Genomic DNA, 56,058 nt, shown 5'->3' with positions numbered 1-56,058 from the left:
GCTCACAAATACAAACGCGGCGGCAATGAACACGTTGAAATACCGAACCATCTCAATCGCCAGTTCGCTGTAACGGAGCCAAACCAGGTATGGTGCGGCGATGTGACGTATATCTGGACCGGGAAACTCTGGGCATACCTTGCGGTTGTTCTTGATCTGTTCGCGAGGAAACCGGTGGGCTGGGCTATGTCGTTCTCCCCGGATAGCAGACTGACCATCAAAGCACTGGAAATAGCATAGGAAACGCGTGGTAAACCAGCCGGAGTGATATTCCACAGCGATCAGGGTAGCCACTATACGAGCAGGCAGTTCCGATAGTTGCTGTGGCGTTACCGGATCAAACAAAGCATGAGTCGGCGGTGTAACTGTTGGGATAACAGTCCGATGAAGCGCTCCTTCAGAAGTCTGAAAAACGAGTGGATACCCGGTAACGGGCTACATAAGCTTCAGCGAAGCAGCTCATGAAATTACCGACTATATCGCGGGATATTACAGCGCACTCAGGCCGCATGAATATAACGGTGGGTTGCCACCAAACGAATCAGAAAATAGATACTGGGAAAACGCTAACACGGTGGCCAGCTTTAGTTGGCCACTACACGTTGTCTGACCGTTATCGCAAATTCACCTCATGCCAAGCCACTCTGGTGGTTAACGTTAAGGACTCTCCCGTATTGAGAATAACCTCTTTATTGTCATAATAAACCGTCGTCTGATAGACGGTGTTAGTGACAATTTTAAGTGTTTCGTTTACGTCGGTCAAAGAAAGAACAAAAACTTTGGGTGCCCAGCCACCATTAACCATTTTTATTAATATGTGATTATGTTCTTTCAATGCAGCACGCAATGACGCTTCCGTGAAGGCTTTACCATTATTTATGGGCAAAGAATAAGCGTTTTTTTCATTTAAATAGTCAATCATGTCCTGCCACAACGCCTCAATACGTTGCCACGTTTCCTCATCATAAATTTTATCAATATTATAATGACTTTGCCCTTATTAAGTAGCGTTCCCGTCAGGCATATCATCAACATATTTTTTGTTCATTAACATCGATGCTTCGGCAAGCAGATCCTAGCTTTCACTTGCTTCCATCTCCTTGAGTTTTTTAACCAATACCGATAAAAGTGGCAGCTTAATAACCTGGTTATATTTAGCAAGTTTCTTATTGCCATAAAAATCCCATGCTTTAAACACCATTTCATTCTGGCTCGTTTTTATCAAGCAGCCGGTACCCGGTGATTTAACACCATTTTCTCCTCTGGTCAAACTAGGAATTTCAACCAGCGTGACATAAGGCCGTTGAATAAATTTGATCACGCTAAAGCCATTATGTATGTGACCGTTAAGCATAACAATTTGCGGATAATCGCTAAATAACTTCTTTAACATTTCATCCTGATCATCAAAACCGCCAAATAGGCCCGCTTTCCAATGCGAAGCGTCAAAAGCTTGGTGGGTGACTATAAAAATGGGTTTATGGATATCGCTGTTTTCAGCCAGTTTTTCCTTCAACCATTTAACTAAATCATTATTTAAATGCATCATCTTTTTAAGACCGAGATCGGTATTCAAACACAAGACGTGATAGTCATTAAACCAAGCATCAATACACATGGTATTAGCATAATACTTGATGCCGAATTTATCCAAATAGTCATGATATAAGTTAACCAAAACCGGGTCTAAAGAAAAACCTTCTTCGACATCTGTTCGTACATCGTGATTACTCAACATAAGCATCATGGAATTATGCTGGAAAACAATCAGTTATGATCGATACTGCTTTATCTCTTTTAGCATGCGCATCCCCAATATCTCCTGCCATGATTAATGCCGTGGCGCCATTCTTCACCATATTTTTTAATGATGTGGTTAACACGTCATTCTCACGTTGACCGTCCTGATGAATGTCACTAATAACTCCAATAATTATTTTTTCGCTCCTTTGCGATTGCCAATTTTCGACTAACGTCGAGTAGAACTTACAGTCTTCTATTAGCGTTAATATGAATGCCGTGGATATTTAATATAACGGTTTTATGGCTTGTTGTTTCAACAGTCTGTTTTGTGATGCAGGATTGAATAAAGTGGATTACGTCGCAGAACAGATGAAAGGGGAGTGTCTTGTCACCAGTGATATAAATAAACATCTTTAGGTTCATTATAGATGACGTCTGAGATAAACCTGTAACATCGACGCAAATGACGCTGCTTGTTAAGAAATTAATTGTCGCCAAGACAAGCCGTCAATAGATTGAAACCGGAGGAGATTTCATCTTCCCGAATTACCTTACCTGACGTTAACCCTTTTTTTTAGCTACATGCTTACTACGGGAAATAGAGGCGCTGGATTGAGCATAGTTGTCCGCGCCAGGTAAACCAATTCTACTTAATCGGGGCCGCGGCTGGTAGAGCCTGGCACTGATAATAAGGCACTGTGGTCAAAGAGACGGCCATTCAGGATTCCTGCGCAACAAGTTTGTGTCATTTTGCGGGCTATTGAGCAGCCTAATGGCCCGGGATAACCATGCTGTTTTACAGGGAAGAGAAATTCGGCAAGAGGATGCTAGCGTTCTTTTATTGCCACGCTGTGGTCATGTTCACAGACGTCAGAATGTCGACATGCCTGCACCTCACTACATTGTGGACAAAAGCCATGCGCCTCTACCTCTTTATGTGAGAGAGTAAAGCCGGCCGCCGCCATACGCTGTAAAATTTTGCCTATGCCCTGCGTGGTCTGTCTGTCACCTGACCACAGCGGTCGCAGATAAAGAAAGCGGAAGCATGGGAAGGTTCCGCGAAATGATGGCACAGTACAAAGCTGTTGGTGGACTCGACGCGATGAACAAAATTTTGCTTAAGTAAAAAATCTAGCGTACGGTAAACGGTCGGGGGTTTTGCCTGCGGTTCAGATTGACGCAATAAATCCAGCAAATCATAAGCACTTATCGCACCGTTTTGTTGAGACATCAGCCGCAGGTCTTCCAGACGTTGCGGCGTCAGATGGACATTGCGCTGCTCGCACAATTCTTTGGCCTGGTTGAGAAGAGGGTTTTCAGTCGTTGTTTTCATGATGCTCCCCGGTTGCGGTTTCTCTGTCTATATTACCACGAATACACAAAAACCACGACTAAAGCTCGCTCAAGTGCTGTATAGACGGGCATAAAAATCATCGGTAATGCTTCCAGCAATCTTCAGAATATAATAAATAATCTGTTTATTATCGGCGTTCGTTTTTCGCTTTATATTAATCTTATGTGACGACAGTGTTTTATCCTTAATATTCAAGTGTGCGCAGATGGCTTTCGTGTTCTCGCCCGCCATTCACATGGCCAGGATTTGTCTTTCAGACTTGCTGAATCGCAGCGGTGCACATCGTTTTACCGTAGGGGCAAGAGGATACTTTTCTTGACCGGAAAAATGGCGCAACAGTTTACTAAAATCATCAACGGCAAGAAACTTGGAGATCACGATAACATTACTTTAATGGGGATAACCGCGTTATAGACAATGTTCTCGTTATTGATGAAAATGATGAAAAACGTGCGCGGCCGCCGTTCGATTAATGCCTTTAGAATACGATCATTATCTTGCATATGCATATATTTCTGACTGATAATGACAATGTCAGGCGTTAATTTGTGGCATAGCATGTCTAATTTCAAAACATCATTGAGAGTATAAATATTTTCTCCAAAACCACTTTCATTTAATAATGATCGCATGGCGCTACGGGTAAAAACACAATGATCAAAAATAAAGGCTGTTATAATGCTTAGTCTAGTAACTTTTTCATCATCGGGAAAAAGAGATTATTATTTAGCTACCATGTCAGACCACTCGTCAGTGCGCGTTGTCATCAATATCGAAGGCGCGCAAAGCGGTGGCGATGATATGAATCGGCCGTTATTAGCAGTCAAAAAACTCCTCCCAGTTTTGCAAAAAAGGTTTCACAATTGACGCATTGGATGGGTCCTTGCCTTAGACAACATCGACATGCATTTTCAATGCCCAGCTTTCTTTTGATAGAAAAGATTCAGCGTTTTGTAAATCTGTCCATCGGGTATTGGGACGCCATGTAAGCAATTTGAGACAAAATGATCCCATCAGCCCCCTGGCGATGGTTAGCCAAAGTTGATGTATACACGCCTTGACCGCGTGATTCCGCAGGAGTGGCAGCAACGCTGATAAGGGGTGCAGGGCGGCTGTATTACTGACGCTTTGGCCTTATAGTCACTGGACTAAAGTAAACTTTCCCGGGTGAAGAAAGGGAGCATCCGGCTAGCGTGGGTACATATCAGCGTGAGTCATCAATGATAATTATTCTAAATAGACATCCTCTGCGGAGCCATTTCCTTGGCATTGGGTTTTAGGCTCACTGCGCCGCAGCTTACCGCCCGTGGCTAATAACGGCATAGACATTATCATTATCATTATCATTGCGGCAGGCACGTCCGTTTTAATACCCATGCATGAGTATAGGTATGAACAAAGGGCGCCGAATGCCTTTCCGCTACATTACACATTAACTGATTATCGTGCCTGACCGAGGCGGGCGCTATGATACCGAGCTACACTGACGCCGGAAACTGAGGGCCGTCGTACCCGGAGTAGGCAGCTTAACCGGAGTGAATAATCACGTCATTTTCACATCGAGCGCACCGCCGCTGCCTGTTTAGCGCAGAACGTGGCTCATACGGGGTAGTCTGTGCCGCGATTTGAGTCTGCATCCCTACTTGGTAAAGGTTCACTCGCCAGCGGACTAAACCCCGGCGAGCGCTTTTCTGTGTTAGAATCTAGCGGAAGTTTCCCTGCCGGTGCCCTCTTTCACTGTGCTGTACGGGGATTTAGTCGCTTGAACAGACATGAAACCATCAGCCATGCTTGAAAACTGCTTACAACAGAACAGCCGGCCGTCCACTTCAATCTCGGCAGGGCCTATAACGCCTGCACCAGACCGATTCAGCGTTGCGCCTATGCTGGGTTGGACCGATCGTCATTGCCGTTTTTTTGCGCCAGCTAAGTCGCCGCGCGCTGTTGTACACGGAAATGGTGACTACCAGAGCTTTATTGTTTGGTAAAGGCGATTATTTGGCCTACCACGACGCGGAACACCCCCTGGCGCTACAATTGGGCGGTAGCGAACCTGATGCGCTGGCGCGATGTGCCAAGTTGGCACAAGAGCGAGGCTATGATGAAATCAACCTCAATGTAGGCTGCACCCTCCGATCGGGTGCAGAACGGTCGTTTCGGCGCTTGACTGATGGCAGAAAAGGACCGGGTGGCGGCCTGTATTGCCGCTATGCGCGAGGCGGTGACGCTGCCGATTACGGTTAAAACCCGCATCGGTATTGACGAGCAGGACAGCTACACGTTTTTGTGTGAATTTATCTATACCGTCGCCACGCGCGGCGGCTGCGAAACATTTGTAATTCACGCCCGTAAGGCATGGCTCAATGGCCTGAGCCCCAAAGAGAATCGCGAAATTCCGCCGCTGGATTATGATCGCATGTATCAGCTGAAACGGGACTTTCCGGCGCTCCGATTGATGCTTAACGGCGGAATCAAAACTCTACACGACGCACGGAAACATTTGCAAATGCTTGATGGTGTGACGATGGGACGGGAAGCCTACCAAAACCCATGCATCCTGGCGCGGGTCGACAGTGAACTGTTTGGCGATGCCGATCCGTTGCCGAATCAGACGGCAGTGAGTGATTGATGCGATGCTGCCTTATATCGAGCGCGAGCTGTCCCGAGGCGCGGCGCTGGGTCACATTACCCGTCACATGCTTGGACTGTTTCAGGGAATGCCGGGCGCCCGGTAGTGGCGCCGCTATTTGAGCGAGCACGCTCAGCGCCCGGGCGCGGGTATCGATGTGGTTATTAACGCGCTATCTTGCGCCCGGCATTAATAGCTGGCTTAGCGGTTTCAGAAATTTTTGCGGCACATAACGGTCAAAACCGGTGTGCCTACTGTATTCGCTGAACTGCCGTAAACAGTGTACCCCCGCTTTCTGATAAATACCTTGGAGCTTGTTCTCCACCGTACGGTGCGACAGGCCAAGATGACGGCCAATGACTTTGCTACTCATGTTTTGCAGAACAAAAAAAATGACTTCCAATTCCCCTTCGGTAAAGATCGGTTCCGGCGGATAAAACAGAAAATAGCCGGGGCTTTTACCGCATAGCTGCTTTCGCAGCGAGACGTCCTCGACTTTGCGCGCATGGAAAATGGAGCCGATACACTCTCGGCTAATCTGGTGATAAAGTGGATATTTATCAAATAAATAAGGTTGAATAAGCTTTTCCCGGCCGTAACAGTGAATTTCGATGGAATAGAGGCGATCCTGTTGCTTGATAGTGCAGCGGTCGTGGCGTTGAAAATGAGAAGCAAAATCCGCCACCGGTGACGGTAACTCATAATCGAAACGACCAGGAATGGTGAAGAGTGCTGAGTTAATATTCAGCAGATCGTAATAAGCATGGTTGGCATAAAGATAGCGCGAATCAAGATCCTTGACGCCCCAGGGCTCACGGGAAGATTCCCATACCATTAGCAGCTGCGGTGCTATAACGCTATCTTGAGTATCGCGAGATAGGCAATCGCTGTTCATATAAAGTCCTTCTTGCAAATACCACATATCCATTCTATTTTTTACCGAAAATATTATTTCTGATCCAGCCTGATTTCATATCAATTTATGTTTAACGGCGTTAAAATATTGCCCGAACTTCTCATTGTGTAATATTCCCTCGGCTCAGGTTATTAATGAGGTGATAAATAATTTATTTGTTTTACTACCCGCATGCCACCTTCTTTCAATTCCGTAAGCCCGCAAAGCAAGGGGCATTCGAGGGGTGGGATGACGTTGAGCGCGTGTGAATACGACAGGTCGCTGCTGGCGCGAAAGGTTCCACCCTTAGTAGGATACCCCCTAAATGAGGAGTAAGCGGGGAGGCTCAATGAAGGGCTATGTAACAAGTTACATCGCGGTCGAATTTGTCACACGCAAAGAATCACAGCCGTCAATCGGTAAGGGCTAGGCCAATAATCAGTCATCTTGAGGTGCGGAAAATAATCGGTCGAGCAATAGTATAATATTGATAAAAAAACTATGATGACGCTATTGTTATAATATTAATATTATATTTATAAAAATACATATTAAATTTTAATTCGTGGATTTATTGCAAAAATTTTGTGAGGTCGAATATATTTATGGTTGAATTTCTCTGTCTTGGAAGGGATTATCAAAGGTGGGGGTTATAATATGTCTAATATTGATGTCATGCCTATTATACGCACGCCGGCGTATATTAACGCCATACGTATTTCACCGGAGAATAGGGCGTCGGCGCCTGTGCAGATAATAAGGAGGTCGTGAGATGAAATGGCTGGATCATGAAGCAATTAAGCACATCAGTTACGGCGCCGCTATTCTTGCCAGCGGCGGTGGCGGCGATCCCTATATCGGCAAAATCATGGCACAGCGGGCCATTGCCCAACACGGCCCCATCCAATTAGTGACACTAGACGAGCTTCAGCCTGAGGCATTGCTGCTGGCGACGGGCATGATAGGTTCGCCGACAATCATGATGGAAAAGTTACCGAGCGGACAGGAATCGCTGCTGGCCTGTCGGTATATCGCTGAGCATATGGGCCGCCCTTTATCTGCCATCTACCCGATCGAAACCGGCGGTATCAATTCACTGTTGCCGCTGGCAGCCGCCTGTATTCTCGGGCTTGTCGGTAGCGGATGTCGATGCCATGGGCCGGGCTTTTCCCGAATTTCAAATGACCACGTTTTATCTGGATGGCATCAATGGCCGTCGTGGACGAAAATGCGAATGCCGCACTGTTCGAGGCACAAGACAGTCTCAAGGCAGAGAAGCTGGCCCGCGCCGTTGCGGTAAAAATGGGCGACTCCGCCGTTTTTGCCGGTTATCCGGTGACAATCGACCAGGCGCGGGTTTCAGGAATTACGGGCACATTGAGGTTGATGTGGCGCATTGGCGTCAAGGTTCAGCAGGCACGTGATGCCCGCCGCAACGTTATTGAAACCCTCGCGACGCTTTTGCAAGGCATCGTGTTGTTTCGAGGGAAAGCCAACCGGGTCAACCAGCGTGGTGAGGGCGGTTTCAACTACGGTACTGCCTGTTTTGTCGGCGTTGATGACGATAAAAACAGCCGCTTTGACGTGCTTTTTTAAAATGAATATCTTTTGGCGCGGCGAGAGGACTAGGCGCTGTGTATGACGCCGGATTTGATTATTCTTCTTGATGAAGAAACGGGGTTGCCGATTCTGGGGGAGAGGCTTTGTTACGGGATGCGTGTGGTGGCGCTCGGCGTTCCCGCTCATGAAAAATAGCGTACGCCGCGGGGAATTGAGGTGTGCGCGCCGCGGTATTTTCACTATCCGGATGACTATACGCCGGTCGAAACGCTGGCGGCCCGCTACAGGTAGAGCGCGTATGAGTTGGTCGTTGGGAATCGATGTCGGCGGCACCCATACGGATGCGGTGTTGCTTGATGCGCAGCAAAGAATTATCGCTCATAGCAAACAGCCGACGAGCGCTGATGTCATGCGGGGGATTGATCAGGCGAACGCGGCTGTGCTGGCGCAGGTTGAAGTGGATCGCGGGACCATACGCCGGGCAATGCTCGGCACCACGCGGTACACTAATGCTATTGTTGAGCGTAAAGGCTTGCAGCCGGTGGCGCATTTCCGTCTCGGCGCGCCGACCTCGCTGGCGGTGCCGCCGTTAACCGATATGCCGGCCGATTTTCGCGCGCGTCTGCCGGTACGGCTCGTCACCCTTGCCGGCGGTTATCAATATAACCGCGAGATATTATCGGCGCTGGATGAACAGGCCGTACGCCGGCAACTGTTGGCGGTAAGAGGGCAGGTGCGCGCCGTCTCGGTATGCGGTATATTTTCGCCCGTCGCCGCCGAGCAGGAGCAGCGGGTTGCAGCCCTGGCGCGGGAAACCCTGGGGGTGAAAACACCGGTGTCCCTGTCATCTGAAATCGGTTCCATTGGTCTCCTGGAGCGGGAAAATGCCACGGTGCTTAACGCGGCGCTAAGTGGAGTGGCGCATACCCTTACCAAGGGTTTTCGCCAGACGCTGGCGCGGCGGGGAATTATTCCCGAGCTGTTTTTCGGTCAAAATGACGGTACGCTGATGCCGCTGCATCAGGCGCAGATGTTCCCGATCCTGACTATCGTCTCCGGTCCGACTAATAGCCTGCGGGGCGCAGCCAGACTCTCCAATTTACAAGAGGCCCTGGTGGTCGATGTGGGCGGCACGACTACCGATGTTGGTGCTTTGTGCGGGGGATTTCCCCGGCAGTCTGCTGCCATGGCGACTGAGATAGGCGGAGTGCGTACTAACTTCCACATGCCGGATATTGCGTCTATCGGCCTTGGCGGCGGATCGGTGGTAATCTTGAACGCCGACGGTGCTATCAGCGTCGGGCCCGAGAGCGTGGGTTATGCCTTACCGCAGCGGGCGCTGGTGTTTGGCGGCGATACCCTGACGGTCACCGATATCGCGGTGGCCCGTGGCTGGGCGGACATTGGCGATGCCGCTCTGGTCGCCCATCTGTGCCCTGCAATGGTAACCCGGGCGGCTGAACATTATGTGGCCATGGTTGAAAAATGCCTCGCGCGTATGAATACCAGCCAGGATGATATTCCGGTCATACTGGTGGGCGCAGCGGCGCGGCATTACTTCCCATGCACCTCAAAAACGCTTCTGAGGTCATACGCCCGCCCTACGCTGGCGTCGCCAACGCCACCGGTGTCGCCATTGCTCAGGTCAGCGGCAGCGTAGATACCATTATATTACCCGGCGATGAACCTCTGGAGTCCTGCCTGCAGCGGGCGGAACATCAGGCACGGGAGGCGGCTATTGCCGCCGGTGCGCTGCCTGAAACGGTGGCCGTTATTGAGCTGGATTCGTGGCCGCTGGGGTATATGCCCGCAAATGCGGTCAGGATCCGGGCTCTGGCCGTGGGGACACTTGCGCCGGGGGGGGCTAGCCGGCGTCCGCAAGCGGGGATAATTCGTGGCGAATATGACTAAACAGTGGTTAAAACCACCAAGTCTCGACACCCTGCAGCTGGGCCTGATCAATGAAATCAGCGGGTTAACCCCATTGCAACCTGAGCATGCTTCTTGTATTAAACTGTTGAGATCCATTATCACCGCGGCGGCGGGCGCTACCCTGCCATTTGCCATTGAGGAGTCCTTCATGCTAGAAATTTTCTTCGTCATCAGGTTTTTTTTGATGCTGGTATTGACCGGTATTTCCGTGCTAGGCGTACTGGTGGCGGGGTCGCTGATGATGCTGTTTGCCGGGCTTTTCGTTACTGCGGTCAAATTGCTGCCGTGGTTGTTGCTGGCGGTGGCGGCGGCCTAGGTCTAGCGCACGCTGAAAAAACCGGGGCGCCGCCGCGCTCGCGGTTTAATTCCCGCCTGCCCGCCTGCGCTGACCCAGCGATACATAAATGGGGGGTGGATCACAGCTTGGAGTTTTCCTGCCCCAAATGATATTTTTTTCTTATGTGGGCTGCTAGGATAAACACGCTTAGACCCATTGATTTCAATGTTACCAGATAATAATAGCGGTGGTTAGCTGTATGGTCCGGTAATTTCTGCTCTGCCGGCACGTCGACTTTGATCACCCCGCTGGCGATCATGCTGAACAATTCATCGGCAGCGTGTTTCAAGCTGGCGCCATCGGCGATATAGCCATTTATCGACGGGCGCGTGACAAACAGCGAGTTCCTTTGGTTCAAGATCCCCAAGTTCAGCCCGGTGGCCAGCCCCGAAGAGTTGCCAAAACTGACCATTAATCCGCGGCGGCGGAGGCAGTCGAGAGAGCCTTCCCAAGTGTGTTTGCCCACTGAATCGTACGCTACGTTCACTTTATTTCCATCAGTCAGGGCCGCGACGCGTTCAGGCACATTTTCCTCGCGGTAATTAATTATTTCCCAGGCGCCCGCCTGTTTTGCCAACGCCGCCTTTTCCGCGCTGCCGACGGTACCTATCATTTTAGCACCCAGCGCCTTCGACCACTGGTAGACGATGCGCCCGACGCCGCCGGCGGCCGTATGAAACAGGAAAATCTCGTTCGGCTTGATTTCATAGGTTTGGCGTAGCCAATAAAACACCGTCAGGCCTTTTAAAAATGTGGCGACCGCCTGTTCAAAGGAGATAGCGCTAGGTAATTGGGCCAGTTTATCCGCCGGCACATTGTGCACGGTGGCGTAGGCGCCCAGTGGGGATTGGGCGTAGCCCCCCCCGGTCGCCGGGCTGAAGATGCTCTACGCCGGGGCCAAGCCTGCTCACCACGCCTGCCGCCTCGATTCCAAGTGTAGTGGTACATTGGAGAAGATGAGAGCTTGGATAGAGAGCTTTACCCCATATCGTTATACACATCTTTTGACCATTTTTAAGACATCCAAGCCATCCTATTGGCTTTTTGAGGTTCACACTGCCATTCTGAGAACAACCCGTATCTCCGGAAGGGGAGTAGCTGGAGAAGCTTGACGCCCGCCTTAGCTATAGATTTTGCAATCAATTCTGGACTGTCCAAAATAGCCATTTTTTATGGTTTAAGGGAGTCCAGAATTGTCTGCAAATTAGTCCAGAATATTTTGCGTCGCTACAAGTTTTGCCGATTTCGCGAGATTGACCATAAGTCACGCTACAGAGCAATTTGATGCGGAAACCGGCGAGGCTGTCGAGAACACCTGGCGGCAGGCGGGTGCCTTAACATAAGGGGCGGTTCTGCGGGAAAATGCCGCTTCGCCCCCGGGAGAACAGCATGAACAGATTACCTGTTTTGAATAACCATACCGTGACCCCCCCTATCTCGGGAGGGCGGTTTCGCTTTTATCCCTGCGCTGGCGGGCCAGCAGCGCTTCGTGCTGGGGGTTTTCAGCGCCAAAACGCGAACGGTTATGTGCTCTAATCAACCGCGCGGCGCCGCTGGCACAGCCGCCGCGCGGTGATAACACGCCGGGGCGCGGCGACCAACGATACTTTCGTATTCAGATTTTTTATCGCGGCGACGGCGCAACAGGGACGGGCGAGCTGGATTTATTGGTGCCGGAACAAAGCGCGCCGCCCGAGCTGCAGGCTTTATGGCGACACGGGCAATTGGAGGATGAACCGCCGGCGCCGCATGACCCATCCTAGCAGGTGACGAGCAACAGCGTCCCCGTTTTTTAGCGATAAGCCCATCGCCGTGGGGGCAAAAATAGTCCACCGCACCGCAGGCTTTCGGGATCTCAAGCGGCTGCCCGCAACCAGGGCAGCGCGCAGACTCGCGATAGTCTTGCCCGCAGGCGGGATAATGCAGCTTACTGCCCGCAGTGACCAGTGGTCGTTGGCAAATCTCACAGTGTGCCATGTCCATCACGCTTATTTGTTTTTCTTGATATGACTCATCAGCTGCTTGCGTTTACGCAGCTGCGTCGGTGTTAAGGTATTGCGCCGCCCGGCGAAGGGGTTGGCGCCCTCGTTGAACTGGATGCGAATCGGCGTGCCCATAATCTCCAGCGAGCGGCGGAAATAATTCATCAGATAGCGCTTATAGGTATCCGGCAAATCTTTAACCTGTGTACCGTGGATCACCACAATCAGAGGATTGTAGCCACCGGCATGGGCATATTTGGGTTTAACGCGCCGACCGCGCACCAGCGGGGGTTGATGTTCGTCCACCGCCATGCGCATGATGCGCGTCAATAGCGCAGTGCTCACCCGCTTGGTGGCGCATTGGTAGGCTTCATTCACCGATTCAAACAGATTGCTGACGCCGCTGCCGTGCAGGGCCGAGATGAAATGCACGCGGGCAAAATCGATAAAACCAAGACGATGACCCAGCGCTTCTTTCACTTCGTCACGCGTCTCGCTGGATAGACCATCCCATTTATTGACCGCAATGAGCAGCGAGCGGCCACTATTGAGGATAAAGCCCAGCAGCGACAAATCCTGATCGGAAATGCCTTCACGGGCGTCGATGACCAGCAATACGACATTGGCACCTTCGATAGCCTGCAGCGTTTTGATGACGGAGAATTTTTCCACGGTTTCCGTAACCTTGCCACGCTTGCGCACGCCTGCGGTATCGATCAGGACATACTCCCGCTCGTCACGTACCATGGGAATATAAATGCTGTCGCGGGTAGTGCCGGGCATGTCATAGACCACCACACGCTCTTCGCCGAGAATGCGGTTGGTGAGCGTGGATTTACCCACGTTAGGACGCCCGACGATCACAAGCTTTATCGGCAGCGATTGAGGATCAAAAGGCTCCTCTTCTTCCAGCGCCAGCGCCTCGGCCTCGTCGTCAGGCCAGGGCGCAAATTCGTCCTCGTCGTCTGCCTCCGCCACCGGCAAACCATCGCTCACCAGCGGCAACAAAACCTGCTCCAACAGGCTGTTGATGCCGCGCCCGTGCGAGGCGGCAATAGGGACTATCTCGCCCATGCCCAGGGAATAAAAATCCCCTACCGCGCTGGCGGCATCGATCCCGTCGGTTTTATTGGCGACAATCACCGTGGTTTTCTCGCGGCGGCGCAGATGCCTGGCAATACCTTTATCGGCCGCCAGCAGGCCGGCGCGTCCGTCTACCATGAACAACACAATGTCGGCCTCTTCAATCGCCACCAGCGACTGACCGGCCATGCGGGTGTCCACCCCTTCCTCAGTGCCATCAATACCGCCGGTATCAATAACGATAAACTCATGGCCTTCCCATTCGGCACGACCATACTTGCGATCACGCGTCAGCCCTGGAAAATCCGCCACCAGCGCATCACGAGTGCGCGTTAGTCGATTAAAGAGAGTAGATTTTCCTACATTTTGGCGCCCGACCAGCGCGACGATAGGTATCATTATTACAACCTCATCAGGTTAAAAACGGCAAAGACGAAACAGGACCGATTATACATAAGACAAAACGGCTCCTGACATGTTCAGGAGCCGTTGCGGGTAGCACGTATCCGGCTACCGGCGGCAAATGATAGCACGCCTTAGCGGGTAATGGCGTAAACCTCGCCATTTTTTGCCTGCACAATAAGTTTATCGCCAGCAACGATAGGGGCCGCCAGCAGGCCGGCGCTATCCACTTTTTGCTGAGCCACGAACCGGCCATCATCGGTGTTAATCCAATGCAGGTAGCCTTCCGAGTCGCCGGTGACTATGTAGCCATTATACAGCACCGGCGAGGTCAGGTTACGGTGCAGCAGCTCGCTCTGACGCCAAAGGATGACGCCGCCCTGGGTGTCCACCGCAATAACGCGGTCATTTTGATCCGCCAGGTAAATCCGGCCGCCGTCCACCAGCAGATTGGTTACGGAACCGATTTCCCGCGACCACATTACCTGGCCGGAGCGCAGATCCAGCGCCGCAAGGTTGCCGTTATAGGCCAGGGCGTACACGACGCCGTTAACCACGACCGGCGTGGTCTGCACATCGTTGATCCGGGCAATTCCGGTGTCGCCGCTCGGCTGCGAGATGCGCTGCTGCCAAATCGGCTGGCCCTGATTGATCATGACCGCACTGACCCGGCCGTTATCACCGCCCACGATTGCGGCGCCAAACGCCGTCGTCGGTGAGGATTCGCCGCGCAGCGTCAGCGGCGGCACATCAAGGTTAACGGTCCATTTTACCGCGCCGTCGGCCTCGTTTAACGCCTGTAGCATGCCGTTGCTGGTATGGATCAGCACCACGCCATCGCTGACCACCGGCGTAGACAGGGCCTCGCCGGCAACCATCGTTTCCCAGGCAACGCGGCCGTCCTGCGCGTCAAGCGCATAAACCTTGGCCAGTTCGCTGCCCACGTAAACACGCGAGCCCGCCGCCGCCACGCCGCCGGAGAGCTGCGCCGGACGATTGCGTGAGAAGAAGCCGGTATGGATGGAAAGGTTAGTCGACCAAATCTCTTTGCCGCTGTTCGCATCGAGCGCGCTCACCACGCCACGACGATCCGCCGCGAATACGCGGTCGTCTTGCCAGGCGGGGTGCAAGTTGGAATAGAATTCGCCGGTACCGCTACCGACCGAGCGGCTCCATACCGTCGTCGGCTGAAACTGGTTGTCCACTTTGGGCAGCGGCGACATAGTTACTACGTCTCCCTCGCCGCTGAACCACGAGCACCCGCTGAGCAGCGTGACCGATAACAGTCCTACAAACATTGTTTTACGCAATTGCATGGCCCCCTCTCAGCTGGACAGATTATTCAGTTTCATGCGCACCAGCGCCAGCGGCGCGCCGCCGGACTGCAGCGCTTTCTCATAGGCGGTACGGGCGGCCTGTTTATCGCCCTTGATCACCTGCGCATCGCCACGGGTATCCTCCGCCAGCGCCGTCCATCCCTGCTCCTTCACGCCGTCGAGGGTTTTCAATGCGCCATCCACGTTTTTCTGCTGCAGCTGCACGCGCGCCAGCCGCAGATTAATCAGCGATTGCAGATTGGCCTCGCGGGTCTGGCCAAGCGCCTTTTGCAATTGCTTCTGTGCGGCGGGGAAATCGCCCCGCTCGGCGAATTGCCGCGCCAGCCCCATCAAGGTCAGCGCGCCATAGTTATTGTCGTTGGCGTCGGCAAAATGCTGCGCGGCGTCCAGCTGCGGCTGTGCCGCCTGGCCGCTCAGGCCGGCGTTCACCGGCTGCCAGGCGCTAGATGCCGCCATCATGGCGTCGTTATGGTGATTATGCCAGTAACGCCAGCCCCCCAGAGCGCCAACGCCGAGCACGACGCCTATCGCCAGCGCCTTACCGTTATCGACAAAGAACCGGCGCAGCGCATCGCGCTGTTCGTTATCAGTGCTGTAGACTTCCACGGTGTCCCTCTCCTTAACCTAAAATCGATGCCAGCCGCGCGGCGACATCGCTCTGCGCCAGCGCTTCCTGGTTACCCGTAGCCAAATCCTTCACCACTACCTGCCCCGCCGCCGTTTCGCTTTCTCCGAGAAACAGCGCGATGCGGGCGCCGTGCTTGTCGGCACGGCCAAACTGTTTTTTAAAGCTGCCGCCGCCGTAATTGGTCATCAGCCGCAGGGAAGGCAGCGCGTCACGCAACTGCTCCGCCAGCCGCAGCGCTTCACGCTGCACACCGTCCCCGGCCGCCACCAGATAGGCATCCACACGCGCTGCTGCGGCGAAATCCGGGTTGACCGCCTGCACCAGCAGCACCAGCCGCTCCAGCCCCATCGCGAAGCCTACGGCGGGGGTGGCGCGACCGCCCAGCTGTTCCACCAGACCATCGTAGCGGCCGCCGCCGCAAACGGTGCCCTGCGACCCCAAACGGGTGGTGACCCACTCGAAAACCGTCTGGTTGTAATAATCCAGGCCGCGCACCAAACGCGGATTAACCGTATATGCGATGCCGGCCAGGTCTAAAAGTTCACACAAACCGGAAAAGTGGGCCTGGGAATCGTCATCAAGATAATCGATCAGAACCGGTGCGTCGTTGAGCAGCGCCTGAATATCGGGGTTTTTCGTGTCTAATACCCGCATCGGATTGGTATGCATGCGACGGCGGCAATCTTCATCCAGGCGGTCTTCATGCTGGCGCAAAAACGCGACCAGCGCCTCGCGGTAGCGCGCGCGCGCCTCCAGCGAACCGATGGAATTCAGCTCCAGCGCCACATGTTCCTGAATACCCAGCGCACGCCACCAGCGGGCGGTCAGCAGAATAAGCTCGGCGTCAACATCCGGTCCCTGTTGACCAAATACCTCGGCGCCCATCTGGTAGAACTGACGGTAGCGGCCTTTCTGTGGACGCTCATAGCGAAACATCGGTCCCACATACCACAACCGCTGTTCCTGATTGTACAGCAAACCGTGTTCAATGCCGGCGCGCACGCAGCCGGCGGTGCCTTCCGGACGCAGGGCCAGGCTGTCGCCGTTGCGATCGGAAAAGGTATACATCTCTTTTTCCACGACATCGGTAACTTCACCGATAGCCCGCTGGAACAGCGGGGTCTGTTCGACGATCGGCGGGCGGATTTCACTGTAGCCGTAGCTGGCTAGCACGTCTTTAAGTGTTTCTTCCACGCGCTGCCAGAATGCCGTCTCTTCCGGCAAATAGTCGTTCATGCCGCGAATGGCCTGGATGTTCTTTGCCATGTCGAATCTCTACCTGTGTTATTTTTCTATCAGATTGACCGTGATGCGATTATTCTCGTCCAGCATCGCCGCTTTCGCGCGAATACGGGCCTCTAATTGGTCGATCATCAATTCGTTATCGAAACGCTCGCGCTGGCGAACGCCGTCTTCATAGTAACCGCTCTTGTTATGGCCGCCGGTCACACCCAGCGTGGACACCAGCGCTTCGCCGGGACCATTCACCACACAACCGATGATGGAGACACCCATTGGCGTGACGATGTCCTCCAGCCGCTGCTCCAGGGCATTGACGGTGCCGATAACATCAAACTCCTGACGCGAACACGTCGGGCAGGCAATGAAGTTGATGCCGCGGGCGCGAATACGCAGCGACTTCAAAATATCGAAACCGACCTTCACTTCCTCTACCGGATCCGCCGCCAGCGAGATGCGCAGCGTATCGCCGATGCCTTCGCTTAATAGCAGACCAAGACCAATCGCCGATTTCACCGCCCCGCTGCGAGCGCCGCCTGCCTCGGTAATACCCAGATGCAGCGGCTGATCGGTACGCGAGGCCAAAAGGCGGTAGGATTGCACCGCCAGGAACACGTCGGAGGCTTTCACGCTGACCTTGAACGTATCGAAATTGAGCCGGTCAAGGATATCCACATGGCGCATGGCCGATTCCAACAGGGCTTCCGGTGTGGGTTCGCTATACTTTTCCTGCAGATCGCGCTCAAGGGAGCCGGCGTTAACGCCGATGCGAATCGGGATATTGTTATCGCGTGCGCAATCCACCACGGAACGGATACGCCCCTCGTTGCCGATGTTGCCGGGATTGATACGCAAACAGTCAACGCCATATTCGGCGACTTTCAGCGCGATGCGATAATCGAAATGGATATCCGCCACCAGCGGAATAGCGACTTGCTGTTTGATAAGTTTGAACGCTTCGGCGGCGTCCATAGTGGGCACCGATACGCGTACGATATCAACACCGACGCGCTTCAGCGCCTGTATCTGCTGCACCGTCGCCGCAACATCGGTGGTACGGGTGTTGGTCATTGACTGCACCGCGATGGGGGCGCCGTCACCTACCGGCACTTTGCCAACGTAAATACGTTTCGATTTTCGACGGGTTATGGGTGCGAAATTATGCATTGAACATTCTCCAACCTTGCCGACTGGCTTGACTCTTTACTGGGCGGCTACGGTCAGTCGCGCAACCTGATTTGACCGGATGAACCGGCTCAGATCCACCGGCTTGCTCTGGTACTGAACCTGCACTGCGGCAGGGGCGCCGATTTTTAATTTGTACGGTGCCTGGCCGGTGAGATTCAGCCTGGCGCCGCTATGCTGAATACCGCTGAACAGTTTCTTGCCGCCAGCATCGAACACTTCCAGCCAACAGTCGCCGGTAAAATTCATCACCAGCGCGTTGCCGTCGGTCTGGCCGGCGATGTCAGGGGCGGACGCCGCGCTTGCGGGTGATGAAGGCGGCGCCGCAGCCGACGCACCGGCATCTGCGTCGGCCGGTTGATCCGCCGGCGGCTGGACGACGTCGTCCGCGCCGTCGCCAAGCGGGACCGACGTGGCATCATCCCCACGCAATAACTGGGCGGAGGATTGATCGGCCATGTCGGCGATATCCTGCTGCTGGGCCTGATGATTTTGCCACCACCAGGCGCCTGTCAGACCAATCACCACAAACAGGATAAGCCAGGTGACCCCCATCAGCCAGCTGTCGCGTTTCTTGCGGGTCTTGCCCAGCGAGAAGCTCTGCATTGGCGCTACCTTCAAGGCCTTTATCGGGGTCAGTTCTTCTTCAGAAATGTGCACCAGGCGCGCATAAGAGCGGGTATAGCCGCGCAGGAATGTCGAGGCGAGGTTGGGATTGACGTGATCGTCTTCGATATCCCGCACGGTGGACACCTTCAGACACAGCTGCTCGGCCACCGCCTGCTGGCTTAATCCCATATTTTCGCGGGCTTGACGCAGGCGTCCGCCCGTCGTGGTTAGTGCTTGATCTTGCAGGGCTTCAGTATTCATTAGCTAAGAATTGCTGGTACTGTTCGGATTGTGGAAAACTTCGCGCAAGCCGTGTGCCATAACGTTGCACCTCATTCGGCCGGTTGGCTAACGCAGCGAAACGAATCTGTAACCATAAACTTTCGGCGCTGGCCGGAAGCACATGTTGATAAATATTCAATAGCCGCTGCGCTCTGTCAGCGCGACCCGCCGTTAATTGCCGGTTCGCTTCAGACATTAGCGCCGCGCCTTTTTCAGGATCATACTTCAGCGTGCGCATAAACTAAGGTACGCGCCTGTGCGTCGTCCCCTGACTTGAAAAAACAGTAGCCGGCGCTCTCCAAACTATCGGCCACCTCGCCGTAATCCGCCGATTGCGCAGCCGCGGAAAACTGCTGCTGCGCCGGTACATACTGCCCTAAACCACATAAAAACGCACCGTAATTATTCAGAACTTCGCTATTTTGCGGCGCCAGTTTCAGGGCCAGGCGATAGCGATTCTCTGCGGCGGCGGTTTCACCAATCCGCTGTTCATACTGCGCCATACCTAACTGGGTCCGGTAATCGTCGGGCGCGGCTTTCACCGCCATTGACATATTCTGCCGGGCGGTATCCAGATTACCCGCCGCCAGATAGGCTATCCCCAGTTGCAAGCGCGTGGGTGCGGACTGCGGCGTCGCCTGCGGTAACGGCCCGCCGTCGCTCTACCCCTCCTGCCGGCTTTCGCCGGCGCAACCGCCCACCAGAGCGATGATGATTGCGACTCCACCCATCCGAATCAGCTTCATGCCGGTTCCCGTATCAGTTACGCTATTTCCGTTAACGTGGGTCAAAGGCCAGCGTCAGCGCTTGCCATCAGATTGCCTTCACCTCAATCGATTCACCGTTTATACGTTTACGCAGGGTACGCTTGGTGCGGTCGATCACCTCTCCCGCCAGTTGCCCACAGGCGGCATCGATATCGTCTCCGCGCGGTTTACGCACAATGGTCGTAAACCCGTAGTCCATCAGCACCTTGGCGAAGCGATCAGCGATCCACCCGGCTATTGGAACTGCGGCCGTAGGGGGCGCCGGGGAACGGGTTCCAGGGAATAAGGTTAATCTTGCACGGCGTATCCTTCAAACATGCCGCCAGTTGATGTGCGTGCTCGGGCACGTCGTTGATGTGATCGAGCATCACGTACTCCACGGTCACGCGGCCCTGATTGGCGTTGGACTTGTCAAGATAACGGCGCGCCGCCGACAGGAAAGTCTCGATATTGTATTTGCGGTTAATCGACATAATTTCATCTCGTCGCGAATCGTATCGTTTGGCACATGGAGCGAAATTGTCAGCGCCACGTCTATCATGTCACTGAGCTTCTCCAGGGCCGGCACGACGCCGGAGGCGGACAGCCCGAAGCCGAAATCGTCCAGCATAATCTCCATTGCCGGCACCACGTTGGTGAGATTGAGCAGCGGCTCGCCCATGCCCATCATTACCACATTAGTGATAGGACGCTGGTCGGTGACCTTGGCGGCGCCGATGATCTTTGCCGCGCGCCAGCCCTGGCCGATAATTTCCGACACCCGGAGATTACGGTTGAAGCCCTGCTGCGCGGTGGAGCAGAAAGTGCATTGTAGCGCGCAGCCGACCTGGGAGGAGACGCACAGCGTGGCGCGATCGTCTTCGGGAATGTAGACCGTCTTGACCTGCTGGTCGCCCACCTTGATGGCCCATTTGATGGTACCGTCGGCAGAGCGCTGCTCCTCGGCGACTTCCGGCGCGCGGATTTCCGCCAGCGCTTTCAGCCTGGCGCGCAAAAGCTTGTTGATGTCCGTCATCTGATCGAAATCATCGCAGCAATAGTGATAGATCCATTTCATCACCTGATCGGCGCGGAAGGGTTTTCCCCCATTGATGAAAAAAACTCGCGCAGCCGCTGGCGGTTCATATCAAGCAGGTTCAATTTCTGCTGGGCTGCGGGCGCAGGGGAAGGGGAAGGGGAAGGGGAAGGGGAAGGGGAAGGGGAAGGGGAAGGGGACGTTGCCGCCACGGGCAAAAGTTCAGACAAAAGTTGTTCTGATATCATTTTATTGCAGGCCTCATTATTACATGTTATGGCGCGAAATACATAAAGAAATGCCCCGGCAGAGTGTGGATTACCATCTCATCCGGGGCGCATTGGGCGCTTATTTTAGCGTAGCGCTGCCTGGCTTAAAAGGTGAAGCAGGCCTTTTTTTCTCTGTTGTGCGGCAAGGATTAGCGAATACGGGCGCAAACTTCGCCATCGGCAAAGAAATAAGCAATTTCGCGCGCGGCAGATTCAGCGGAATCCGAGCCGTGTACCGCGTTCTCGGTAAAGCTGTCGGCATAATCGGCGCGCAGGGTGCCGGCTAAAGCATTGGCCGGGTTGGTGGCGCCCATGATTTCACGATTGCGGCGCACGGCGTCTTCTCCTTGCAGCACCTGCATCAGGATGGGGCCGGAGATCATAAAATCCACCAGGCTGTCGAAGAACGGTTTGCCTTTATACTCGGCATAGAATCCTTCCGCCTGCTCACGGGTCAGCTGGAGCATTTTAGCGCCAACCACGGTCAGCCCGGTGCTTTCAAAACGTTGGATAATGGCACCGATGACGTTTTTGGCCACGGCGTTCGGCTTGATAATGGAAAAGGTGCTTTCAATGGTCATAAGAACCTCTAGGTGGTTTTTGTTATGGCCGCGCTAATTCGCTGTTACGCCGGCCAGTGCAAGTGGCGCAAATTATAGGGGCGCGCGAAGCGCGCCGCTACCTTTAAGAATAACATTTCACTAAAAAAAGCGCCGCCGCGCCGAGGGCGACAGCCCTGCGCCGCCCCGGGAGCCGTTCATTTGTGCGCCCTGCCCCAGCTGCAGCCGCTCCGGCATGAAGCCAACGGCAAAAAAGCCGACAATGCCAGACAATGCGATGGCGCCAGCACAATGCGCGGCGCACCCCGGACAGAGCCTGTAATGATTCATTCTTTATTCGTTACTCAAACATGGCTATAGCAGCATCTCGATGATCCTCAGGTGCGTATTCTTAACGCGCGCATGCTGCCGTCCGGTTATCAGGTGGCGCGTGAAAGTGTTGCGGAATTTCGTGCGGGTCATCTGCTGCCCGGTGCGGTATTTTTTGATATCGAGGCCCTGTCCGATAGCGCCTCTCCCCTGCCCCATATGCTGACCTCCCCGGCGCAGTTTGCCCGCGATATGGGTGCGCTCGGCGTTAGCGACACACACCACTGCGTAATCTACGATGACGGTCCAGTGTTTTCTGCCCCGCGCGGCTGGTGGATGCTGCAAACCAGCGGCGTCCGGCAGGTGTCGTTGCTGGCGGGAGGGCGGGACGGTTGGCGGCGTGCCGTCCTGCCGCTGGAAGAGGGGCAACCGGCGCCCGCGCCGCAAACTTTTACCCCGCGCATTGCGGCCAACCGGGTGCGTTCACTGGACGACATCTGCCGTATCAGCACCGACGGATCGGCGCAAATCGTCGATGCCCGTCCCACGGCACGCTTTCGCGGCGAGGCGCCGGAGCCCCGCCCCGGCTTGCTGCGCGGTCATATTCCCGGTAGCCTGAACTTACCCTGGGACCTACTGGTACAAGATGGGCAGCTAAAGCCCCTGCTAGTGCTGGAGGAACAACTGCGCCAGGCGGGGGCATTCATCCAAGGCGGTCGGTTGTTGCCAGCTGCGGCACCGGCGTCACCACGGCGGTGGCGGTGCTGGCTCTCACAGCGCTGGGCGCACAGATCATCAGCCCGTATGACGGCTCCTGGAGTGAATGGGGCACCCGTAGCGATACGCCCATCGCCGTCGCCAAATAGCGCTCGGCGACGCGACAGCGCAAGCGCCGGGCCGCGCACCTGGGTGAGTTTGACCGCGAAGCGCTGGACGCACGCCGTCGCGGTAGCGCGACGCACACGCTAATGGTCTTCGGCGGCGGCGTAAAGCGATGGTCCGGCCCCTAGGCGTTTGAAAAAAGAACTCAGGACCGGCCTGCGTCTTTCACCGACCGTAGCCAGCTGCCCCAGCGCCGTTCATAGAACGGAGTAATGTGGTGAAGGAGATAATGGCTGATGCCCGCCTCGCCCTCCTCCACCAGGCATATATCCACCGGCAGTGCGTCCGGCGCGGTATCGGTCGCCACCTGCCCCGTCGCCTGAATGGCCTCTTTGGCATCGCTGTCGCATTCCAGATCGATAAGCCAGTGCTGCTCTTGTTCCGCATCGTCCCGCACCTGCACCAGAAAAGCCCCGCCGCACCTGTTTATACTGCGCGAATAGTGCGGTCAGCGAGTCCACCATCTGTACCGGCATGTCCTTAGGCTCGCTGAGGGTCATACGCATTTCCCCTGCCAAAACCTGCCGTTCAGTCAACGCGTCACCGTCGTTGCTCAACAGCGCCGTCACCTCATCGGGCGCGAAGGACTTGCCGTAAGGCAGCTTGGGATTTAGAAACAGCTCTGCGCCGGCGATCATGGCAAATAATGTTCGCACCGGCAGCGCAACGAAAGGCTGGGGACCCGTCACCGCCCTTTCCAGCGCGGCCACCGAGATAAAAAAGGGGATAGCGGAGCCGCCGTCCTGCTTTTCCCAATGCTGCAACGTGACCGGCGATGCGCCGACGTCGCACGCGGCGCCGGCTATCCAATCATCGCCGGCTTCACCCGCCACATACACCCAACAGCTGGAAAAAAGCCGAGCGATAAGCCGGCTCACCGGCGGCGCGCTGGAGCAGGCGCTGCAGCGCGTTATCTTGTGAGAACGTCATACTTTGCAATTCCAGACGCCGCCTGAGCGGGCGTCATGTCAAACGGTTGGTCGACCCGGGCGCGGGCTGTTACGGGCATCTTTGCTATAGTCGCATTGACGGGCATGGGCATCAGTCCTGCGCCCGGGCCAGCAGCAGATTGGCCAGCGTGCGTACACCCAGCCCTGTCGCGCCGGCGGACCACTGATCCACCGCGCCTTTACGGTAAGTGGCGGAGCAGTCGATATGCAGCCAGCCCTGACGATAATTTTCCACGAAATGGGATAAGAACGCCGCGGCTGTACTGGCGCCTGCGCTGTGCGCGCCACCCGCTACATTGCTCATATCGGCGAAATTGGACGGCAGATGCTGACGGTGGAACTCCGCCAGCGGCAGACGCCAAAAAAATTCATTCTCTTCCCTGGCGCTTTGCATCAGCGCCGCCACCAGAGCGTTATCGAAGCTGAACAACGCATGATAATCATTGCCCAACGCGGTTTTTGCGGCGCCGGTCAGGGTGGCACAGTCGATAATCAGCTGCGGTTTGGCCGCACTGGCGTCAATGAGCCCGTCGGCCAATACCAGGCGGCCTTCGGCGTCGGTGTTCATTACTTCGACCGATTTGCCGTTGCGATAACGGATGATATCGCCTAGTTTGAAGGCATTGCCGCTCACCATATTCTCGGCACAGCACAGAATCAGCCGCACCCTTTTGTTCAGGCCGCGGCTGATGGCCAGCGCCAGCGCGCCCGTCAGCGTGGCGCCGCCGCCCATATCGGACTTCATGGAATCCATGAAGCTGCTACCTTTCAGACTGTAACCGCCGGTATCGAAGGTGATTCCTTTCCCCACCAGACACGCTAGCACCGGCGTCTGCGCATCGCCACCGGGATTATAGTCCAGCGTCAACAACACCGGTTGGCGATCGGAACCGCGGCCGACGGTATGCAGCCCCGTATACTGGTTATCAAACAGGTCGTCGGCTTTCATGATGCGATAGCTGATGGCTTCGTCAGCCACGGCAGACATGATATCCACCGCGCGCTGCGCCAGCTGTTCCGGACCCAGCTCTTCCGCCGGCGTATTAATTGTATGGCGCACCCAGTCAATGATTTGCAGCCGGTCATCCAGCTCCTTGCGCGCCGCTTCGGACAGCGTTGGCCAAGTTACACGGCGCTCGCCTTTGGGGGACCGATAGCCTTGCCAGAATGCCCAGCAGCGCGCCAGATCCCACGCGTCTCCCACCAACGCTATCTGCTTTATCCCTTGCCCGTCGATTTTGCGCCCCGCGCGCTGAATGGCGCTTAGCACATCATCGCCCGTCAAATGGATGGTCATTCCGCGCTCATTGGCGCTCAATAACGCTTTTTCACCCCAGGGCGGGTCGGCGGGTGTGGTAGATAGCGTGAGCTGCATCGCTTCGATCATCATGAGACTGCTCCAATAAATTAGGGTAGTAATGCCGTCTGTACATATCCGGTACAGTAGAGTGTCATCGCGGTTCATGACCGCCGGGTTGGTCTGACCGCCTGCTATTGCACTCATCTAACCAGACCCTCACGGTCGCCGCCAGCAGTTTTTCCTACGGCGCGGGCAACTGGCAGGAAAAGCAGCGGCGGGGTTATGGTCGTTGAAACCGATGACAGAAAAATGACAAATTTGCCCCGCAGGATCTTGGCCGCGCGTGCCGCGGCGATAACGGTTTAACCCCAACGACAACGCCCGCGGTGGCTAAAACGGCGACAACTGAAGACGGGAAACGGCTCCTCGACGGATCGGCGGCGCCGACTGTTTGAGGCAACGCGGGATAGAGGCGCTGCCGTCTCTTGGCGTCATTATCTGCACGTGCTGGCGCAGTCGGAGAGCGGTCACGCTACCTACGTAAACTAACGCCGCCGGCCTAACTGGAGCGCAGCGGAGCCACGACGCCGCGGCGTAAACTGGAGCTGAGCGAGGCGGCGACGCCTGTGCACTGCCCAGCGCCGCGCCAAGGCTGCGCCGCCGGCATTATGGCTTAGCGTTGCACCCAGTTCGCCGCGCCGGCGGCGCATTGAGGGGCAACCTCACGCAGACGCGCAATGGCCGTTCGGGTCTGGCTGATGGCGTACTCTATTTCTTCAGGCGTGGTAAAGCGCCCTAAAGAGAAGCGGATGGAGCTGTGGGCATGCTCTTCATCCAGCCCCATCGCGCGCAGCACATAGGACGGCTCAAGGCTGGCGGAAGTGCAGGCAGATCCCGTTGAGACCGCCAGATCTTTCTGGGCCATAATAAACGATTCGCCGTCAACATCACGAAAGCTGACGTTCAGCACCGTCGCCACGCTCTGATCCAGACAGCCATTTACCGCTACCCCGCCGATCTGTTGCAGTCCCTGCCACAAGCGGTCACGCAGAGCCCGCAGACGCGGCATTTCGCTCGCCAGCTCCTGCGCCGCGAGGTGATAGGCCTCCCCCATTCCGACAATTTGATGTACCGGCAGCGTCCCGGAGCGCATGCCCCGCTCGTGGCCGCCGCCGTGGATTTGGGCTTCGATCCGCACCCGCGGCGTGCGGCGCACGAACAGGCCACCGATCCCCTTCGGCCCGTACACTTTATGGCCGCTGAATGACATCAGATCCACCGGCAACCTGGTAAGATCGATAGGCAATTTCCCTACGCTTTGGGTGGCGTCCACGTGGAAAAGCACCCCACGGGCACGACACAGATCGCCGAATGCCGCAATGTCCTGGATCACGCCGGTTTCATTGTTAACGTGCATTAACGACACCAGAATCGTGTCATCACGCAGCGCATCGCCCAACTGCTGCGGGGTGACGATACCGGTCGCCACCGGCACCAGTCTGTTGATAGTGAAACCTTCCTGCTCCAGCTGTAGGCAGGTGTCCAATACCGCTTTATGCTCAGTTACGGCGGTAATAATGTGGCGGCCTTTCGCACGGCTGGCATGAGCCCCCCCTTTAAGGGCCAGATTATCGGACTCTGTGGCACCGGAAGTGAAAACGATTTCGCGCGGGTCGGCGCCCACCAGGGCGGCGACGTAATTACGGGCAATATCAACGGCTTCCTCTGCCTGCCAGCCATAACGGTGGGAGCGGGAAGCCGGATTACCGAAAATACCGTCCAGCGTAAGATGCTGCATCATCTTTTCCGCCACCCGCGGATCGACCGGCGTAGTGGCAGAGTAATCAAGATAAATCGGTAATTTCATGAAGCATTAACTCCAGGCATCAATAACAGTGGATGCCCTTATTATACTCAAGCGCGCAGGTTGACGTTAATCGTTTCCTGCGGCTGGCCGTTGGCAATCGGACGACGGGTATCATTGTCCTGGCGATCGGCGACGTCGAGGATCTCTTCATCACTGACCAGTTCCGCCAGGGTAATGTTGTTAAGAAACTCGCTGATGCGCACGCTGAGATCGCGCCAAAGCGTGTGGGTCAGGCAGCGGTCGCCGCCTTGGCAGCCTTCTTTACCCTGGCAGCGAGTGGCGTCTACGGATTCATCCACGGCAGTGATAACCGCGCCGACGGCAATCTGATCAGAGTCACGCCCCAGCAAATAGCCGCCGCCGGGTCCCCGCACGCTGGCCACCAGCTCATGCTTGCGCAGGCGGGAGAACAGCTGTTCCAAATAGGAAAGGGAAATCCCCTGGCGCTCCGAAATTTCGGCGAGCGGCACAGGCCCCTTACCGGAGTGGAGGGCGACATCAAGCATGGCGGTAACCGCATAGCGGCCTTTGGAAGTCAGTCTCATGATCAGAATACCGGTGAAAATAACGTAGCAAAAGTCTACTATTCCTGACTAAAGTAGTCAACTATTTAACCAAGCAATTTGCTCAAGTATTTATTCTTTTTCCACCGGCAAAAACTCTTGCGCCCGGCGGCGCAAACCCGCCCCGAAAGAGGACATTCCCGCAATCCGCCAGCGGGCGGACGCTACCGGTGGCACGAGGGCATCACGCCAGCGGGCAGCCGTGGCCGGTATCCGGTGCTGGCGTTTTCGGCTTTTGCGGGTGCTCAATGGAGGTCAGTATGCCGCGCAGGATATTCAATTCCTGGCTTTCCGGCCACGCACGATTAAACAACTGGCGCAGCTTGTTCATCACCAGTCCCGGATGGGCACGGCGAATGAAACCGGTACTGCTCAGCACCTGCTCCAGATGCTGATAAAAACGCTCAAGATCTTCCGCCAGAGGATAGACCGAAGTCTCTTGCACCGTCGCGTCCTGACGTTGACTATCAAGCCAGGCGACACGGACTTCATAGGCCAGAATTTGCACCGCCATCGCCAAATTAAGCGAACTGTACTCGGGATTGGCCAGGATCTGAACGTGGAAATGGCATTTTTGCAACTCATCATTGGTCAGGCCGACGCGCTCCCGGCCGAACAGGAGCGCCACCGGGGCCTGCGCCGCCTCCTGGATGCTTTTCACGCCGCACTCCCGCGGCTCCAGCATCGGCCAGGAAAGCGTCCGCGAGCGGGCGCTGGTGCCCACCACCAGGCTACACCCGGCCAGCGCCTGATCAAGATTATTAACCACGGAGGCATGGCCAACAATATCGCTGGCGCCAGCGGATAAGGCGATAGCCTGCGCATCGGGCTTGTGCAGGGGATTGACCAGATATAGATTGCTTAACCCCATGGTTTTCATTGCGCGAGCGGTGGCGCCGATATTGCCGGTATGAGACGTTTCAACCAGAACGATGCGGATATTGTGCAGCATAGTCTTACAAGTCAGAGGAAATGTAGGCAATATCGTAGCATAGCCGTAGGTTTTTTGCTGACGCTCTGCTATACTTCCGCTTCCGCGCCGTTTTAGTTCTTTAACATTCTAGTGGACGATATCCATGCATCCGATGCTCAACATCGCCTTTCGCGCTGCGCGAAAGGCGGGTAATTTAATTGCCAAACATTATGAAACCGCTGATGCCGTCGAAACCAGCCAGAAAGGCGCCAACGACTTTGTCACAAACGTTGATCGCGAAGCAAAACGTTTGATTGTTGAAGCCATCCGCAAGTCCTACCCGCAGCACACCATTATCGGCGAAGAGAGCGGCAAGCCGGTGGCCGGCGAAGACAACAAGGTACAATGGATTATTGACCCACTGGATGGCACCACCAATTTCATCAAGCGTTTCCCTCATTTTGCCGTTTCCATCGCCGTACGCATCAAAGGCCGCACGGAAGTTGCCGTGGTCCATGATCCTATGCGTAATGAGCTGTTTACTGCATCCCGCGGTCAAGGCGCCCAGTTGAACGGCTATCGTCTGCGCTGCAGTACCGCACGGGATCTGGATGGCACTATTCTGGCTACCGGTTTTCCGTTTAAACAGAAACAGCATGCCAACAGCTATATTGCCCTGGTAAGTAAACTGTTCATTCAATGTGCGGATTTCCGCCGTACCGGTTCAGCCGCGCTCGATTTGGCCTATGTGGCCGCCGGCCGCGTGGACGGATTTTTTGAGATCGGTCTGAAGCCCTGGGACTTCGCCGGCGGCGAACTGCTGGTACGTGAAGCGGGCGGTCTGGTCACCGATTTCACCGGTGGCCATAATCACCTGCTCTCCGGCAATATCGTGGCCGGCAATCCCCGTGTGGTGAAAGCGATGCTATCGACCCTGCGCGACGAATTGAGCGAGGCGCTGAAGCGTTAAGCGTTAGTCAAGGCCTGCATCGCCGCCAGCCCTGACGTAGCGGGCTTTACCCGACGCCTTCCGAGACACTTTTTTATCGTCACGCCACGCCCCGGCGCCACTGTTCCTTTCACTGACTCTGCCGTTTCAGCACCATTGCATAACCCATTCCCAGTGCCGCACCTGCCGTTCCTGTGCCAGCAAAATCATTCCCATGCCGGACAATTCGTGGTAGAGAAGGGAGTAGGGGGAAAACAGCCGCGGTAAACCTTCCCTTATCTCACCGACTCATCAGCAAGGCTGATATTATGCAAAATCTGTTTGATTTAACGGGGAAACGTGCACTCATCAGCGGCGGCTCCTGGGGGATATGTTATCTGCTGGCCGGCGGCGACGGCCGTCATGGCGCAAGCGTAATCGTCAGTGCGACGACCGCAGAGAATGCCGAGCAGGCGGCTGAACGGCTGCGCGCCGAGGGCCTGGATGCGCAGGGCGTGAGCTTTGACATTACCCAGGGGGCCGAGGTCAGCCGCGCGATCAAACAATTGGAACAGCAACAGGGCCCGATTGACATTCTTGTCAATAACGCGCTCATTCAGCGTCGACATCCGCTGCTCACGTTTCCTGAAGCCGACTGGAATGAGATTATCAATGTGAATCAGAAGGCGGTGTTTCTGGTTTCGCAACAGGTTACAAAACGGATGGTGGCGCGCCGGCGGGGCAAAATCATTAATATCGGCTCAATGCAAAGCGAGCTGGCCCGGCCGAACATCACACCTTACGCCGCCGCTAAAGGGGCGGTCAAAATGCTGACCCGCGGGATGTGTGCCGAACCGGCGCCTTACAATATTCAGGTCAACGGTATCGCGCCAGGGTATTTCAAAACCGAAATGACCACCACACTATCGGAGGATGAAACGTTTAACCGGTGGCTTTATCAGCGCCCGCCCGCCGAGCGCTGGGGCGATCCTCAGGAACTGAATCGGCGCGGCGGTGTTCCTCGCCTCCCCCGCTGCGTATTTTGTCAATGGTTATTTGCTGTCTGTCGATGGCGGCATGGCGGCGGTGGTATAATTAGACGCCAAACGGGCGGATGCCGCTTACCATTTCCGGCACTTCACTGAAATACAGCAGCGCGCCGTCGCCGACCAAGCACGACACCCCGCCGCGGCGAGCGCCAGCGTTGCCCATACCACATCGCGCCAGAGCGCGCGGTTTAATCAGTCGTTCAGTAACGGCCTGCCCAAAAAACACCAGCAGCGTCAGCGCCGTGCCCACGGCCATCATCAGCGCGGACAACACGCCCCAGGCATACACGCCATTCACTTTGGCGAACAGCAATACCAAGACCGCGCCGGAGCAAGGGCGCAAGCCCATAGCGACGACCACGACGGCGCGATTGTACCAGCCGTCGGTCGCCTGCAGCTCCTCATCCCGCGGTAAATGACGGTGACCGCAGCCGCAGTCTGCAGGGTGGCGGTGACTCGCCGGCGATATCGCACGGACCACCGGCGCCCTTCCCTTAAACGCCGCGGCCGTGCGCAGGAGATATAACAGGCGCCTGAGCGCACGCCAGCACAGCCAGACGCCCAATCCCACCACCAGCACAAAACTGGCCTTTTCCAGCCAGAATTGACCAAAGTGCAACGTGCGTGAAGACAGACGCAGCAGATTCAGGGTCACTGTGACCAGCATGATTGCCATAGTACCCTACAACAGCGCCGTGGCCAGCGTCATCAGCACGCTCTGCCACAGTCGTGAACGGTGGGTAGCGCGATAGCTGGTTATGACCACTTTGCCGTGGTCGGGTCCGACTGCGTGCAGGATGCCGTAAACAAAGCTGAACAGCAGCAGCGTGGCGCCATAATGCTTTGGCTTAGCCTGCACCTCTTGCAACAGCACCACCATATGCTGGTGCAGCTGCTTTTGCCAGTGAATTATCTGCAACAGGATTTGCAGCCAGCCCAGCCAGATCCAATGGCGCGCCGCCGCCAGCGCCGCTAAAAATACCCCTAGCGGCCACAAGTTCAGCCAGAGGCGGGATGAACGTGGTTCCCCCGGCCGCAGGACGTTATCGTTAATTTTTGTCACAGCGTCTCCCGACAGGCGCCAGGCGCCTGTCGCCCGTAGCTCAATTATGTTATTAACTAACATAACTTAGGCGACGATCCATCCCCCCTTTTCCCTTAGCGACAGGATTAACGGTCTGTCCGGCAGAGGCGGGAAAAATGTAACGCGGCTAAAAGCTATGAAACAAATTTTGCGCACCACCAGTGTGGAGATAGCGATTGACTATGATTAAGGCTGTTACGATAGCCAAAAGGGTATATGACCCATGAGTCCGCCCACTTCACAGGCGCCCGCGCTGTCCGCTTCCGGCCGGCGTAGCCATCTGTTGCTACTTCTATACTCGGCAACGGAGTCTTGCTCACTGGCACAACTGGCACATCGGTGCGGGACCGAACCCGATACCGTTCAAAGCGATCTCGCGCAGTTTGAAGCCGAAATCGGCACGCTATACCGGCTTGCCCTACTCTGCCGGGAGGGGTCATACCGTATTGAGGGCGACGTTCTCAATCATCGGTTGTGTCTGTTCGATGGACTGCGTCGGGCGCGGCGCCTCTGCCCGGATCGCATCGATCGCGATTTTACCGTAGCGCTGTCGCACCAGTGGCGCGACCTGCCCCACCTGCGCTGCAAATCCCGCCGTCGCAATTGGCGGAGGCCTTGGATCGCCTTTTGCCGTTACTGCCCGATCAGCGCGCCGAATGTGGGATGGCAATCATTTCTGAACTCTTAAGTTAAACGATGGGTTAGCTGGAATCCCTTTAATGACGCGGCTTACAGAGATTTTACAGATTCTAGACTCGAATGACTGTGGTTTGAGCAGATTTAAAGGTAGTTTAAACGCCTTTTGGGCATCCATTAGATATATGTGAATTAGGTTAAAAAATATTAGTAAATCATAAAAATAATGAAATGAGATAGATAATGGCCTAATCTTTATTTAGGCCGCTCCACTTTTCTTACAGTTTAAGCTTGCCACATCTTCTACTGCACACTCTTCAGATACCGCCCCCTTTTTAGCTTCGTGTAGGGCTATCAGACGTTCTCTTCCTTCTTTTGGAAGTTGGAGTAACAGGCTATCTAAGTCATCTTTACGTCCTGATAACGCCAATACACCCTTTGCCCCTTCTTGCAAAAGCAGGCATTATTAATGCCTCTAAATCTTTTTTATTTAGCGACTTATAAATCATATGCCAAGTAGCTTATAAAGGATCCTCCATTAGGCTTTCCTCGTTAATCGACTGAATCTCGCTAGTTGAGGCCACTTCGTTTTGAGTGCATGATGAACCAAATGCAAGCCAGTCCAGGCTGACGTGTTTCTTATATACAATGCCCTGCACCACTGTAAAAGATGGTTCTGTACCTCTAGTTAAATAGTTGTGCAATGTTGAGAAGGATAACCCCCATTCAGTTGCAGCAGCTCTGACGCTTCTATTGCCTGTAAGTTGTTTAAGGCGTGCGATAAAATTTTTTTTCCATCCATATCAAAAGCAAAATTACTTGTTTTCTTATTCCTCATTTTTTTCTCTATAACTTATTGATTATAGTTAATAAAATACAAAAATATCTCTCATATGGAGCGATCAGAAAAGAAAATTCATTATTTACTTTACTTGTCTTAAGTTTGAGATGTCATTGCTGTATGGGTAAGCCCCATGACTTACCCGCATGATTAACCTTTTAGGGTAATCGAATGATAGATAGAAATGAAGTGAATCATCGTGACTGACACCGGATTCATATCCTGGCCTCCCTGCACAAGAAGGGGATCACCATGCAAGATCTCTCCCGCGGCTCGGGGCTGGCGTCCAGCAAGTTAAAAAAACGCGCTGTACCGTCACTATCCCAAAGGTGAACGCATTATCGCTAATGCACTCAATGTGGATCCGGCCAGCATTTGGCCGAGTCGTTATATGAGCAAGGTGCAGGCTCTGAACGATCAGCAGAAGCAGATTGCCGATGCGCGCATGATGCTGGCACAGGAAGTGGTTCGGTTACAGCAGGGCTGCATGACCCGCATTGCGGCGGTGATTTTTATCGTCGATGAGTCAAAGGCCGGCACATTGCCCGAGGCTTTGCAGCACGCCGCCACGCGGGCTAACACCAAAAAGGGCCGCACCCCCCGGCAAGGGGTAAGCAAAAGCAGCCCACAGGAATGGGTGAGTCTCTATTTCAGCGCTGAAAGGCCCCAGGAGCGTCTGGCGATACTGGCTCCTGAGAAGCTGAAGAAGCAGCAGCGCCCCGAGGACATGACGTGGTTCTACGCCCTGTTCTGGCCGTATTATGCCCGACCCTGTGGCCTGACGGTGCTGGAAGCCTACCGCGCATTTCAGGCGGACTGGCAGAGTAAATACCATGACCAACCTGTTATGCTGGCGGCCCTGCCGACCTACGACAAGGTCAATCGCATGGTCAAGCGGGTTGCGCCCAACCGAAGGGTCAAGGGCCGGGTCACCGGCTCGGCGCTCAAGGCGTATCAGGTGTACCAGCAGCGGGATTGGGCGCGGATCGCGGTAAATGGCTGCTGGATAGCCGACGGCAAGTCGCTGAACATGAAAGTGGCGCATCCGATACACGGGCTGTTCTTTACCCCGGAGCTGACTTCGGTGCTCGACGGGCGTACCCGCTATCTGGTGGGCTGGAGCCTGTCACTGGCAGAAAACACCATCGCGGTAGCGGATGGGTGGCGTTATGCCATCCAGCACCACGGCAAGCCGCTGTTTGCCTACTCCGATAACGGCGGCGGCGAGACCAACAAGATGCTGGATGCGGATATCACCGGGATTTTTCCCCGGCTGGGTATTGAGCATATTACCGCTATTCCCGGTAACCCCCGCAGGCGTGGGGCATTATCGAGCGGCTGAACGGCGTGCTGCCACGCAGGCTGGCCCTGCGCTTTCAGACCTATAACGGGCTAAGTGCTGACCCCAACGGGGCGCGGGTGCAGGGGCAAAACTGCTGAGTCTATCGAATGCCTTCGTCAGGGGAAGGAGCTGAACACCACGCAGCAAAAGACGCTGGCGATATTGCCCAGCTGGCGGCAGCTGATAGACGCTATCGAGGAGGAGGTGCAGCGCTATAACCACAGCCACGAGCACAGCGCGCTACCGAAGGTCAACGGTAAATCGATGACGCCGGCCGCTTGCAAGGCCCTGCTGGCTGAGGAAGGGGACAACATTGAATAGCTGACGCCAGGCGAGTTGCGCGAGATGTTTATGCCGGAAAAAACCGCGTGGCCCAGCGCGGTTGGGTTGAACTGCTGAATAACCAGTATTTTGCCAGGGAGCTGATTGAGGTAGACCGCCAGACGGTGCGGGTGGCTTACGATATCCATAATCCTAATGAAGTGATTATTCACTAGATGGACGGGGCCTATCTCTGTACTGCGCTGTGGAATGGCAATACTGCCTCGCCAGTGCCGGTCTCCAGAGTGGGAAAAGCGCTGGAAGCGCGCGCCAAGCGTCGCATTAAACTCGTTGAAAGCAAAATTCAGGATGCAAAAGACGAATTACGCCCGGTGATTGACGCACCCAGAGAGAGCGATTACAGCCTGCTGATACCCCAGGTATCGGCACCCAAAAAAGACAAGGTGTATTTATTTAAATCCGAATATAAGCACAATATTAAACAAATCGGTAATAACTGGTAAGGCTATATTGTATGACAACGCGAGAACGTATTTTCCAGCTGATGGCGCGGTCAGGCTACACCCAGCGCAAGGTGACCGATAAAACCGGATTAAGTGGCGCGACCATCTCATAATATTTAAAGGGGGTTTACAACGGCAATATTGATAACGTCGAGGGCACACTGCGAGATTTTCTTGACAGTGAGACAGAGCGCGCCCACCGGCGGGACATCAAGGTGAATTTTGTGCCGACCCATTTGGCCAGGGTGGCGCTCGGCCTGATTAGTGCCCCGCACGACTTCGGCGATATCGGTGTGATATACGACCCGGTCGGCATGGGGGAAAGTATAATGCTGAAAGAGTATGTGCGCGCCAACAGCGGCGATAAAAACGTCATCCTGATTGAAGCCGACCCCGGCTATTACCGCCAAGGTGTTATTACAGGCGCTGTGCGCCCGGTTGGGTCTGCGGAAAACCGGCAATATCCATGATCTGGTCGAAGAGTGCGTACAGGGGCTGCGCGATAAGCACTGGCTGGTACTGGTTGATGAGGCTGAGCTGCTGCCCTACAGGGCGCTTGAGGTCTTGCGGCGCATTCACGACCGTTCCGGGGTGGCCATTGTATTGGCGGGGATGCCGCGTTTGCCGCTCAATCTTAATCTAAAAGGCTCACGCGGGGAATACGCCCAGCTCTATAGCCGGGTGGGCATGGCGTTAGACCTGGCGTCCCGGAGGAAAGAGAGCGAAACCGAGGATTTCAGCGCCATTCTCGGCAGTCTGTTATTGAACGGTGAAGCATCGGGCGAGCCGCTTGCGCCCGAGATTGCCGTCGCCTTTCGCAAACATTCATGGGGCAATTATCGCCGCCTGTTTAAACTGGCGCGCGGGGTGGCCTGGACAAGCGCTATCGGCAATCAGGGGATGTCCGTGACGTTAATCGACCGCTATGCAGAAATGCTGATTCATTGAAGGAAAAAAGTATGTCAGTCCATCATAAAGATGGTATCAACCAACAATCATCTTATCGCCGCGATGACGCAGGCAGAAGCCGTTATACAGTATTTAACGATAAAAAGCGCGAGTGTAAAAGGCGTGATATTGCATGACTGCAAGCCGGTTATCCGTATTGAACACCATACGCTCTGTGAGCAATTATTAAAAAAGGGTCAGGCGGATTATATCCCCGTTGGCAAAAACGCACGGAGTGGTTTTAAGCAAGGGGTATTCATGAAAAATGGATGCGCGGCTATTTAACCAGCATCATTATATTGATGTCACCATGACAATTGAAATTAACATCATTGTTCAGCAAACCTCTATCGGCATTGATGTAAATATTAATGCCAGCGGTACGGGCAGTGAAATTGAAAAGAAGGAAACTCAATTTATTCACGATGCACTTGCCACCGTATTATTGTGCCGGGCTGATTTCGAGGCTATCAATAAAGGCTCTATTGCCAATACATTTAACAAGAGAGGTCATCATGTCCACTAACTTACATGACAATACGGTGCCCGCCGGTTACTGGCAGGATGCCAAGGGCGCACTGATACCCGACGCCATGGTAAAGCCCATTGATAAGGAGCGCGACGTCCTGGTCAAAGCTATTGTGGCACGCACCCGGCCGCTGCATGAGGCATTGAGAGATTTTAAACACCGCGCGTTTGTCGATATCCAGGCATTGATTGCCCTGTCGGTTGAGCAATACGGGGTGAAGCGTGGCGGCAGAAAAGGCAATGTGCCGCTGTATTCCTTTGATGGCCGCTACAAGGTCATTCGCGCGCTGCAAGACCGCATTACCTTTGATGAGCGTATCCAGGCCGCCAAGGCGTTAATTGATGATTGCATGGCGGAATGGACGCAAAATGCGCGACCGGAGCTGCTGGCCATTATTGACCAAGCATTTTCCACCGATAAGAACGGTGATATTAATTCGGCCCGTATTCTGCAGCTGCGTCGCCATGATATTACCGACCCGTGCTATTTGCGGGCGATGGATGCGCTGGCGGAAGCGGTGCAGGTGGTCAGCAGCAAGAGCTATATCCGCCTTTATGAGCGCATCGACGAGACCGGGCAATATCGGCCGCTGTCGCCGGATATCGCCGGGGTATGAATCATGAAGGCAGAACAGCTTAATCAATGCTATCCGGTCGGCGCGTACTTTATTTATCAACCTAATCGGATTTTAAAAGAAGGCACATTAATAATAACACTGGACAGGGCAATGGATTTAATCGTTTGCAGGGAGGTTAAAATTAATGTAGCCCCTTATTTTGCAAACATTCTGTGGCTGACACCGAAATGCTGAATAAATAATGTATTAATACTCTGTTTTAGAATGGCATCAATCCGCCGGTGGTGGCTTGCGCCAAATAAACGTCATGCCTGTTTTTCTCAACCCACCCGGGAGGACATAAATATGTTATATCGCGTGATTAAATGTGAATATGTGGATAACGGCAATCGCTGTCTTTATTATCTTAATGACCGCAGTCTGGTACAGGAATCACGCCTCGTCCCGGTGCCCTTCAGCCTGCGTTTTTATGATGCCCGGCAACACATGATTTATTCAGACACTATTCGCCAGCAAATGAAACAGGCGGTAATGCGCTATAAAAAACAGCATTGAGGACAAGTGATGAACAGACTCATGAATAATATGATGCTCGATATCGGAACGCTGGGTAAAAAAGCCGGTTGCCCGATATTGTCGGTGGCGGCGGTGATGTTTAAACCAGCAACGGGGCGGGTTGGACCGACGTTTTATGCGCGTATCGATTATCAGGCCGCACTCAAATACGGTGAGCCAGAGGACGAGAGCCTGCAATGGTGCTAAAAACAGAGTGATGAGGCACCTCACGAGGCTTTTGGCGGTAAAGCGCGCCCCGACGTTGTGGCGCGCGCCTTGCGGACTTTTATCGCCACCCACATCATGCCGTTAAAAGGCGACGAGCGTCAATGCAGGCGATAAAAAGGGCGCAGGAAAGCCTTTAGAAAGGTTTATAAAGGCCGTCATTTAGGTAAACTAACCCGCCTGAACGCCGTAAAACGCGCCACAAGGCGTTAGCGGTGGGTGGCCTTTTCCAGGTAGCGCAGCACCGAATCCAGCAATTTCTGTTCGGTACCGGGCTGAAGCGCGCCCTGTTCATCCACAGGCAGAAAAGGTCGCGGGGCAGGGTGACGCGGCGTTAACGTCCGGCCTTGCCGCCCAGTTGATGAATACGCGCATAATCAAGGTTGCTGCCAAGCGCCGCATGATGGCTACTGTAGTCGGTGGTGACACTGCCGCGTAGCTGGCCGCCGGCTGACAGTGGTCATGCCTTTGCGCGCCAAGGCGGCCACGGAGGGTTGCCAGGCCGGATGCCCCTCATCCTCGAAGTTCAGGTCGGTGTCGGTCTTGAGGGTTTCTGCCAAGGCGCGCATTAGCGGCGTCATATCCTGCTCGCCGAGGCTCAGGTCGCGTAGCGCCTTTGCCAGTTCGCGGGCATCAATCTAAATGTGCATCAGGTCTCTCATGATTACCCTCGCAACTGTTGACGCGCCACGCCAGGTTAGCCAGCGGCGGGCCACCGTAGCTTACCAGGTCAGGGGGCGTAAGCACGACCAGGGGTGTAGGAAAAGCCGACATCCGGGCTGAGGGTTTTACCGGACGGTAAATGAAGCGTGGTCACCGGCTTCATCTCCACCGTTTTTTAGAGACCAATCTGAGCGCTGTCTCCAGCCGACCGGTTGCCGTACCCACCGCCAGCCCGCGCTGGCGAATCTCGTCGGCGGTCAGTGCAATTACGCTGCAGCGACAGCGCCAGCCGTTAGGGGGATAGAAAGTCTGCCAGAACGGATCATCCGCCGGAAAAACTAAACCATGCAGCGCCAGATGGCTTTTGCGCGTGCTATTATCGCGGATAGCCACGTACATCCAGTAAGGCCGATCATCGATATAGGCCTGCCGTTCGGCCCAGCGTCCGGCGCTGTAGAGCATGGAAAATTCGTGCGGTAATCGTCTCCAGTCGCCACGCACTGCCCTGCTAGAGGGTGAGCGGCTCGCCGGTGACGGGGTCTGTGGTATCGGTTTTTCCCCGCCATCCCCTAGCCTGTAGCACCGGCGTCAGTTCCTTTTTAAACCACTGCAGGGTCTTGCCTTCCGCCAGGGCATTTTCCAGTGCTTGGCGGATATCTTCCAGAATATCGAGGCGCATCACTTTCGCCACGGTAAAGGCTTGTGCATGTGCTTCCTGCCACATCGCCTCCCAGTCCCAGGTGATGCAATAGCCCTTGGTGTTAAGGTAGGCAATGGCGCGTGCAGGCGGCAGGCCAAAACAGACGGCAATGTCGTTACGAGTGAGCACTGAACCTCCCGGCGATTTTCGCCACAGATAAAATCTGCGCCAGGTGCGCTTGTGGACGATCAGCCGCCATGCGCGGATACATTTCTGCCAGCATGCCCATTAACGCCTCGGGAGATTGGCCTTGCTCGACGGCGTCAAGCAGCGGCAGCAGTATCGGCTGCATGGCCTTATCCAGTTGCCCGCGTGTTATCAAACTCTCCAGCGCGTGCTCCAGTTCATCCTCTGCCAGCCCGGCTTCTTCGGATTGCGTTTCGGCAAAGACCGCGTTCGTCAGGGGCGCCATGACCGCTGACTCGCGCAGGTCGCCCGGCTGCAGGTTGTGCTCACGCATAAAGTATTGCGGTGTAAACAGCGTCGCGGCCTGCGACAGGCTCAAATCGCGTTTGGCCTGGGTATCGTCAATGGTCTCTTGCGCCCATAGCTCCCATAGGGGCATTGGCACTTCACCGAAGTTAAGCTCCACCATAAACCGCAAGACCTGATTGATGGCACTCATCACCATTGCTGCATCGCCATCGCGGACATCAGCGGCGACTTCCAGTCCGGCCGGCGCTGAGGCGTGCGTGGTATCCGCTTAAGTGGTCTGCTTTTGACACAGCAGGGCAATAACGATTTCAGAGCGCGCCAGCGCAATCAGATGGCGATAGATGTCGCTGGATACGCCCTTGCCCGCCGATTCAATGATTTCCACCGTGGAATCATTGGGAATAACCGCCACCGCGTCCTCCACCATCTTGTCGAGTGAGTCGAGCAGCAGGTCGATTTCCGCATCGGCGGTGCCGCGCGAGTGTTTACCAACCAGCCAGGGGCTGCCGTACTTCTCGGTAAAGCGCATCCAGAAACGCCAGCCGCCTTTTTTAAACGCCACCGGCCAGAAGCACATCGACAGGTCAGGAAAGCCATAAGGGTTATCAAAAATGGCGTCTTGCGTGGCCACCACAAACTTGCGCGGGGGTAATAGTTCACCGGCCAGACCGGCCTGTCTGGCACAAAAGCACAGCTGGTTGCCGTTATCAACGCTGAACCACTCCGGCGGTTTGCCGACAATATCACTGACCAGCAGGCGGTCGTGACGTTTGACCCAGGTCAATTCGGCGGGCTGGCAGCCAAAGAAGGCCGCGTCCAGCAGCTTGCCAATGATACGGTCGATATCCCAGCCTTCCATTACCTCACGGAGAAAATCCACCACCGCCTGGTCGGCATGGCGTGGCGTCAGGCCACGCTCCAGCGTTTTGACCGCTGATTTACGGCGGCGAATGCTGCTGCCGACCAGCGGTTCAGCTCGCAGTTTACGGTAGACGCTGATATCGCGGCGCAGGGATTTAAGAATCATGTCCGGGTTAGGCAGCCACTGGGTAAACCCCAGAATGCTGCCGGGCTGCGCTCGCGCGTGGCAAGGGTGGCATCAGTGGCCGACGCGGGTCGGCGAAAATGACAAATTCGGTCGGTATAATATAGAGTCCGTGTGCCATTAATAGCTTTCCAGTAATTGGTTAGCCTGCCGCGGTCTGCGGGAGTAAACGCCTCCCTGCCCGGTCGGGCTGTCTGCGGCATTGAGCGCCAGAAAACAGGCCCAGGTGCGGTTAGTATGTCCACTGGCATCACTGTCGGCCACAAAGCGCGGGGCACCGGTCGGGCCGGTCACGCGCGTTAACTTGTGCGGGTCAACCCGTAAATCCTTGTCACCTTGCGGAATACGCAACCGGCGGTCTTCAAAGATTTCCTTGCCGCGCGTGGCCAGCGTGAGTTTATTGCCGGCGGCAAGGGTACCCCCTCAACGCGATAGGTACCATGACGGCGTTTGGCATCTTCCACCGGCTTTTCGCCCATGCCGGTCTGGTCAATACAGCAACTCAGTACCCGGTAGCGAAAAAAGACCTCATCAAGCAGCGCGTCCTGCTCGGCAAAGGTGGCCCGTTTGCGGGTAATGATGTCACGAGTCCAGTACACATCGCCCACCTGCTCAATCACTTAAATCACAAACAGGTCATGGCGGGTGGCGATATCAACCCCGACAAAACAGAGACCCTAGGCATAATGCTCAGGAATGGCCGCCAGGTCATGCTTTACGCCATCAATCAGCGCATAGGAGAGCCAGGTGGCGGCTTCGTCGAGCCATTTGAGTTCAAACTCCTGCGCCAGGCGTCATCATCGTTCAGGGCGGCACGCATTTCGGCAATATCGCGCGGCAGCCCTTCACGCACCGCCTGATAGATATCTACCACATGGCGTGACCAGACAATATCTAAGGTCATCAGTTCATAAAATTTGTTGCCTTTGCCGTTCGGGGTGGAGGTAACGCGCAGCGTGTAGCCGTTCGATATCACCGGAAATAGCGCCGTCCAGATTTTGCGGCTGTCGGCATGAAAGGCAAACGCATCGAGAAACACATTGGCGGCAAAGCCACGCGCCGTATCCGGGTTCGCAGGGAGTGCGGTAATGCGCGAGCCGCCGGGCAGCACCGCCTCTAACATCATGTAACGCTTGCTGCCCGACCCTTTCACGCAGCCTTCGATTTCACGGATGGCCAGACCGTGCGCCTGACAATGCTTTTTGCCCCTTCTTCCATCGCCTCTTTGGCCTGGCGTTCACCGCGCGAGAGAATGACCCGGCGGGTGCGACCGCCCCGGTCCTCGGTCTCAAAGCAGTCATCAACCAGCTCCAGCGTGGTGGTAAAGGTTTTGCCGGTCTGACGGGCAAACTGGCCGTTCTTAAAGCGCGACCGGTCGAGGAACCAGCGCTGTTGGTAAAGGTAAAGCGGTAGGGCCGCGCTCATTTGATGATTCCGTAAATCTGCTGACGTGGCCGTCGTTGTTTTTGACTTCCTGCTCCAGCGCATCCAGCTGGGCGGCAATTTTCTTGCGCACCTCTGCCTGATAGCGTTTGAAACTGACCGACGAGCGGCTCAGGGTGGCAATGCTTTTACCCACTTTGACTAACAGCGACGCGCGCTCTGCGTGCTCCATCTCTTCATCACTGGCCTCACGCACGTCGATAAGCGCCGTCAGGATATCGGCCTGGATGGTGGCGATAATCGCCTCCGAGCGCTTGTCCTGATCGTCTTCCGCTTCTTCGGTAATGACGCGCGCCATCTCGGTGGCTTCACGGATAGCGGCAAAGCGGCGTTGCACCTTCTGGCCGTAGCGGGAAATCTGCGCCCGACCGATTCTACACTCTTTATCACGCAGCAGCGTCTCCAGCTCTCGGTAGCCACTGAAATTGCGCTCCGTCAGCGCCCGGTCGAGCCATTCACGTACCGATAGCGGCAATACCTCGATATGACTACGCGGTACCATCGTCACTCCCTCCAGTACTTCGCTGGACGGGAAAGGCCGGGGATATCGTCGGTGACGTATTCCATCTGGTTCACTCCTTGCGGCGTCAGCGTGGCGCTCCAGGCACAAGCGGGCGGGCGGGTCAGACGGACCAGCCGCAGGCCTTCTAAAAACAGCAACTCTTTTTGCAGCTCCATTAAGGTTAAATCGGGGTAGAGTGAATGCCCGACATCAAACAGCAGCCGGTCATTAACCGGATAGGGCCTTGCCTTGTTGACCACCTGTAGTAACACCCAACGCAGCCCTTCCCGGCGCTCCTGCTCGGTATCTATCATACGTTTCCTCCTGTCGCCTGACGCAATTGAATGTTTTCCAGCTTCTGGTAAATCGCGTCAAGCCGGGACTCCACCACCTGCTGATAATGAATAAATTCGTTGCGCCGGACGTAACGCTCCGGCACCTCGACCTTGAATTTCAGTACCTCTCGCTCAAGGCGCGGCCCCTTATCAGCGGCATCGCGCATTAATCGCTCCAGTGACGCAAACCGCTCCGCCTGACGCTTTTCGGTCTCACGGATAAACCAGCGGGCGAGGCCACCAAGAAAACCGACCAGCCCAAACAAATAGCTGACCAGCACCCAAAAATTGACTTGCAATGTCATGGTTGTAATCCTTCGATGTAATTCAGTAAGCCATTTACTTGCGCCCGCCGGACACAACATTGCTGTCCGTTGTCGGTGATATTGGCGAGGATATCGCGCTGGGTGACCGGACTGGGGCGGAGCGGCTCATCAGCGGACGCAGGGGGTTGGGGCGTTTTTCCAGCGCCTACGGGAGTGGCGGGGGCGCCTGGATCGTTGGCGTCAGGCACGATGAGGGCAACGTTGTAGTGCTGCATGAAGCCACGAGTAAACACGCAGGACACAGCATGAGGCTGACCTTTTCATCCAGAAAGCCGTGGGTAACATCATCTATCTGCCTCTTAAGTTGACGGTTTTCGGCGTTTATTCGTGCACCGCGCGCCAGGTAATTCCACTTGCTCGTATAGGCAACTGCAACCTGGCGCTCAAAACGCTGTTGCAGGGCGTGCAGGCTTTGCGCTGCCTGTTCGGCGCGTTGCTTTTCTTGCGCTGCAAATGTCTCACGCAGCTGATGGAGGGTTGCTTCGCTCCGCTGCGTTGCCCGAGTGCTGCCTTGCGTGTAGCCGTGCCACCAGGAGAGGGACAACAGCGCGCCAACGAGCAGCACATTGAAAGTTTTTATCCCGCTGACGCTAAACACAGCTTGCCCCTCCCCAGGTCAGGTAACGCGGTGCCAGAACTTTTAATGTGCTCCGGGGATAATGACGATTCTCGCGCCAGGCGCTCACGCTACGTCCGGCATTCACCCGCTCAATGTTGTGAAACCAGCGACCGCCATCGTACCCTTGCTGTTTCGCAAGACGGTGGTCACGCTGTACCCAGCCCCTGCGCGCCGATGCGGTTGGTGATACCCGGCTGCCAGCCACTTTCGTGGTCAATCTGGGCGGCAAAATCTGCCACCGGCGCATTAAGTCCCCACAGCAGCCGGGCGTTGCGTATCAGAACTGCCCGATACGGAAGTGCGGCTTGCGGGGAATGCGCCGCATCCACATCAAATGCGCCTCCCAGCAGTAGCATCAGCAAAAAGGACAGCATCATGCCGGGTGGGGTATCGGGGTGTTGGTGGTTATTCATCATCACAGCCCCATCGCCACACTCAGACACACCGCCGCCCTGCGCAGCTGCGCGGCCGCAAACACCTGATGGCAGCCGCCGCGTACCGGATGTCGGCATTGCGCCACCTCGGGGTGGTCATGGTGTAGGTATTGACCGGGACGGGCTTTGAGGAACAGCGAACGGTCAAGCTAGTAACCGGTCACCGCCGCCAGGGTAATCAAGGCCGGCTTGTAGAGCACCACCGGCAACTGCTGCGGTAAGACCAAGCCAATCACCAGCAACAAACCGGTGGCGGTCAGTAACCAACCGCTCAATCGCGGGGTTGTTAATGAAGGTAAGGTTAATTTTTTTCGCGTTTTCATCACCATCTCCCTGAGAATCAGGCAGACAGTGTGACAAGGCAAGGCGCTACCCGCTTTTAAAGCGGTTTACTAGTGGGAACGAGCGTGAGTGGTTGGGTTAGGCACAGTTATTAGCCCCTAACGGGGCAAGGGGAAAAGCGCGACCTTTTTAGGGCTGTCACACCGGACAGGTCGTCAACTCACAGACAGCATCTGTGAGTTAACTGTGGTGCTTTCCGTTCTCGAGAACAGGGAAGAGTCTACACCAATTTCCATTAGTGAAAAAGGCTTACAGACAATGCAGCAAAAATTTTTACCGATACTGCCCTGGATAGGCGGTAAACGGCGGCTGGCAAAACAGATTTTACCGCGCTTCCCGGCGCATACCTGCTACGTGGAGCCATTTTGTGGCGCAGCGGCGCTTTTCTTTATGAAGTCACCCAGCAAAGCGGAAGTGATTAACGATATCAACGGCGAGCTGGTCGATCTCTATCGAGTACTGAAACATCATCTGGAAGAGTTTATGCGTTAGTTCAAATGGGCGCCGGTCAGCCGGGCGATGTATCAATAGTTAAACATCACGCCGACCGAAACCTTAACCGATATCCAGCGGGCAGCCCGTTTCTATTACCTGCATAAACAGGCGTTCGGCGGCAAGATGGCGGAGCACACCTTTGGCGTGACCACTACCAGTGGGTCACGCCTGAACCATGCTACGCATGGAAGAAGAGCTGTCGCTGGCTTATCTGCGATTATCACGCACCACCATTGAACACCTGGACTGGGCCAGCTGTATTGCCTGTTATGACCGTCCGCACACGCTCTTTTACTGCGACCCGCGCTATTGGGGGACGGAAGGCTATGGGGTGGATTTTGGCCTGGAGCAATACGAAAAACTGGCAGCTATGGGATGAGACCTGGCGGGATTGATGATTATTTCCATCAATGATATTCCGCAGATGCGCGACGTGTTTTAAGACTTTGCAATGGAAAGCGTCCCGATTCGCTATAGTCTCAATAGCAATCAGCCCACTTAACGGGGTGAGCTGATTATTACCATTAAATAATCCCTTTCGCGGCTACGGATAGGGAAGGTTAAGCGCGGTGACGGGCGGCTTTTTTCTCTGCGGTTGCTGTCAAGGTGCGTTTAGCCACTTCGCGGGTCTCGCCCAAAATATGTCGAAAGGCAGTTAACACTTCCGCTTCTTCTTCACCGCGCACCATATCGAGCGCACTGGCTTCATCGCTGCGCTCCACGATCATCACATAAAGAAGATCGACCCCTAACTCTTTCGCCGCAATTAAGTAGCCCGCATTCGGATGTCGCTCACTTTTTTCATAATTATACTGGATGAGTTTTTTAACTCCACAGCGTTCGGCAAAGATTTCTTGGCTAAGTCTTAACCGCAGGCGTTCCGACCTTAAGCGATCTCCCACGCCTTTCAGCGTCAGCGTGACTTACTGTTGGGTATCGAGCGGGGCCTGTTCATTGCTCGTAGCCGTTGTAGAAATCTTTCCAGACAGTTGCTGACTTTAACTGCTGTAATTATTTTTCTTTTTTGGCCACCAGTTGTCGGCTGCGCTTAAGCGCAGCTTCATCTTTACGTAATGCCGCCTTCAACGATCTTCATGAAATCCCCATGCGGCTCATTCTCTTTTAGAATAATGAGCCGCTTACCCACCTCCAGCATGGCTTCGGCACTTTTCGCCATCATAGAAGTTCGCCTCATGAACAATTCTCTCCCTTTCATAGTGCAGCCCATCCCCAAAACGTGCCATCACCTCCTGTTGAGTACTTTTTTCTGCATTTTTTTCAGGGTATGCAATTGCCCTCCACCGCCCCCCGCAATCGTGATATTGTCCGCCGTACTTACAGACAGGCTGGTTGCCGCTTTTTTTTGCCATACAGGTCTCCTTCTGGCCGACAACAGCCAGTTGTTTTTAACGGTGATAAGAGATATACAAAAACATAAAAAAGATTTTACATTATTTTGTATGTCAATATATATTTATTTTTAACTTTTTATGGCGGAGATAAAACAATATCACTACAACATCCCGCCAACTTTAAGCGCAATTTTTATGACCGAGTCTATCAGGACTACCCGACGGTGGCGGCATGAGCACGCCAATCCAGCCTCAAACCCTATCAGGTTTACATATCACTTGATAGCCCCTGCCAGGGCGGGCGCGGGGAAGCCCGCAAAATCAAACAGGGGATTGAACAGATCATGGGTTACCCTTATGCCATCGGGTAAAGAGCGCCATAAAAAATAACACTCGCCTGTTTCACTGACGGTAACACAATTTCCATTAATGAAAATGAGGCATCTGATGAAAAACACCTTATCACTGCATGCGTCTTCACGAGCACGCCGCACGCTGCGGATCCTGAAACCCATGAAGGGACATCACAACAACAATAATGGCCTCTCTAATAAGGCTCTGGCGAAGCTGGTCAATGATTCTCCGGCTAATATCAGCCGTACCCTGCCGTTTTTAACGGAAGAGAGCATGGTTGAGCAATGCCTCAATGGGTATTACAAACTTGGCGAGCAATTGCTACAGATTGCCCTTGCCTATTTTGATAAAGTCGACCGGGCACAAATTAAGATGGCAAAAAAACGTGGGCGCTGCCTAGCCTCACCGTCAAAACTGTAATAGGAAAAATAATGGGTAGAAAAGCGTTACCGATGACGGCTGAAATTGCTCTCGAACAACCGTTGGCACCAAATTTAATGAATAACCTTAACGCCCTGGCTGAACATCAGCAGACCATTATGGACAAGTACGGCGAGGGACTGCCCTATGAACGCGAGCGCATTGTGCATGAAGCACGCTTCTATATGGCGCAAAGTGCCGAAGCCATGCTGGAGGTGGGTAAGCGGCTCATTATTCTAAAAGAGAATGAGCCGCATGGGGATTTCATGAAGATCGTTGAAGGAAATCTTGGGCTTTCATATCGAACAGCCGCAAGAGTGATGCAGGTCTTAATTAAATATCTATCTCCAACTTTGCAATCAAAACTGCCAGCGCTGGCAACTTTAGGCAAAATAAAACTCTTTGAGTTGATGACTGAAGATGATGAAAATCTTGCTGCATTAGCTGAAGGCGGCACTATTGCGGGTCTGACGCTTGATGAAGTTGATCGCATGTCCGTGCGTGAACTAAAGGCAAAACTGCGCGAAACCCGTGACAACCTGGAAGCCAGCCGCCGTCTAGTTAACGAAAAAGACCAAAAAACCAATGAACTGAATGAAAACCGCCTGCTTACTCAGCATCGCCCATTAGGGGAAGAAGGCATACGCCAGTTACGCGAAGAAATTGGCCTGGTGGCCTTTGATGTTAAAGCCATGTTAATGAGGCGCTTTCGGGAAGGACTGGAAAAACTGAGCAGCCACAGTGGCGATATCACGTCCCACACCGACTATTTAGCGAGCTTGCTTAATAACATTGACTTTAAAATCAATGTGTTACGTAGCTGCTTTGCCTTACCCCGCCACGCGGTGTCAGAGAGCGCACCTGACTGGGTAAAAGACGATAATGATGCCAAAGACGCCGATTTTCAGTTACCGGAGCACTTGTGTGGTACTGGGGGAAATAACGGAGAGGAGGCGGTGTTATGAACGCCATCCTGACCGAACGCCTGTTAGCGATTGCCCAGGCTGCCGAGAAAGCCGGGCATGGCGGTAAAGACGCCGTTTATCAGACAGGTTGCCAGGCACTTGGCATTTCCAAAGCCACGCTACCGCGAAAAATCAAACAGGGAAGCGCTAAACCGCCGCATAAGCAGCGGGTGGATTATGGTACCAGTGCCCTGACGCGTGACGAAGCTCTGTTGATATCCGGAGTCATCACGAAATCAGAACGCAATAACAGCAAGCGTCTCTACAGTCTGGAAAAGCCGGTTAACGACCTACGAGCCAATAACCTGATTAATGCCGGATATGTTGATAACGAGACCAGCGAGTGGTTCCCCTTGTCGGTCGATGCCATCAGTCGAGCACTGTACCAGTATCGCCTGCACCCCAACCAGTTACGGGCACCAGCCCCGTGCGTCCAGTTAAAAACCGACCATCCCAATCATGTCTGGCAGCTGGATGCGTCGCTGTGTGTGCTCCATTACCTGAAAAATCTCGAAAAGAAGCGCACCACACGCGATAGCGGCCTGTGCATGATGAATGAGGCGGAGTTTAACAAGAACAAGCCGAAAAATCTGGCGCGGGTGATTAACGACCGCGTCTGGTCATTTGAGCTGACTGACCATATTAGTGGCTGGATTTACGCTGAGTACCGCTTTGGCGGCGAAACGGCGCAGAACTTTACTGATGTACTGATTAACGCCATGCAAGAACGCGGTGGGGCCGACGTACTGCATGGCGTGCCGCGACTCTTGTATACTGACCCCGGCTGCGCGCTAGTCTCATCCACGATGCGTAACCTGTCTAAAACCCTCGCTATTCAACTTATTGCTCATAAAGCCCGTAATGCCCGCGCTATTGGCTCTGTGGAAAAGGCGCGCGACATTTTCGAGTGCCATTTTGAATCCGGTCTGCGGTTTGTGCAAGTCGATAATATCGATGAACTGAACTGCCTAATTGGGTTGTAGCGTAAAAAGTATAACCGCACCACGCTGCATCGGCGTACCGGCATGACCCGCACCGACTGCTGGTTACGGATTACCCCGCAGCAGTTAATCAAGGCACCGCCTGTTGACGTATGCCGTGAGCTGGCGGTGAGTCAGCCCGAAAACCGTAAGGTTAGCGCCCACCTTCGAGTGTCGTTCAGGGGCAGTGAATACGATGTACGGCAAGTCCCCGGCGTTTGCGTGGGCGACACCTTACAGATAGTGCGTAACCCCTGGCGCGACAGTGGGGCGCATGTGGTGATAATCAATGCGGACGGGCTGGAAACCTTCTGCCGGGTGCCGGAAGTGGCGAAAGACGACTACGGCTTTGCCCTCAATGCCCCGACACTCGGCGAATCGTTCAAAGCATTACCCCACATCACCGTGCAACACCATCTTGCTAAAATTGAACAGACCCTGTATGGCACCACCACGCCAGGGGAAACCGCCGCCGCGCAAAAAGCCAATGCCTTACCCTTTGGCGGACGCTTTAACCCTTATCTGGACAATGAACGCGACACCCCACCCACTTACCTTCTCAAACAGGGACAGGCATCCACGGTTTGCGCCCCGCGTTTTGAAGAGCGTTTAAACCCGGCCGGGGTGGTTCAACGCCTGCGGGCGCGTTTTCAGGCGGCGGGCAAGACCTGGCGCAGTGAATTTTACACCCTGCTAACCCAGCGCTTCCCGGACGGCATCCCCGCCGACCAGGTCGACGCGCTGGGTGATGAGCTAATGGCGCAGACGGGCGATGTGGTGGTCAATCTGGTCAGTCACGGTTAACGGGAGACCATCATGCTGAAACTTAAGACGCTATTACAACAACACAAGCTGACACAGGCGACACTGCCCCGTGCGCTTGACCTTTCTGAAGCGACATTAGCGCAGATAGTCAATCACCACCAGTGGCCGAAACAGGACACCGACGCGCTAAAACACTGTATCCGGCCCTGGCTGCGTGACCAGGGCATCGCGGCGGACGACTGCTTTGACGGGATAACGCACGGCGACAAGGAAAAGCACACACCACCTAGCAACAAGGAGGACACGATGTTACTAAAAAACAGGTATTACTGCCTGCCACCAAAAAGCATTTCGGGCTGTTTCGCGCCCCGTTTGATGACCAGGCCATACAGGGCCATGAAGATGTTCTTCTCACCCCTGAAAGCCGTTATGTGTGCGAGGCGTTGTACTAGACCGCCCGTTATGGCGGCTTTATCTCCGTTATCGGTGAATCCGGTTCGGGTAAAAGCACCCTGCGTCGTGACCTGACTGACCGCATTTATCGGAAAAACGCCCCGTGGTGGTGATTGAACCCTACGTTCTGGCGATGGAAGACAACGACCATCAGGGCAAGACCCTGAAAGCTGCCAGTCTTGCCGAGGCTATTGTTTATACGCTGGCTCCACTGGAAAAACTCAAACGCTCGCCGGAGGCCCTCTTTCGTCAGTTACACCGACTGTTAAAAGACAGCAGCCGTGCCGAGTACAGCCATGTACTGGTGATTGAAGAAGCCTATGCCTTACCCATACCGACACTAAAACACCTCAAACGCTTCTTTGAGCTGGAAGACGGCTTTAAAAAATTGCTGTCCATCGTCCTGCTGTGGCAACCCGAACTGGGCGACAAGTTATCCGAGCGCCTGCTGGCGGTCAGGGAAGTGGTACAGCGCTGCGAGGTGATTGACCTGCCGCCGCTGGATGAACATCTGACCGACTTTCTTGACTTCAAATTTAAGCGGGTCGGCGGTGACATGAGCACAGTCCTTGGCCCGGATGCGATACCGGCATTGCGTCAACGCTTAAGCTGGCTGCGCCCGAAAAAAGACACGCCGGTCAGCCTGCTTTACCCCCTGGCTATCGGCAATCTGGTGACCGCCGCCATGAACCTGGCCGCACAAAACGCCATTCCGGTTATCGACGCCAATATTATTCACAGTGTGCATTAAAGGAGGCTTTTATGCTGAACCCCGCCGTGACCATTAAAAACCCGTCAGCGATGACCTGCCAGGCCATCCAGCAGCAGATCAGGCAATGCCTATCGGTGATAGACAAACTTAGCGATGAAGGTTTCACCATTAACCAATTTACCGTTGATGGCTATAGCCGTCCGATTATTACCCTGCTGCATGACCGACGGTGTAATGCGTTACATAAAAAGGGGCAGACCGTTCGCTATGCCCTGGGCACTGATTATCAGGGTCGCTGGGAAAAATACCAGTTCCTGCAAGATAACTGCCGAATAACCTGGGAGGTACATTAATGATGAAAACACGACCTGTCCGTATTACCGCTCGCCAATTGGTTTATCTGGCAAAAACCGTAGATATTACCAAACAGGACTATGAAACCTATTTGTCGATTTGCGAGAACTGCCGTGATTTTAATGAACAAGACCAGCGTCTTGGTGAAATAGCTGCCCGATATCGCATTAACGTATTTGAGCATATTTAACACAGTGACGCTCTTGAAGACATTATTTTCAAGCACGTTTAATCCCCGATATTTTAATTAAAAGGTAAAAAAAGATGGCAAAGGAAATGACGCGGCTTAAAGCCGCGGCGGGTGCCCACACGCCGCAAACCCGTGCACAGGTGATGGACGATATTAAGCGGCTAAGCGATATCCAGCGGGAAATGACCCGACTGGAGACGCAGATTAACGATGAAATTGCGCGGTTAACCCATCAACACACTGCAGATATTGAAGCCATGAAAGCCCGGATAACCCTGTTGCAAAAGGGTATCCAGACCTGGCGCGAAGCCAACCGGGAGGGACTGACCCAAAACGGCAAAACCAAAACCGTTAACCTGATAACCGGCGAGGTGTCATGGCGCAACCGCCCGCCATCCGTGTCCTTCAAAGGGATGGACGATATCCTGCAGGCGCTGGAAGAAAACGGGCAACACCGCTACATTATTCGCAAAGCACAGGTGGATAAAAATGCCCTGCTAAAAAATCAGGATACCATTAGGCCCATTAATATTCGCGGAATTACCTTTCATCACCAGCTTGAGGATTTCATTATTACGCCCTTCGAGCAGGAGCTGCAGTAATGCGCACCTGGTATAACAACACTGTCCACTATGCGGGACAGTGGCTGCGAAACCTGATAGCCGCCGGGCATATTGCGCCTGGTGATGCCGATGAATGTTCAATCGAGGAGATTAAACTCGATAAATTACAGGGCTACACCCAGTGTCATTTCTTCGCCGGTATCGGCACCTGGTCATACACCCTGCGAAAAGCGGGCTAATCAGATGATAAACCCGTGTGGACAGGCAGTTGCCCCTGTCAGCCTTTCAGCGCGGCATGCAAAGGAAAGGGATATGCTGACGAGCGGCACTTATGGCCCGCTTCTTCCACCTCATCCAGCAGTGAAAACTTAGCGTTATCTTTGGTGAACAGGTTGCAGGTAAAGACGGACTCGCATGGCTCGACCTTGTACAGACTAACCTGGAAGCAGAGAACTACGCCACAGCAGCGCTTGATTTATGCGCTGCGGGTTCGGTGCGCCGCACATCCGACAACGACTTTACTGGATGGCCTACGCCGACCACGCGGAACGGGAAGGATGGCAGGGAGTGCCTGAATGTGCCGCTCAATGCGCTGCTGGGACGCATAGGCTGACAGGCTGGCCAACGCCCCAGGCGACAGACAGCAACTTTGGGGTAAGAGCGCCGAGATTAAAAAAGGACGGAAACCGCAATTTGAATGTCAGGAGGGAGCTGCCGCCACGATTTGAAAGACATTCCTTACCCGATCAACAGTGCCCCCGTATCTGGAATTGCAGAAACCAACAGCAGCTTGCCGACTAACGGCTCCTGGCGAGAGGCTGACTGGCTCTTTTGCCGCGATGGAAAATGGCGGCCAGTTGAACCCGGCACGCGCCCGCTGGCTGATGGGATTACCAACAGAGTGGGACGACTGCGCTCCTACGGTAACACCCTCAATGCGCCACAGGCCCAGAGCTTCATCGCTACCTGTATGTGCGCCCTCACCCTAGGCACCACTAAAACAATCCCAAAGTCAGACGTCATTATTACGCCCTTTGAGCAGGAGGTCAGCGCATGAGCTATCAGGAAATAAAACATCTGCGCCGTCAGATTGAAAAACGCTTTAACCGCGCCCGGCATCATCTGCAGGCAGATTATTCTGCCGCTGCGTATTGTGAATTTCAAAATGCCTTCGAGATATTGGCCGAACTCTTAGATAAGGAAAACACATTATGTGCATTACCTGCATCAGCTGCCATCAGGCAACCCGCCACCTGAATCCTACCCAGGCCGAGATTACTTAACAACCGGAAAGCGGCGAGTGGGGAATTGACCTGCTATTGGCTTGTCCTCACTGCGGATAGCCGTATAGCACCTGGGCACTTAACTGGGATATCGTGCCACTAAAACGTATCACGGCAAATTCGCCGGTCACGCCCCACAATTTCAATAAACCCGCCGATTAACGAAGAGGAGATCACCATGTAGATATTAATTTTGACCATGTACGCCAGTCCTTATGCCGATAATGCTTTTTCTTCCCTGCACACACAGGAATTTGACACGGAAACCGCTTATCAACAGGCCGCCAGACTGTTTGCAGAAAAATTTGAAACGTTCAAGGATATTGATGCTTGGGCAATTTGCGTGAAGAAGTCATAGCAGAAAATCGGCATATAAACCATTCAATTGTACAATAACGATATTTATTCTATAATTCTTCAAACCCTGAAGGATTATTTTTTGCCCGTAGCATAAGGAACCCTGACCCCAACCACGACGATAAAGGACGCCACCGATGACCCGACAAAAATACCTGCAGTTAATCCATATTGTCACCCACAATCTCAAGCTGGACGACACGACTTACCGCCAGATGCTGCAGAGGCTAATCGGGAAAACATCGGCAAAAGCCCTGAATATCGCTCAACTGGCTCAGATGTTAAACGCGCTGAAAGCTAAAGACTTTCGTATCCAACTCCATCACGCCAGTACAAAAAAGCAGACTGACCGTGCTCAAATCCAAAAAATGCAACCTCTATGGCAGACAATGGCTCGCGAGGGCATTGTCCGGGATGCGCCAGCAACAGCCCTTGCCCACTTTGTTAAACGGGAAACCGGTTGTGATTCGCCTTACTAGCTGGATAGCGAACAGGCCGGCCAGGTTATCGAGAAACTCAAGCAGTGGCAAAAACGTGTAGCGAGGGCAACATCATGCTAGAGAATACCTTTCCTAGCAAAGGGCCAGAGTTACTGGTTGAGCTGGCCGAGCACACTGCCCAGACTGTCTGGCAGATTATCGACGTTGACCCCGCCGTTGCCAGCCAGATAGGCGATGCCGTCGCCAGTCAGATGATAGCGGTCTGGGGAGGGCAAAATGTCTATTTCCCGATGGAGCTGATATGGAAAGTCAACCAGCGTGACCGGGAAATATTTGCTGACTTCAACGGCCATAACTATCACGCGCTAACGCGTAAATATAAAGTCTCGCTACAGTGGATTTATTCCGTGGTGAAGCGGGTTAAAAAAAGAGCTGGCTCGCATTCAGGGCAGTCTGTTTGAAGATACAGATAAGCCGTCTGGATGACCGTTTCTTGTTTCACATAGTGAAACTTAATTACCGTAACCTGTCCTAGGTAGATCCACATCTATCGCACGTTTTCCTTTTAAATATCTTACGTCCTATCAGTTTCAATCCTTCAATTTATTTCTCCATCTTTCGGTGCTGGACAATGTCGCCATTGGCCCGCGCAAATTGTTGGGGCTGTCGATGATCGACGCCCACGAACGTGCGATGACGTTATTGGGTAAAGTAGGCCTGGAGCAAAAGGCGCAGGCAATGCCCGCGAGCCTGTCCAGCGGACAGAAACAGCGGGTCGCCATCGCGCGCGCTGGCCATGCAGCCGGAAGTGATGCTGTTCGATGAGCCGACGTCGGCGCTGGATCCTGAGCTGGTCGGCAAAGTACTTGGCGTGATGAAGCTGTTGGCCAAAGAGGGCATGACCATGATTGTGGTCACCTATGAGATGGGATTTGCCCGCCAGGTGGCGGATCAAGTGGTGGTGATGGATCATGGCCGCGTCGTGGGTTTCGGCCCGGCGGAACAGATTTTTTCCCATCCGCAGCAGCCCCGCACCAGTACCTTTTTGCAGCGGGTACTGTCGGCCGATTAACGGTCGTCCCCGACCGGATGCCGCCGACGGCAATTTTCCCTTCCTACGGTGCAACCAAAAGGTCCGGTCGGCGGCATCCGGTGTTATAATTCCTTGGGCATAAAAGTGCGGCTGGTGCCGGGCAGCGCGCAGGTAATTTCATCGAACGTCCGCCAGCCGTAGCGAGCATAAAACGCGGGCGCCTGAAAATTAATGGTGTAGGGCACACGGCGCCGCGGCAACCGCATTCACGGCCCTGCTGCTCGAAGGTTGCCAGTAGCGTGCTGCCGATACTGTTGCCGCGCAGCGCGGGGGGGGGGGGGGGGGGGGGGGGGAAAAAAAAACAAAAAAAACACACAGAAACACGCCCGGCCGCCCAGAAACAACGG

Annotated in this window: 57 protein-coding genes and 24 pseudogenes; 37 read left to right on the top strand and 44 right to left on the bottom strand. The window is 54.5% G+C overall.

Annotation, left to right across the window (positions count from 1 at the left end; all coding sequences use genetic code 11):
• Positions 1-610: pseudogene (locus ACTBDU_RS00900) on the top strand (IS3 family transposase); the annotation flags it as partial.
• A gap of 3 nt (positions 611-613) precedes the next feature.
• On the opposite strand, the gene ACTBDU_RS00895 reads toward ACTBDU_RS00900, so the two are convergent.
• The 4 genes and pseudogenes from ACTBDU_RS00895 to ACTBDU_RS00880 all read right to left on the bottom strand — a co-directional run bounded on the left by ACTBDU_RS00895 (position 614) and on the right by ACTBDU_RS00880 (position 3,328).
• Complete coding sequence (locus tag ACTBDU_RS00895) at positions 614-922, bottom strand: hypothetical protein (RefSeq protein WP_438805207.1); 309 nt, start codon at positions 920-922, stop codon at positions 614-616.
• Between the two features lie 153 nt (positions 923-1,075).
• The gene (locus tag ACTBDU_RS00890; RefSeq protein WP_438805206.1) at positions 1,076-1,747 is read right to left on the bottom strand and encodes a metallophosphoesterase family protein; all 672 of its coding nucleotides are present in this window, start codon (positions 1,745-1,747) and stop codon (positions 1,076-1,078) included.
• Between the two features lie 823 nt (positions 1,748-2,570).
• Positions 2,571-3,076, bottom strand: a pseudogene (zur, locus tag ACTBDU_RS00885) (zinc uptake transcriptional repressor Zur).
• A gap of 69 nt (positions 3,077-3,145) precedes the next feature.
• Positions 3,146-3,328 carry a LuxR C-terminal-related transcriptional regulator gene (locus ACTBDU_RS00880; RefSeq protein ID WP_438805205.1) on the bottom strand — a complete coding sequence of 61 codons (183 nt, stop codon included), beginning with the start codon at positions 3,326-3,328 and terminating at the stop codon, positions 3,146-3,148.
• 1,556 nt (positions 3,329-4,884) lie between these two features.
• Here ACTBDU_RS00880 and dusA point away from each other — a divergent pair.
• A pseudogene (gene dusA / locus ACTBDU_RS00875) lies at positions 4,885-5,919 on the top strand (tRNA dihydrouridine(20/20a) synthase DusA).
• Here dusA and ACTBDU_RS00870 read toward each other — a convergent pair.
• Complete coding sequence (locus ACTBDU_RS00870; RefSeq protein ID WP_438805204.1) at positions 5,899-6,561, bottom strand: helix-turn-helix transcriptional regulator; 663 nt, start codon at positions 6,559-6,561, stop codon at positions 5,899-5,901. The pseudogene dusA and the gene ACTBDU_RS00870 overlap by 21 nt on opposite strands.
• 763 nt (positions 6,562-7,324) lie before the next feature.
• The gene (locus tag ACTBDU_RS00865; protein ID WP_438805224.1) at positions 7,325-7,513 is read right to left on the bottom strand and encodes a hypothetical protein; all 189 of its coding nucleotides are present in this window, start codon (positions 7,511-7,513) and stop codon (positions 7,325-7,327) included.
• Here ACTBDU_RS00865 and ACTBDU_RS00860 point away from each other — a divergent pair.
• From ACTBDU_RS00860 to ACTBDU_RS00840, 5 genes and pseudogenes are all read left to right on the top strand, one after another.
• Positions 7,427-7,693 (top strand): annotated as a pseudogene (locus ACTBDU_RS00860) (S-methyl thiohydantoin desulfurase domain-containing protein); the annotation flags it as partial. The gene ACTBDU_RS00865 and the pseudogene ACTBDU_RS00860 sit on opposite strands and share 87 nt — an antisense overlap.
• An 82-nt stretch (positions 7,694-7,775) precedes the next feature.
• A complete protein-coding gene (locus ACTBDU_RS00855; RefSeq protein ID WP_438805203.1) occupies positions 7,776-8,045 on the top strand; it encodes a hypothetical protein in 270 nt (89 codons plus the stop codon).
• A pseudogene (locus ACTBDU_RS00850) lies at positions 7,939-8,376 on the top strand (S-methyl thiohydantoin desulfurase domain-containing protein); the annotation flags it as partial. The gene ACTBDU_RS00855 and the pseudogene ACTBDU_RS00850, both read left to right, overlap by 107 nt.
• Positions 8,377-8,479: 103 nt before the next feature.
• Positions 8,480-9,841: a hydantoinase/oxoprolinase N-terminal domain-containing protein gene (locus tag ACTBDU_RS00845; protein WP_438805202.1), complete on the top strand. Its 1,362-nt coding sequence runs from the start codon at positions 8,480-8,482 to the stop codon at positions 9,839-9,841.
• A 420-nt stretch (positions 9,842-10,261) separates the two neighbouring features.
• Positions 10,262-10,429, top strand: coding sequence for an envelope stress response protein PspG (locus ACTBDU_RS00840; RefSeq protein ID WP_438805221.1), 168 nt, complete (start codon positions 10,262-10,264; stop codon positions 10,427-10,429).
• Positions 10,430-10,529: 100 nt separating this feature from the next.
• Here the strand turns inward: ACTBDU_RS00840 and ACTBDU_RS00835 are convergent.
• Positions 10,530-11,385 (bottom strand): annotated as a pseudogene (locus tag ACTBDU_RS00835) (NADPH:quinone reductase); the annotation flags it as partial.
• A 528-nt stretch (positions 11,386-11,913) separates the two neighbouring features.
• Here ACTBDU_RS00835 and ACTBDU_RS00830 point away from each other — a divergent pair.
• Complete coding sequence (locus ACTBDU_RS00830; RefSeq protein ID WP_438805220.1) at positions 11,914-12,213, top strand: protealysin inhibitor emfourin; 300 nt, start codon at positions 11,914-11,916, stop codon at positions 12,211-12,213.
• A 22-nt stretch (positions 12,214-12,235) separates the two neighbouring features.
• On the opposite strand, the pseudogene ACTBDU_RS00825 reads toward ACTBDU_RS00830, so the two are convergent.
• The 11 genes and pseudogenes from ACTBDU_RS00825 to ACTBDU_RS00775 all read right to left on the bottom strand — a co-directional run.
• A pseudogene (locus ACTBDU_RS00825) lies at positions 12,236-12,433 on the bottom strand (zinc ribbon domain-containing protein); the annotation flags it as partial.
• 5 nt (positions 12,434-12,438) lie between these two features.
• Positions 12,439-13,914 carry a ribosome biogenesis GTPase Der gene (der, locus tag ACTBDU_RS00820; protein WP_438805201.1) on the bottom strand — a complete coding sequence of 492 codons (1,476 nt, stop codon included), beginning with the start codon at positions 13,912-13,914 and terminating at the stop codon, positions 12,439-12,441.
• 137 nt (positions 13,915-14,051) lie between these two features.
• Positions 14,052-15,233: an outer membrane protein assembly factor BamB gene (gene bamB / locus ACTBDU_RS00815; RefSeq protein WP_438805200.1), complete on the bottom strand. Its 1,182-nt coding sequence runs from the start codon at positions 15,231-15,233 to the stop codon at positions 14,052-14,054.
• 9 nt (positions 15,234-15,242) lie between these two features.
• A complete protein-coding gene (locus tag ACTBDU_RS00810; protein ID WP_438805199.1) occupies positions 15,243-15,860 on the bottom strand; it encodes a YfgM family protein in 618 nt (205 codons plus the stop codon).
• Between the two features lie 13 nt (positions 15,861-15,873).
• The gene (hisS, locus tag ACTBDU_RS00805; protein ID WP_438805198.1) at positions 15,874-17,148 is read right to left on the bottom strand and encodes a histidine--tRNA ligase; all 1,275 of its coding nucleotides are present in this window, start codon (positions 17,146-17,148) and stop codon (positions 15,874-15,876) included.
• Positions 17,149-17,166: 18 nt separating this feature from the next.
• The gene (ispG, locus tag ACTBDU_RS00800; protein WP_438805197.1) at positions 17,167-18,288 is read right to left on the bottom strand and encodes a flavodoxin-dependent (E)-4-hydroxy-3-methylbut-2-enyl-diphosphate synthase; all 1,122 of its coding nucleotides are present in this window, start codon (positions 18,286-18,288) and stop codon (positions 17,167-17,169) included.
• 36 nt (positions 18,289-18,324) lie between these two features.
• Positions 18,325-19,176 carry a cytoskeleton protein RodZ gene (gene rodZ / locus ACTBDU_RS00795; protein WP_438805196.1) on the bottom strand — a complete coding sequence of 284 codons (852 nt, stop codon included), beginning with the start codon at positions 19,174-19,176 and terminating at the stop codon, positions 18,325-18,327.
• Positions 19,166-19,943, bottom strand: a pseudogene (gene pilW, locus ACTBDU_RS00790) (type IV pilus biogenesis/stability protein PilW). Before pilW ends, rodZ begins: the two are co-directional and overlap by 11 nt.
• Before the next feature lie 67 nt (positions 19,944-20,010).
• Positions 20,011-21,224 (bottom strand): annotated as a pseudogene (locus ACTBDU_RS00785) (bifunctional tRNA (adenosine(37)-C2)-methyltransferase TrmG/ribosomal RNA large subunit methyltransferase RlmN).
• A 173-nt stretch (positions 21,225-21,397) separates the two neighbouring features.
• Positions 21,398-21,829: a nucleoside-diphosphate kinase gene (ndk, locus tag ACTBDU_RS00780; RefSeq protein ID WP_438805195.1), complete on the bottom strand. Its 432-nt coding sequence runs from the start codon at positions 21,827-21,829 to the stop codon at positions 21,398-21,400.
• A 120-nt stretch (positions 21,830-21,949) separates the two neighbouring features.
• Positions 21,950-22,138, bottom strand: coding sequence for a hypothetical protein (locus ACTBDU_RS00775; protein WP_438805194.1), 189 nt, complete (start codon positions 22,136-22,138; stop codon positions 21,950-21,952).
• Between the two features lie 51 nt (positions 22,139-22,189).
• Between ACTBDU_RS00775 and sseA the strand changes: the two are divergent.
• Positions 22,190-22,983, top strand: a pseudogene (gene sseA / locus ACTBDU_RS00770) (3-mercaptopyruvate sulfurtransferase).
• A 161-nt stretch (positions 22,984-23,144) separates the two neighbouring features.
• Here sseA and ACTBDU_RS00765 read toward each other — a convergent pair.
• From ACTBDU_RS00765 to trmJ, 6 genes and pseudogenes are all read right to left on the bottom strand, one after another.
• Entirely contained in the window at positions 23,145-23,402 is a 258-nt protein-coding gene (locus tag ACTBDU_RS00765; RefSeq protein ID WP_438805193.1) for an enhanced serine sensitivity protein SseB C-terminal domain-containing protein, read from the bottom strand.
• Positions 23,403-23,457: 55 nt separating this feature from the next.
• Positions 23,458-23,832 (bottom strand): annotated as a pseudogene (locus ACTBDU_RS00760) (SseB family protein); the annotation flags it as partial.
• A 208-nt stretch (positions 23,833-24,040) separates the two neighbouring features.
• Positions 24,041-25,339, bottom strand: a complete 1,299-nt coding sequence (pepB, locus tag ACTBDU_RS00755) for an aminopeptidase PepB (protein ID WP_438805219.1) — start codon at positions 25,337-25,339, stop codon at positions 24,041-24,043.
• Between the two features lie 583 nt (positions 25,340-25,922).
• On the bottom strand, positions 25,923-27,116 hold the full coding sequence (locus tag ACTBDU_RS00750; RefSeq protein WP_438805192.1) for an IscS subfamily cysteine desulfurase: 1,194 nt from the start codon (positions 27,114-27,116) through the stop codon (positions 25,923-25,925).
• 47 nt (positions 27,117-27,163) lie between these two features.
• Positions 27,164-27,661, bottom strand: a complete 498-nt coding sequence (gene iscR, locus ACTBDU_RS00745; protein ID WP_438805191.1) for a Fe-S cluster assembly transcriptional regulator IscR — start codon at positions 27,659-27,661, stop codon at positions 27,164-27,166.
• 202 nt (positions 27,662-27,863) lie between these two features.
• A complete protein-coding gene (gene trmJ, locus ACTBDU_RS00740) occupies positions 27,864-28,631 on the bottom strand; it encodes a tRNA (cytosine(32)/uridine(32)-2'-O)-methyltransferase TrmJ (protein ID WP_438805190.1) in 768 nt (255 codons plus the stop codon).
• 124 nt (positions 28,632-28,755) lie between these two features.
• On the opposite strand from trmJ, the gene suhB reads away from it, so the two are divergent.
• Positions 28,756-29,562, top strand: a complete 807-nt coding sequence (suhB, locus tag ACTBDU_RS00735) for an inositol-1-monophosphatase (RefSeq protein WP_438805189.1) — start codon at positions 28,756-28,758, stop codon at positions 29,560-29,562.
• Positions 29,563-29,849: 287 nt separating this feature from the next.
• Positions 29,850-30,615 (top strand): annotated as a pseudogene (locus tag ACTBDU_RS00730) (SDR family NAD(P)-dependent oxidoreductase).
• On the opposite strand, the pseudogene ACTBDU_RS00725 reads toward ACTBDU_RS00730, so the two are convergent.
• The 4 genes and pseudogenes from ACTBDU_RS00725 to ACTBDU_RS00710 all read right to left on the bottom strand — a co-directional run.
• A pseudogene (locus ACTBDU_RS00725) lies at positions 30,616-31,632 on the bottom strand (nickel/cobalt transporter).
• Positions 31,633-32,548: 916 nt separating this feature from the next.
• A complete protein-coding gene (locus tag ACTBDU_RS00720) occupies positions 32,549-32,743 on the bottom strand; it encodes a hypothetical protein (RefSeq protein ID WP_438805188.1) in 195 nt (64 codons plus the stop codon).
• A gap of 67 nt (positions 32,744-32,810) precedes the next feature.
• Positions 32,811-32,948 (bottom strand): hypothetical protein, encoded by a 138-nt coding sequence (locus tag ACTBDU_RS00715; RefSeq protein ID WP_438805187.1) that lies wholly within the window; start codon positions 32,946-32,948, stop codon positions 32,811-32,813.
• 3 nt (positions 32,949-32,951) lie between these two features.
• A pseudogene (locus ACTBDU_RS00710) lies at positions 32,952-33,071 on the bottom strand (hypothetical protein); the annotation flags it as partial.
• A 311-nt stretch (positions 33,072-33,382) separates the two neighbouring features.
• On the opposite strand from ACTBDU_RS00710, the gene ACTBDU_RS00705 reads away from it, so the two are divergent.
• From ACTBDU_RS00705 to ACTBDU_RS00655, 11 genes are all read left to right on the top strand, one after another.
• Complete coding sequence (locus ACTBDU_RS00705; protein ID WP_438805218.1) at positions 33,383-33,463, top strand: hypothetical protein; 81 nt, start codon at positions 33,383-33,385, stop codon at positions 33,461-33,463.
• A gap of 58 nt (positions 33,464-33,521) precedes the next feature.
• Positions 33,522-34,472: an integrase catalytic domain-containing protein gene (locus tag ACTBDU_RS00700; RefSeq protein WP_438805223.1), complete on the top strand. Its 951-nt coding sequence runs from the start codon at positions 33,522-33,524 to the stop codon at positions 34,470-34,472.
• 54 nt (positions 34,473-34,526) lie between these two features.
• On the top strand, positions 34,527-34,793 hold the full coding sequence (locus ACTBDU_RS00695) for a hypothetical protein (RefSeq protein WP_438805186.1): 267 nt from the start codon (positions 34,527-34,529) through the stop codon (positions 34,791-34,793).
• Positions 34,794-34,840: 47 nt separating this feature from the next.
• On the top strand, positions 34,841-34,969 hold the full coding sequence (locus ACTBDU_RS00690; protein ID WP_438805185.1) for a Mu transposase C-terminal domain-containing protein: 129 nt from the start codon (positions 34,841-34,843) through the stop codon (positions 34,967-34,969).
• A complete protein-coding gene (locus ACTBDU_RS00685) occupies positions 34,970-35,257 on the top strand; it encodes a hypothetical protein (protein WP_438805184.1) in 288 nt (95 codons plus the stop codon).
• Positions 35,258-35,493: 236 nt separating this feature from the next.
• On the top strand, positions 35,494-35,727 hold the full coding sequence (locus ACTBDU_RS00680) for a hypothetical protein (RefSeq protein ID WP_438805183.1): 234 nt from the start codon (positions 35,494-35,496) through the stop codon (positions 35,725-35,727).
• A complete protein-coding gene (locus ACTBDU_RS00675) occupies positions 35,669-36,205 on the top strand; it encodes an AAA family ATPase (RefSeq protein ID WP_438805182.1) in 537 nt (178 codons plus the stop codon). Before ACTBDU_RS00680 ends, ACTBDU_RS00675 begins: the two co-directional genes overlap by 59 nt.
• 310 nt (positions 36,206-36,515) lie before the next feature.
• Entirely contained in the window at positions 36,516-36,731 is a 216-nt protein-coding gene (locus ACTBDU_RS00670) for a hypothetical protein (RefSeq protein ID WP_438805181.1), read from the top strand.
• Positions 36,721-37,350 (top strand): DUF3164 family protein, encoded by a 630-nt coding sequence (locus ACTBDU_RS00665; RefSeq protein ID WP_438805180.1) that lies wholly within the window; start codon positions 36,721-36,723, stop codon positions 37,348-37,350. The genes ACTBDU_RS00670 and ACTBDU_RS00665 overlap by 11 nt, the downstream gene beginning before the upstream one ends.
• Before the next feature lie 318 nt (positions 37,351-37,668).
• Positions 37,669-37,866 (top strand): hypothetical protein, encoded by a 198-nt coding sequence (locus tag ACTBDU_RS00660; RefSeq protein ID WP_438805179.1) that lies wholly within the window; start codon positions 37,669-37,671, stop codon positions 37,864-37,866.
• Between the two features lie 9 nt (positions 37,867-37,875).
• Complete coding sequence (locus ACTBDU_RS00655) at positions 37,876-38,073, top strand: 3'-5' exoribonuclease domain-containing protein (protein WP_438805178.1); 198 nt, start codon at positions 37,876-37,878, stop codon at positions 38,071-38,073.
• Between the two features lie 352 nt (positions 38,074-38,425).
• Here ACTBDU_RS00655 and ACTBDU_RS00650 read toward each other — a convergent pair whose 3' ends face one another.
• From ACTBDU_RS00650 to ACTBDU_RS00585, 14 genes and pseudogenes are all read right to left on the bottom strand, one after another.
• On the bottom strand, positions 38,426-38,548 hold the full coding sequence (locus ACTBDU_RS00650; RefSeq protein WP_438805217.1) for a phage virion morphogenesis protein: 123 nt from the start codon (positions 38,546-38,548) through the stop codon (positions 38,426-38,428).
• Positions 38,499-38,714: a phage virion morphogenesis protein gene (locus tag ACTBDU_RS00645; protein ID WP_438805216.1), complete on the bottom strand. Its 216-nt coding sequence runs from the start codon at positions 38,712-38,714 to the stop codon at positions 38,499-38,501. Before ACTBDU_RS00645 ends, ACTBDU_RS00650 begins: the two co-directional genes overlap by 50 nt.
• A gap of 107 nt (positions 38,715-38,821) precedes the next feature.
• Positions 38,822-39,583, bottom strand: a pseudogene (locus ACTBDU_RS00640) (phage head morphogenesis protein).
• Positions 39,570-41,055: pseudogene (locus ACTBDU_RS00635) on the bottom strand (DUF935 domain-containing protein). Before ACTBDU_RS00635 ends, ACTBDU_RS00640 begins: the two co-directional pseudogenes overlap by 14 nt.
• On the bottom strand, positions 41,055-41,285 hold the full coding sequence (locus ACTBDU_RS00630) for a hypothetical protein (RefSeq protein WP_438805177.1): 231 nt from the start codon (positions 41,283-41,285) through the stop codon (positions 41,055-41,057). The pseudogene ACTBDU_RS00635 and the gene ACTBDU_RS00630 overlap by 1 nt, the downstream one beginning before the upstream one ends.
• Complete coding sequence (locus ACTBDU_RS00625; protein WP_438805176.1) at positions 41,234-41,554, bottom strand: hypothetical protein; 321 nt, start codon at positions 41,552-41,554, stop codon at positions 41,234-41,236. The genes ACTBDU_RS00630 and ACTBDU_RS00625 overlap by 52 nt, the downstream gene beginning before the upstream one ends.
• A gap of 107 nt (positions 41,555-41,661) precedes the next feature.
• Complete coding sequence (locus tag ACTBDU_RS00620) at positions 41,662-42,045, bottom strand: terminase large subunit domain-containing protein (protein WP_438805175.1); 384 nt, start codon at positions 42,043-42,045, stop codon at positions 41,662-41,664.
• A gap of 38 nt (positions 42,046-42,083) precedes the next feature.
• Positions 42,084-42,359: a terminase large subunit domain-containing protein gene (locus tag ACTBDU_RS00615; protein ID WP_438805174.1), complete on the bottom strand. Its 276-nt coding sequence runs from the start codon at positions 42,357-42,359 to the stop codon at positions 42,084-42,086.
• Positions 42,295-42,879, bottom strand: coding sequence for a DUF3486 family protein (locus ACTBDU_RS00610; RefSeq protein WP_438805173.1), 585 nt, complete (start codon positions 42,877-42,879; stop codon positions 42,295-42,297). The genes ACTBDU_RS00615 and ACTBDU_RS00610 overlap by 65 nt, the downstream gene beginning before the upstream one ends.
• A gap of 2 nt (positions 42,880-42,881) precedes the next feature.
• Positions 42,882-43,193: a hypothetical protein gene (locus tag ACTBDU_RS00605; RefSeq protein WP_438805172.1), complete on the bottom strand. Its 312-nt coding sequence runs from the start codon at positions 43,191-43,193 to the stop codon at positions 42,882-42,884.
• Complete coding sequence (locus tag ACTBDU_RS00600; RefSeq protein WP_438805171.1) at positions 43,190-43,519, bottom strand: hypothetical protein; 330 nt, start codon at positions 43,517-43,519, stop codon at positions 43,190-43,192. The genes ACTBDU_RS00605 and ACTBDU_RS00600 overlap by 4 nt, the downstream gene beginning before the upstream one ends.
• A gap of 166 nt (positions 43,520-43,685) precedes the next feature.
• Complete coding sequence (locus tag ACTBDU_RS00595) at positions 43,686-44,138, bottom strand: hypothetical protein (RefSeq protein WP_438805170.1); 453 nt, start codon at positions 44,136-44,138, stop codon at positions 43,686-43,688.
• Positions 44,131-44,575, bottom strand: a pseudogene (locus ACTBDU_RS00590) (hypothetical protein). Before ACTBDU_RS00590 ends, ACTBDU_RS00595 begins: the two are co-directional and overlap by 8 nt.
• A pseudogene (locus tag ACTBDU_RS00585) lies at positions 44,575-44,916 on the bottom strand (putative holin). Before ACTBDU_RS00585 ends, ACTBDU_RS00590 begins: the two co-directional pseudogenes overlap by 1 nt.
• Before the next feature lie 277 nt (positions 44,917-45,193).
• Between ACTBDU_RS00585 and ACTBDU_RS00580 the strand changes: the two are divergent.
• A pseudogene (locus tag ACTBDU_RS00580) lies at positions 45,194-45,869 on the top strand (DNA adenine methylase); the annotation flags it as partial.
• 121 nt (positions 45,870-45,990) lie between these two features.
• Here the strand turns inward: ACTBDU_RS00580 and ACTBDU_RS00575 are convergent.
• Positions 45,991-46,332 carry a hypothetical protein gene (locus ACTBDU_RS00575; protein WP_438805169.1) on the bottom strand — a complete coding sequence of 114 codons (342 nt, stop codon included), beginning with the start codon at positions 46,330-46,332 and terminating at the stop codon, positions 45,991-45,993.
• 179 nt (positions 46,333-46,511) lie between these two features.
• Positions 46,512-46,674 (bottom strand): annotated as a pseudogene (locus ACTBDU_RS00570) (DUF3102 domain-containing protein); the annotation flags it as partial.
• A gap of 555 nt (positions 46,675-47,229) precedes the next feature.
• Here ACTBDU_RS00570 and ACTBDU_RS00565 point away from each other — a divergent pair.
• The 14 genes and pseudogenes from ACTBDU_RS00565 to ACTBDU_RS00500 all read left to right on the top strand — a co-directional run.
• The gene (locus ACTBDU_RS00565; protein WP_438805168.1) at positions 47,230-47,556 is read left to right on the top strand and encodes an IclR family transcriptional regulator; all 327 of its coding nucleotides are present in this window, start codon (positions 47,230-47,232) and stop codon (positions 47,554-47,556) included.
• 11 nt (positions 47,557-47,567) lie between these two features.
• Entirely contained in the window at positions 47,568-48,521 is a 954-nt protein-coding gene (locus tag ACTBDU_RS00560) for a DUF3102 domain-containing protein (protein WP_438805167.1), read from the top strand.
• Positions 48,518-50,305: pseudogene (locus tag ACTBDU_RS00555) on the top strand (integrase). Before ACTBDU_RS00560 ends, ACTBDU_RS00555 begins: the two are co-directional and overlap by 4 nt.
• Positions 50,306-50,317: 12 nt before the next feature.
• A pseudogene (locus tag ACTBDU_RS00550) lies at positions 50,318-51,470 on the top strand (ExeA family protein).
• 11 nt (positions 51,471-51,481) lie between these two features.
• Positions 51,482-51,784 carry a hypothetical protein gene (locus ACTBDU_RS00545; protein WP_438805166.1) on the top strand — a complete coding sequence of 101 codons (303 nt, stop codon included), beginning with the start codon at positions 51,482-51,484 and terminating at the stop codon, positions 51,782-51,784.
• A complete protein-coding gene (locus ACTBDU_RS00540; protein WP_438805165.1) occupies positions 51,784-51,975 on the top strand; it encodes a hypothetical protein in 192 nt (63 codons plus the stop codon). Before ACTBDU_RS00545 ends, ACTBDU_RS00540 begins: the two co-directional genes overlap by 1 nt.
• Before the next feature lie 86 nt (positions 51,976-52,061).
• Positions 52,062-52,577, top strand: a complete 516-nt coding sequence (locus tag ACTBDU_RS00535) for a host-nuclease inhibitor Gam family protein (RefSeq protein WP_438805164.1) — start codon at positions 52,062-52,064, stop codon at positions 52,575-52,577.
• Entirely contained in the window at positions 52,577-52,777 is a 201-nt protein-coding gene (locus ACTBDU_RS00530) for a hypothetical protein (RefSeq protein WP_438805163.1), read from the top strand. Before ACTBDU_RS00535 ends, ACTBDU_RS00530 begins: the two co-directional genes overlap by 1 nt.
• 485 nt (positions 52,778-53,262) lie before the next feature.
• Positions 53,263-53,595 carry a hypothetical protein gene (locus tag ACTBDU_RS00525; RefSeq protein ID WP_438805162.1) on the top strand — a complete coding sequence of 111 codons (333 nt, stop codon included), beginning with the start codon at positions 53,263-53,265 and terminating at the stop codon, positions 53,593-53,595.
• A complete protein-coding gene (locus ACTBDU_RS00520; protein ID WP_438805161.1) occupies positions 53,592-53,795 on the top strand; it encodes a hypothetical protein in 204 nt (67 codons plus the stop codon). Before ACTBDU_RS00525 ends, ACTBDU_RS00520 begins: the two co-directional genes overlap by 4 nt.
• 219 nt (positions 53,796-54,014) lie before the next feature.
• Complete coding sequence (locus ACTBDU_RS00515) at positions 54,015-54,179, top strand: hypothetical protein (RefSeq protein ID WP_438805222.1); 165 nt, start codon at positions 54,015-54,017, stop codon at positions 54,177-54,179.
• Positions 54,180-54,315: 136 nt separating this feature from the next.
• On the top strand, positions 54,316-54,657 hold the full coding sequence (locus ACTBDU_RS00510; protein ID WP_438805160.1) for a phage protein GemA/Gp16 family protein: 342 nt from the start codon (positions 54,316-54,318) through the stop codon (positions 54,655-54,657).
• Positions 54,658-54,731: 74 nt separating this feature from the next.
• Positions 54,732-55,104: pseudogene (locus ACTBDU_RS00505) on the top strand (Mor transcription activator family protein).
• Between the two features lie 102 nt (positions 55,105-55,206).
• Positions 55,207-55,690: pseudogene (locus ACTBDU_RS00500) on the top strand (amino acid ABC transporter ATP-binding protein); the annotation flags it as partial.
• Between the last annotated feature and the right edge of the window lie 368 nt (positions 55,691-56,058).

It is taken from the genome of Sodalis sp. (in: enterobacteria) (assembly GCF_051710625.1).
In the GTDB taxonomy this organism is placed as follows: Bacteria; Pseudomonadota; Gammaproteobacteria; order Enterobacterales; family Enterobacteriaceae; genus JBPESN01.
The sequence above is the reverse complement of the archived record's forward strand: the minus strand, read 5'-3'. Positions and strand labels throughout refer to the sequence as shown.

Coding starts and splice junctions, on each gene's coding strand:
- ACTBDU_RS00685 (WP_438805184.1), top strand. CDS start 34,970: ATGGACGGGGCCTATCTCTGTACTGCGCTGTGGAATGGCAATACTGCC.
- bamB (WP_438805200.1), bottom strand. CDS start 15,233: ATGCAATTGCGTAAAACAATGTTTGTAGGACTGTTATCGGTCACGCTG.
- ACTBDU_RS00535 (WP_438805164.1), top strand. CDS start 52,062: ATGACGCGGCTTAAAGCCGCGGCGGGTGCCCACACGCCGCAAACCCGT.
- ACTBDU_RS00670 (WP_438805181.1), top strand. CDS start 36,516: ATGACAATTGAAATTAACATCATTGTTCAGCAAACCTCTATCGGCATT.
- hisS (WP_438805198.1), bottom strand. CDS start 17,148: ATGGCAAAGAACATCCAGGCCATTCGCGGCATGAACGACTATTTGCCG.
- der (WP_438805201.1), bottom strand. CDS start 13,914: ATGATACCTATCGTCGCGCTGGTCGGGCGCCAAAATGTAGGAAAATCT.
- ACTBDU_RS00845 (WP_438805202.1), top strand. CDS start 8,480: ATGAGTTGGTCGTTGGGAATCGATGTCGGCGGCACCCATACGGATGCG.
- ACTBDU_RS00870 (WP_438805204.1), bottom strand. CDS start 6,561: ATGGTATGGGAATCTTCCCGTGAGCCCTGGGGCGTCAAGGATCTTGAT.
- ACTBDU_RS00560 (WP_438805167.1), top strand. CDS start 47,568: ATGGGTAGAAAAGCGTTACCGATGACGGCTGAAATTGCTCTCGAACAA.
- ACTBDU_RS00520 (WP_438805161.1), top strand. CDS start 53,592: ATGAGCTATCAGGAAATAAAACATCTGCGCCGTCAGATTGAAAAACGC.
- ACTBDU_RS00750 (WP_438805192.1), bottom strand. CDS start 27,116: ATGAAATTACCGATTTATCTTGATTACTCTGCCACTACGCCGGTCGAT.
- trmJ (WP_438805190.1), bottom strand. CDS start 28,631: ATGCTGCACAATATCCGCATCGTTCTGGTTGAAACGTCTCATACCGGC.
- ACTBDU_RS00600 (WP_438805171.1), bottom strand. CDS start 43,519: ATGACATTGCAAGTCAATTTTTGGGTGCTGGTCAGCTATTTGTTTGGG.
- ACTBDU_RS00565 (WP_438805168.1), top strand. CDS start 47,230: ATGAAAAACACCTTATCACTGCATGCGTCTTCACGAGCACGCCGCACG.
- ACTBDU_RS00880 (WP_438805205.1), bottom strand. CDS start 3,328: ATGGCGGGCGAGAACACGAAAGCCATCTGCGCACACTTGAATATTAAG.
- ACTBDU_RS00705 (WP_438805218.1), top strand. CDS start 33,383: ATGCAAGATCTCTCCCGCGGCTCGGGGCTGGCGTCCAGCAAGTTAAAA.
- ACTBDU_RS00610 (WP_438805173.1), bottom strand. CDS start 42,879: ATGGTACCGCGTAGTCATATCGAGGTATTGCCGCTATCGGTACGTGAA.
- ACTBDU_RS00840 (WP_438805221.1), top strand. CDS start 10,262: ATGCTAGAAATTTTCTTCGTCATCAGGTTTTTTTTGATGCTGGTATTG.
- ACTBDU_RS00655 (WP_438805178.1), top strand. CDS start 37,876: ATGAACAGACTCATGAATAATATGATGCTCGATATCGGAACGCTGGGT.
- ACTBDU_RS00665 (WP_438805180.1), top strand. CDS start 36,721: ATGTCCACTAACTTACATGACAATACGGTGCCCGCCGGTTACTGGCAG.
- ACTBDU_RS00615 (WP_438805174.1), bottom strand. CDS start 42,359: ATGAGCGCGGCCCTACCGCTTTACCTTTACCAACAGCGCTGGTTCCTC.
- ACTBDU_RS00530 (WP_438805163.1), top strand. CDS start 52,577: ATGCGCACCTGGTATAACAACACTGTCCACTATGCGGGACAGTGGCTG.
- ACTBDU_RS00890 (WP_438805206.1), bottom strand. CDS start 1,747: ATGATGCTTATGTTGAGTAATCACGATGTACGAACAGATGTCGAAGAA.
- ACTBDU_RS00510 (WP_438805160.1), top strand. CDS start 54,316: ATGACCCGACAAAAATACCTGCAGTTAATCCATATTGTCACCCACAAT.
- ACTBDU_RS00540 (WP_438805165.1), top strand. CDS start 51,784: ATGATGAAAACACGACCTGTCCGTATTACCGCTCGCCAATTGGTTTAT.
- rodZ (WP_438805196.1), bottom strand. CDS start 19,176: ATGAATACTGAAGCCCTGCAAGATCAAGCACTAACCACGACGGGCGGA.
- iscR (WP_438805191.1), bottom strand. CDS start 27,661: ATGAGACTGACTTCCAAAGGCCGCTATGCGGTTACCGCCATGCTTGAT.
- ACTBDU_RS00545 (WP_438805166.1), top strand. CDS start 51,482: ATGCTGAACCCCGCCGTGACCATTAAAAACCCGTCAGCGATGACCTGC.
- ACTBDU_RS00700 (WP_438805223.1), top strand. CDS start 33,522: ATGAGCAAGGTGCAGGCTCTGAACGATCAGCAGAAGCAGATTGCCGAT.
- ACTBDU_RS00855 (WP_438805203.1), top strand. CDS start 7,776: ATGGGCCGGGCTTTTCCCGAATTTCAAATGACCACGTTTTATCTGGAT.
- pepB (WP_438805219.1), bottom strand. CDS start 25,339: ATGATGATCGAAGCGATGCAGCTCACGCTATCTACCACACCCGCCGAC.
- suhB (WP_438805189.1), top strand. CDS start 28,756: ATGCATCCGATGCTCAACATCGCCTTTCGCGCTGCGCGAAAGGCGGGT.
- ndk (WP_438805195.1), bottom strand. CDS start 21,829: ATGACCATTGAAAGCACCTTTTCCATTATCAAGCCGAACGCCGTGGCC.
- ispG (WP_438805197.1), bottom strand. CDS start 18,288: ATGCATAATTTCGCACCCATAACCCGTCGAAAATCGAAACGTATTTAC.
- ACTBDU_RS00895 (WP_438805207.1), bottom strand. CDS start 922: ATGATTGACTATTTAAATGAAAAAAACGCTTATTCTTTGCCCATAAAT.
- ACTBDU_RS00605 (WP_438805172.1), bottom strand. CDS start 43,193: ATGATAGATACCGAGCAGGAGCGCCGGGAAGGGCTGCGTTGGGTGTTA.
- ACTBDU_RS00775 (WP_438805194.1), bottom strand. CDS start 22,138: ATGAATCATTACAGGCTCTGTCCGGGGTGCGCCGCGCATTGTGCTGGC.